Below are 44,801 nucleotides of genomic sequence, written 5' to 3' on the forward strand. Positions count from 1 at the left end.
TACATTAAGCAGTATAATAATTTTTACTCTTATTGTCCAAGTTCATTTAGGGGCTAAATAGTACTGAATACTTGAATGAGGGTCTGAAGCAATCACCGAAGATTTTGGTGTACTTGTACTATAGGGTTGGTTTAGTTAAAGTCCATTTATTGACAATGTATTTTAAACAGAGCTTGATTCCGCAAACTCTGTCTTTTTAATTAAATTTTTTTAATGATATGCTTAGGCAGCTGCTTAAAGGTACCGTCTTCATTATTTAAGTAACTCATGACTTGGTCAGGTGGAAAATAAATATTCTCAAAGCCAAGATTGGGATAGGTACTCCAGATACGGGCTAAACCACATGCATATAGTTCTTGTGACCATTCTTCAAAAACATCTCCAGAAGGCTGGTTGACCCAAACAACTCGTTCATTATCCGTTTCAATAGTCATATAACGAGGAGGGTAGATAGCTAATAGTTGCTTATAATTAATTTTGGCAAAAATCTCCTTTAACTGAATGGGATGAAGGGTATTATCTTTGTATTTATCAAAATACTCTTTGCCGAATTCTGATTGAACACCTGAATCCTCGATACATAGTATAAAGCCAATATCGTTCATTTTCATTCCAAAAACGGTAGATAAATAATTGTCGAAGTAATTAAAGTTTGATTCATCCCAATCCTCATCTCCATATTCATACATTTTAAAGATGAAGATTGAATAAGGTTTTATAGGGATGTATTTAGTAGGGTACCTAACACCTTGTAGTAACATATGTAATGTATAAAATTTTTCCATCATTTCTTCACTCATAATCGTTCCTGCCATCGGATCTCTTCGATCTAAATTGAGAGACAATTCTTTAAAGAACAGACCGTACAGAATTTTGGCAGCCCAGTAAAAGATTTTGTCTTGATCCAACTGTATAAATGAATCGTAACCGCCATCTACGGCTTTCGATAATTCAATTTCTAGTTGAGATAAATGCTCATTATTACAAGTATTGCAACAAGGTATTTTTAGCATTCGGTAAGGAATTCTCGTCCCATTTAATAATGTGATGGTTTGATTCCAAAGATTAAATTTGTGCTGTAGCCATACTGGAAAGATGTGTTCATCTGTGTTATTTGTGAGCTCCTCACCACATAAAAAGCAGTGGTTTTGGGAAAGGGGCATATCGATTAGAAATCACAACCTTTATATTTATATAATACATCTTCTCAATTTTACCATGGTTGACAAAATATCGTGGTGAAAAGCCCATTAAAAAAATCTCCAACTCGAATTGGTCCAGCAAGGAATAATTGCCATTACTATTGGAGGAAGGTTTAAATAAAATATTTTTCTAAACTGGTCTTTGTTGAGAAAGATAAAAATGAAATAAGAATGTCTTAGATTATGTACGTGTATTCTTCGATAGGACTGTTTTACACAATTTTTACATAGCCAAAACAAAACCTTATAGTATCTGGGCTTAGAGTGTTTTTTGCACATTGACCACCGATGTCGAACCGTGATATTAAATTAACAAAAACAGCATTGACAGGAAAAATCCAATGCTGTTTTTTGCCTCTTAAATCACTACGGTGAACCGTACCATAAGTAAGTGAGGTTCAAAAAAGAACTTATAAGTGGAGCACAATATTGCTTCACTTTTTTCTTGTTCTAAAGACTGACCATAAGAGCAAGAATGAACGCCTGCCCATGCTGCTTTTGTGTTTCCAACCCGACAACAATTTTACCGATTCCATTGTCCAGGTAGTGCCTGACAATGTGGCGGGTCGTTTTGTTCAGGAAATCGCGCAAAATGATATCAAAGGAACACTTGTTTGCCTAACAAACACCCATTCATCCCATGATTGAAGTCACGGGTGTTCTGGGCGCGTTAATAAAAAAACATCTGTTTTAAAAGATCATAAAGGCGGGCTATTGAGTGGCAACAAGTTGTATACTAAACCAAGTAAAGCTCAATTTCTCTCGATGAGAAATTGAGCTTTCAATATTTGGATAAATTAGGAATAATAGATTTCGTCCCTGATAAAGATGGTCTTTCCGTTCAATTCCCTATTGAAAGAGAAGGACATGGACATGATGTCAACAAATATTCAGCTTTTAAGCACCTGCTCCAGTAAATACTGGTTTACTGTCCGGTATGTTCGACTTATTAGGATACACAAAGAACATCGTCACCATTCAATTCACGGCAACAGCAACTGCCGCCTAAAAGTGTTAGCAGGATTAGGCTAGAATGAGTCTTTAAGAAACTGTCATGACATCAATTGACGAACGTTGCCTTGACGCGCCGGGATCTGATAAAATACCCTATCCAAACGGCACTGAATAGTATAGTAATCCAGTCGATTGCCGCTCCTGCAAACATGAGAGGCAGACTCAATAAAACGTCGATGGTATAAATGGCTATCATAAGCTTTGGCAAAATCATTTTCCGTTTAACCCATGTATATAGAGTGAATAGATAAAAGAAAACCAGAATGAAGTCCGTTATATATATAAATAAGTCGTAACCCCCTAAATGAGCCGGATTGAACGTTAAGATAACATACATAACTGTAACAAGATTGAATAGAATTGTAAGTGCCGGGATAATAAGCCATCCTGCTACGATGGCATAACGAAAATCAGTTTCAAATTGAGGCTGATTTCTTGCCGTTTCTTCAATCACAGATGCTTCCTCCTCCTTCTTTACAAAATAGTTTCAATTTTAATGTTTCAAGGATATTTTTTCAATGATTTAATGGGGATATCTACCAAACTTTTAAAACCAGGAATGGAACTCTGAATTTTCGGCACCTGGCAATAGTCCACTAATGGCAATCCGAGGTGTTAACTGACGGATGCAGAAGGACTTAAAATATGGAAATTAACCAGGAAAAATAGAGTTGGCTATAATAGTCAGTATATTAAAGAGGCAAAAAAATTCATTAATGAATATGGGTTTTTAATGGATCTTTACTTTCAAACTTTAGCTTTAGTTGGTACAGGGCATACCATTTATATAAGCACGTTCTCTTTCGAGCACCCGGCAGCCATAAAAATAGGACAAAGGAGTTACTCTCCCTTGTCCTATAAGTTTTAGTTTGGCTTTCTAGTACGCTTATTTTGTGTAGTTGTCGAAGTAGCCTTGAATAAAGACAATCGGTGTCCCTTTATCACCGCTGCCTGAAGTTAGATCGGACAGCGAACCGATTAGGTCTGTTAGTCTCCGAGGAGTAGTTCCTTGGGCTTCCATCGCTCCGACTAAGTCATCCTGTTTCTCATCAATGTATTTAGAGATGGCTTTTTTCAGTTCTTCACCTTTTAAGTCAGCAAATTGATTGTCAGCCAAGTACTTTAATTTAATTTCATTCGGTGTTCCTTCTAATCCAGCTGTATAAGCAGGGGAAACAACCGGATCTGCCAGCTCCCAGATCTTTCCTACAGGGTCTTTGAATGCACCATCACCATAAATCATAACCTCAACCGTTTTACCTGTCTTTTCTTTCAGGATTTCTTGAATGTTATCAACGACAGGCTGACAATTGCGAGGGAATAACTTTACACTATCTTCTGTTGCTTTATTGGAGCCTAATAAGCCATAGGCCTCATTGAAACCACTTCCGTCAATTGATTCAGAAAGAATATTATCGAGACTATAAATTTTTTCGCCGCCATTAGCCTTTAAAATTCTCTTCGTTCTTAATCTTGAATGAATATCACAACAAAGTACACTCTTTGTGTACTCTAAAATCGTCTTTGGATGATTGGAAAAGATTACTTCACATTCTACTCCATATTCTTCAACCAGGGATTTGTAATAATCAATATAATCTACGCCTGTGAAGGTATGTTTGTTGTAGCCAAAGTGCTCACGAAATTGCTTTTCTGTTAGAACGTCGGTCCAAGGGTTTATCCCTTTTTCATCAAGTGTATCTAAATCCACTAAATGATTGCCTACTTCATCAGAAGGATAGCTTAGCATTAACACGATTTTCTTGGCTCCTTTTGTGATACCGCGAAGACAAACAGCAAAGCGGTTACGGCTAAGGATAGGGAAAATCACACCGATTGTATCATCGCCGAATTTGGCTTGAACATCTTTGGCAATATGGTCAATGGTGGCATAGTTTCCTTGTGCACGTGCCACAACCGACTCCGTAACAGTTACAATATCTTTATTCTGAATTGTAAAGCCTTCAACTTCTGCTGCTTTTAATACGCTATCAACAACGATTTCTTCGATGCGATCTCCCTTATTGATGATGGGACAACGAAGTCCCCTGGCAACAGTTCCTACAACTCTTTCCACAATAATTCGCTCCTTCTTCGCAATCTAACTATATTCGATAAAAAGGGTCAATTTTTTTAAAAGTATCATACTAATACATTAACAATCCAAACAGTCTCCTCTTGTAATATACGGTTTTTAATGATATAAGTAAAGTTAATATATCTTATATTGGGTATAAGGAATGATTATATGGTGAGCAAATTGGATTTATATTATCTTTTTTATACTGTTGGTAAAAATAAAAGCTTTTCCAAAGCGGCAAAAGTGCTATATATGTCACAGCCGGCAATAAGTCAATCGATTGCACAATTGGAGAAGGAATTAGATACGAGGCTTTTTAATCGGCTATCTAAAGGTGTAACGCTAACCGATGAAGGAAATTTATTGTTTGAATACGTCAGTTCAGCTCTTCAATTTATACAAGCTGGTGAAGAAAAACTTTTGGAATTTAAAAATTTAATGATTGGTGAGTTTAAAATAGGGGTTAGCGATACTATTTCGCGGTATTTTTTACTTCCCTATTTAGAAACATTTCATAATCGATATCCGAATCTTAAATTCAAAATAGTCAATGGGACAACGTGGGAAATCATAGCTGCCTTAAAAGCGGGAGAAGTGAACATCGCCATCTGTAATCTTCCCATTGATGACAAGTCATTAGAAGTAAAGCCTTTACTGGAAATTCAGGATACCTTTGTATATGGCGAAAAATACCGAAAAGCATTATCTAAGCCGATCAAACTGGAAGAATTGGTTAAGTTCCCGCTCATTTTATTGGACAATTCCAATTCCCGGAGATATGTTGAAGAATTTTTCCTTACAAAAGGGATTAAAATCCAGCCGGAATTTGAGTTAGGTTCGCATGAACTTCTATTAGAATTTGCAAAGATTAATCTTGGTGTTGCTTGCGTTACAAAAGAATTCTCTGAACAGTTTTTGAGAAAAGGCTTGCTTCAGGAAGTGACCTTAATGGAACCTATACCTAAAAGAAGTATTGGCATATGTTATTTAAAAAATGTTCCTTTAAATAGAGCTGCGGAAAGGTTTGTTGACATTATTGAAGAAAATGTAAGAAATTTCTTTTAGCAATAAGTGTACGATTTAGTTAAATTTAGAAGACAAAAAAATAATATGAATCATCTTGAAAATATCATACAAACCACGGACTATAAGCCGGCGAAAGAATCCTCATTTAGATACATCACGGAGAACCGTACCATAAGTAAATGAGGTTTACTTTGATGGTAAAATTAGTGTTTAAAAAAGGAATATTTTAGAACTATGTAGAATTGTTACGTAGTATTGTATAATGCTTTATTTAACCAAAAGGGAGGTAATGGGTCTATGGTCAAACAACTGATCGTCGGCGACGCCATGCATGAATTGACCAATACGCGCCGCATTCTGGAACGCTTGCCCGAGGAACATATGGCATGGAAGCCACATGAGAAGTCGATAACACTTGGCGGGCTGGTACGCACCTAATTAACCTACTAAACTGGCAAGTCGAAATTTTTCAGTATCCGGAGTTCGATCTTTCGACCGTGCCGCTGCGGCGGGACGCTTTGGAAAGACGCGCAGACCTTCTCGATGAATTCGATGCGAATGTCAGCACGCTGGAAAAGCTGATCGCCGAATCTGACGAGGAAACACTCGGGGAGGAATGGACGTTGCGAAACGGCAACCATATTATCCGTCGAGAGCCGCGGGCAATTGCGCTCCGAACCTTCGAATTAAGCCACATGGTCCATTTATTTTTCTTCTCATTTATTATTTTTACAAAAGTGCCCCTAAAGGCTTCATCATCCATATTTACATCGTTTTGTTTCTATCTTATTGGCGCGACGGCTTCTATTAACAGCCAGTTATTAAATGGTAATATTTATGGTTTTTCACGTTTCGGGGGTGCATTTGATTATACAACTAGCCTAAGATGATATTGCCAAAATATAAAGAAAATGGATTGACAAATTTAAGAGTTCTATTAAACTAAAAATAGTTCTATCCTCAAATTTTCCCTAAATATTCCTTTTATATCAGCTACTCCGCGAGTCTTTATTTGTCTTATATTTTCTCCAATAATTGAGGTCACATTTACCACCTTTTTTCACCTCCATTAACAATCATTAATTTTAAAAATCCGTCCAAAGCTCAAATGAATAAATAATGAAGATGATGCATTCATGGCAACGGATATGTATGCATATAAATACCCATGTGGGAAATAGATAAAGACCTTTGAAGAGATCGCCAAAATTTGATAGTAGAAAAAATTGAGGAAAGAACGGTTTCCAAATTAGTTAAGGTTTATCCACTTTAAATGACGTATGGCTATTGTATAACCATTGGATAAAAGGAGGTGGATTCTATGGGATTTGAAGAAGAATACAGGGCCTTTTTGAATGCTCACTTACAAGCAAGAAGCGGTGAACGGTTGCGGCGCTTACAAGAAGGTCACAAACAGGCTGAAATGTTGTTTTTGAAGCAAGTGTGGTGGCCTTTATTTTACCATTTCCGATATCTTCATCCAGAATATGAAGTCAATGATTTCAAGGATGGCAAAAGGTATTTAGATTTTGCTTATATTCGTCCCGCCATCCGGATTTGCCTTGAGATCGATGGATATGGCCCTCATCTAAAGAACATAAGCAGATGGCAATTTTCTGACAACCTTGAACGTCAAAACCAATTGGTGATTGACGGATGGACCGTGATCCGATTTTCTTATGACCAAGTTAAAGAAAAGCCTCGTCGATGTCAACAGATTGTTCAGCAAGTGATTGGCCAATGGCTAGGTGATGAACTGGACCAGACATCTCTGTCTTTTGTCGAAAAGGAAGTGCTTCGGCTAGCGATTCGAAAAGGAGAAGCCATATCCCCTAAAGAAGTCGAGAAGCATTTAAATCTAAGTGACAAGACGGTCAAAAAAATACTTACTCAACTGGTCGATAAAAAGATGTTGATTCCCGCATCTGGGATCAAGAGGGTCCGCTCTTATCGGTTGGGGGATCAGGTTAAGCGCCCAATCAGATAAACAGACGGAAATATTCCGCCTAATTAGTAAATAAAATAAAAAATAGCTTAAATAGACGGAGAGATTCCGCCTATTGATTCAAAAACCGTGAAAATGGGGGATTTTACTTTGCATAATCGGAAAACCTCCCCTTATTTACCCCGAAAACGAGCTCCATTCTGCATCTAACCGAAAAATCTCCGCTTATTTTACTTTCGATGGTTACTTAATTAAGGACAAGAATTATTATTTAAATGGATGTGAGATGGACGGAGTTTTGAATATTTGAAAGGTACTTTAATTTTAGCATTCCTTTTGAAATCCAAGAGAACCTCATTTTGATGTGTCACGCTGAACCGTACCATAAGTAAATGAGGTTTTATAAAAGAACTTAGAAGTGGAGCACAGATATTGCTTCACTTTTTTCTTGTTCTAAAGATTGACCATAAGAGCAAGAATGAGGACGAAATGGAGGCAGATTACTTGTTAAAATGGGTCCAACAAACATTTGGAGGGAAATAAAATGAATAAGATTCAGGAATTCAATGAGCTGCATTTTTCAGAGGAACTATTATTTCTAGGAAACGCCTGGGATCTGCATTCTGCCTTTACGCTTGAAAAAGCAGGATTTAAAGCTATTGGTACAACCAGTTGGGGAATTGCTAATTCTCTAGGGTATGCAGATGGAGAGTTAATCGATTTTGACAGACACTTGGAAATAATAAGAACCATAACGGAGAATAAGAACAGTTATTCAGAATATGATTACCTTGGCATCGAAAATGGTCTATCACGGCAGACAGTGGAAATTGAAACTCTATGAGCATAATCGCTGGATGCCGGTATTCGAAAGGCTTTATTACGCCTTTTATTAAAACTGCATATTAAAACACATAGCCTTTAAAAAAATAGAAAGCCAAGGTTTATTTCAGTATGCCTTCAAAAGCGTTTCAAAGGCGGAAGCCGCATAAATTAATAGCTTTTGTTTTTTTGAACCACCTCTGGCCAAAAGGGGTAAGGCCAGTCTATTTTTTTAAAGCTTTTAACAAACTACGTCACGGATTCAGGTATACGGCAATAAAAACCATTACCTACTGGTACAAATCGCCGACATGCTGAGTTATACCTTAATGGCGCCAAGATCCTAAAGGACCTGAAAAAATCGGCAAAAGAAAAAGCCTCGGATCTGTTGGAAGCAATTCGTACCTGCATTTTAACAGCCGAGGAATTACACCAATTAGGAAAACCGATGCAAAGCAGGTTCACCTAATAGTTCTATTTTATCAAAGGATAAAAAGGTTGTGATGTTAAGGAAGAGGTTTAATAGCTATCCACAACTTTAAAGCCAAAAAGCATAAATTGGGTTCGTGTTGACTTTTTTCACAGAAAAGCCAACTGGTAAATTTTTACACCCATGGATAAGTATTTTTTCCTGTTTTAAGGACTAAAACACATAAATTTACTCCTAAAAGCTGAGGAAAGATAGGTTTTCTTGACATTTCACACATGGTGATGTAATATTCAAACAATGGAGATGGGGGGTGAAAAGATTCGATGAGGATAATACAAGATCGGAAATGTAAGCGTTATCATATCGGGTTAAAATGAACATTTCATTTTCTATTATCCTCGCATTTATAAATAGAAACCGGAGGGATATATCATGGAAGCATTTGAAGCATTTCTTGATAAGGCCGGGGGTATTGTTTGGGGGCCACCGCTATTAATTCTTCTCGTTGGGACAGGTATTTTTCTCACTTTCAGACTTGGCGCATTGCAAGTAGGGTTATTGCCTTACGCGTTAAAATTAGTTTTCTCCAGAAATCAAGATAAGAAATCAGAAGGAGACATTTCCCATTTCCAGGCACTTATGACAGCAATGGCCGCAACCGTTGGGGTGGGCAACATCGTTGGAGTTGCTACCGCCGTAGTGCTGGGTGGACCTGGGGCAGTCTTCTGGATGTGGCTGGCCGGATTTTTTGGAATGGCTACAAAGTATGGAGAGGCAATTTTGGCGGTAAAATACCGTGTCAAAGATTCCAAAGGTGAAATGGCTGGAGGGCCAATGTACTATCTTGAGCACGGTCTCAAACAAAAGTGGCTCGGCGTCCTCTTTGCTATTTTCGGTGCATTTGCAGCATTTGGGATCGGAAACGGAACCCAATCAAAAGCTGTTGCCGATGCCATGTCCAATACGTTCTCCATCCCCCACTGGGTATCAGGAATTGTTCTCGTTCTTTTTGCTGGATTGGTTATTCTTGGTGGAATTAAATGGATTGGACGAGTTACATCGTTCTTCGTTCCAATCATGGCTTTATTTTATTTAATTGGCGGGTTAATCATTATGCTATCCAATTTAACCCTTATTCCGGAAGCATTTGCTACTATTTTTAAATTTGCATTTACTGGTGAAGCAGCTGCTGGTGGTGCAATCGGTGCAGCTATTCGCTTTGGGATCGCTCGCGGATTGTTCTCAAACGAAGCGGGTCTCGGATCAGCGCCTATTGCCGCCGCTGCAGCAAGAACAGATATTCCTGGAAGGCAAGCATTAGTTTCCATGACTCAAGTATTGTTTGACACAATTGTTATTTGTTCCATCACAGGTGTAACAATTGTGATGTCCGGCCAATGGAAAGACACTTCTATCGAAGCAGGAGCATTAACTTCTGCCGCATGGGGAACGTTTCTTGGGGATATAGGACCAGTGCTCGTTTCTATTGGCATTATCTTCTTCGCGTCTTCGACTATTTTAGGTTGGGGTTATTACGGCGAGAAATGTTTCCAATACCTTATTGATAATCCAACTGCCGTTAAAATATATCGGGTCATCTTTGTCCTGTTTATCTTTGTTGGTGCAACCGCGAAACTCGATGTTGTTTGGGCGTTAGCAGATGTATTAAATGGTTTAATGGCTATCCCCAACTTAATCGGACTTCTTGGATTATCCGGAATCATTGTCCTTGAGACAAAGCGCTTGCGCAGTAAGATTAAAGAGGAGAGAAAGGAAGTAGCTTAAAAGAGAAAGGCCTGATGAAAGCAATGCTTGTGTTTCATCGGGCTTTTTATTTGTTTAGCGTATTATGTCAAGTACTTTTTTTACCATTTTGGGTATGGGAAATACACCTACCACTATTGGTTACCAAAAAATGGATTAGTAAGTATATAAGTTGAATTAAAAATTGTGCATAGTTAGAAAACCACCGTTGATTTCCGTTCCAGGCGGACGCTTTCCGCGGGCGTGGCTTGAACCTCCTCGGCCGCTTCGCGCCCTGCGGGGTCTCAAGGCTCACGTTCATCCCGCAGGAGTCGCCGCCTTCCACTTCAATCAACTAAGAACTGCTTAAACATTAAAAGTAAACTCAATCTATATAGCAACCGCATATATTATTTACTTATTTCGAATCACTAACAGGTATTTTCCATTAACAATCAGCAATACGGCCGCCATAAGGATAATGGAGAAAGTCTGCGAATTTTCCTCTATAACGGAGTATACAGTAGATAATGTAATAGCAACGATAAGGCCAATATTTAATAGGCTTTGTGATTTATATAATCCATCTAGAATGACATGCTTTTCACCATCGTCTGCAGCGTCAAGTACTTTTTGGGCATAATCAGGGTCAGAAGTACTTGGGATATTACGCTCCGGATATACTTGTTGCATTAAATGCCCCATGTAATGGATTAAGAAATAGGTAATGATGAGTAAGCATAATGATGCAATGGCCATGATTAACCTTTGAGTTGTAAGAATGCTTAAACTAAGTGCAAGAATAGAAAAAACTAAGCTGGAATTTGCATATAAAGAATAATCGGCAAACATCTTATACTTTCTTTCTTCGACTTCATCTTCTTCATTACCGCTAAAGGTTTGTTTGTTTAATGATTTAATCTTTTGAAACCGTATAATACTCATAGTTATCAGGATGACAGAGATTGCAATTAAGCTAATTACTGTTATTTCTCCAGCAAATTTGATCTCAGAAAAGTTCATCAAAGCATACACGACAAAAAAACCAACAAATCCACTAATAAAAAGCTTAAATCCAGATTTCATTTATAACTCCTCCTCCTCAAATTGAAATACATTTTCAACAGGCTCATTAAAAATACGTGCAATTCGAACGGCGATAAGTAGTGAAGGCATATACTCTTCACGTTCAATCAAGCTTATCGTTTGTCTGGACACCTTTGCGAGCTTTGCAAGCTGAGTTTGGTTATATCCTTCACGCGCCCGAAGCTCCTTTAAGCGGCTTTTCAAATTACATCACCTTCAGTCATTTTCATCTTATTGTATACGATGATATTCATTTTGACAATGATATTTGTCAAAAGTAAAACGATCATTGTCAAAAGACTGAGAGATGTTGCGTTGAAGAGCTAAAAGGAATTTCAATGGGATAAGGAATTCTACATAATAATGGTTAAGAGCGAAGCACTTGAGTTGTTTTAATAATTCCTTATTAAAGAAACAGGGGTTTTTCTTCAATAAAAAATCAAATCACAGGGGAATATATTCAATGGAAATGTTTAAAACTTTAAAGCACTCCCGCCAAGTCAGCAGGAGTGCCCATTTTCCATTTTTTATAAGCATGAAAACTGAGAAAATAATCTCGTCCAGGTTCATTCGTGTCCTTTTTATTTCGGTCCATGCTGATTGTCCCTGCGTCCACATTAGTTTTTTCACCAATCCATGAAAAGGAGCCGGAAAAAATAGCCTGCCCAACACCTAAAAATTCGGATGTTAAGCAGACTAATAGATATTTCCATGTATTTTCTATTTCAGTTCACAAGCATTTTACCACTGACCATTGAAAAACGTCAGGTTGCACCTTGTGTCCTATTCAATCCATTTCTTATGCAGCTTGTCAAATTCGCCATTCAATTTCATTTCGTCGATCCACAGATTGACAAAGTTGTGGAAATCATCTTCCCCTTGCCGCATTAAATAACCCATTTGACTATGAGTCAGTGTATTTTTCTCAAAAGCAGAAAATAGCCGTTTGTCTTCTTTTGCATAGATGATCGCTTCAATATTGTCCGTGATCATCACGTCAAACTGTCCTTCCGCCACCTTTTTCGGGATATCCAGATTATTTTCAACTACCGTTACTTCCGCCTTCTTTAAATGAGTCTGGACAAATTTTTCGTTGGTCCCTCCCGGATTTACCCCCACTTTCACATCAGGCTGATTTAAGTCGTCAATGGAGGTATATTTCTTCTTATCCTCTGCCCTGATAATGGCTCCCTTTCCGAAATCAAGGTAGGGATTTGAAAGGTTGGCTGTTTTTTGGCGCTCCAGTGTTCGAGTGATTCCGCCCATCCCAATATCAAACTTATCGGCAATCAAATCGTCCATCAGCGCCGGCCAAGTCGTTTCAACAAATTCAACTTTAACCCCTAGGTCCTCAGCCAGCTTTTTTGCAGCATCAATATCATACCCCTCATATTCTTTCGTTTCGGGATTAAGATAGGTAAATGGTTTGTAATCTCCGGTTGTCCCGACTCTTAAAACCCCTTCGTCCAATATTTTATTCAGTTGGGTCGCCTGCTTTTCTGTTTCCGTATTATTTGCTTTTCCAGCTGTTTCTGTTTCGGTATTCGGACTGCATGCTCCGAGCAAAAGGACAAGCATTAACAGTCCAAGAAAAAAGCTGATCTTCTTCATTTAATTTCCTCCATTCAGCAAACTTTCTTTTTATGAAAGGATAATTTTTTAAAAATATAACATATTTGGTCTATTCGGTAAATGAAGGAAAGGAAGGGGAAATTGGGTAATCCATAAACAGCACTTTTTAGTCGAACTATGCCACAAGCTGGTGTCTACTACTTGTTTGTATTTATTTCTCATTGGTGTTAACTGCTCAAAGAATATTTTTCTTCATTTTACACACCATATCTTTAGCGGAGGTGAAAAAAGTGGGAAAAGATAATAAGAAGGGTAATAACTTCCAAAACAACGATACCCCTCAAGATGCAATAATGAATAAGGTCAATCAAACTTTTGATGAAATGGTACATGATGTAAAGAATTTAATTGATGAAAATGACAGGGAAAGTAACAAATAATCTTAACGCCAGAAATGGCGTTTTTCTCGATTTTTTAGATTACCTTTAGAACTTTACAGTAGAGAATAACGGGAAAGAATAACAAGCTTTAGCTGAACCGTACCATAAAGGCCTGTTTTTCATACTCACCGGGCAAATCTGCGCAAGGAAGAAAATAGGATGAGAGGTTACCTGTTTATTTGCAATAACATGCCAACAGAAATGCCAATCATAACCTCTCTGCGTACCCATACCAACAACTTCGCAAGTCACTCTAACTTTTTCTTTTATTCACGGTTTGATTATATTTCTTTAACAATTGCCCGAATGTTATACATTCTTCGTCAGACCATCCTTCAAGCACATTTGTAAGCCTGTCAATCTGTCTTTGTTTATTTTCATTTAATTCTTTTGTTCCAAGGTCCGTGATTCGGTAGAAATAAGCCCTGCCATCCCTGGGGTTGGGCATTTTGTCCACATAACCCTTTTCAACAAGTGCTGCAGCTTGTCTGCTGACCGTGGACATATCTAAATGTAATTGATCCGCCAATGTTTTTACGCCAGCTGGTCCATGGGTAGATAATTGACGTAATATCACAAAGGCGGAGCGATCTAGTCTTCCGTTTCTTCTCTCGGACGTGATGATTCTTCGGATGAAATCCATGACTTCATTTTCAATCACTTCTATTGCTTGTCTGCGCAACATAAACACCTCACACAAAATGATAACCGACCCGGAATATTTGTCAATTCACCAAGGAAAGCTTGACGATTATTAAAATTAATTGTATCATACAATTATATAGTTGTAATATACAATCATTTATTTGCGGAAATTTTTAACCATGAGGAGGGTAAGTATGAAAGCTCATGAAATAATGATCAGCAATGTTTATAAAGTGAAAGAAACAGATAATATACGTTCCGTTATTAAGAAGTTTATTGAGTACCATATAAGCGGTGTTCCAGTAGTTAACAACAAGAATGAAATCGTCGCCTATATAAGTGACGGGGATATTATGCGATACATCGGAAAGCATAAGGATATTTTTATCGATTCTATTTATACAGTTTTCATCATTAAAGGCGACACAGAGGATTTTGATGAACGGATTAAAAAAATACTGGATTTAAACGTTTTGGAAATTGCAAAAAGAAAAGTGGCAAAAGTTGATGCAGATACAGAAATAGAAGACGTTGCAGCGATTTTAGGGAAAAAACGAATAAAGAAATTGCCGGTGGAAAAAGACGGTGTACTTGTTGGAATTATTAGCCGCGGGGATGTTATCCGCCATACTTTTAAGTCAATTCTTTGATAAAGGAATTTATATAGCAGCAATATAATTTAATAAAAGTAAGGAGAAATTGTATGTCATCTTTGTCAAACACAGGAATGTCCATAGAGAAGGAACCAGGGCTTCTTTCTCAACCTAAGGCCGTTTGGGCGGTCTTTTTTGCGTCTATTATTGCGTTTATGGGCCTTGGTCTTGTCGATCCTATTTTACCCGCCATTTCAAGTCAATTGAATGCATCAAAAAGTGAAACGACGCTCCTTTTCACAAGCTATAATGCCGTTATGGCGGTTGCCATGCTTGTGACAGGTGCACTGACATCACGTATTGGAATGAAGAAAACATTACTTGCAGGGATTGTGATCATCGCAGTATTCTCTGCATTGGGCGGAGCGTCAAATGGCATCTGGGAACTGGTTGGCTTACGGGGCGGCTGGGGACTGGGCAATGCATAATTTGTTGCGACCGCGTTAACGGCAATCGTCACACTGTCCGAAGGTGGAAATGCAAAAGCAATCATTTTATATGAGGCAGCCATTGGACTTGGTATTTCAGTGGGGCCGCTAATCGGCGGCTGGTTGGGGGCCATGTCTTGGAGAGGCCCGTTTTATGGCGTTGCTGCATTGATGGTCATCGCGTTTATTGCACTAGTTTTTTTAATGCCAAAAAACCCTGACTCCGATCATATAACAATAGAGAAAAAGAAGACATCTTTACTAGATCCATTTCGGGGGCTGAAACACCGTTCACTATTGGTATTCGGTATTGCAGCAGCTTTATATAACTTTGGATTTTTCACTTTGCTGGCATTCGCGCCATTTATTTTAGGGTTGGATGAGCACGGACTCGGATTTGTATTTCTTGGCTGGGGATTGTTGCTGGCGGTCACTTCTGTGATCATGGCACCAAAACTTCAACACCGTTTTGGAACCATTAAATCCATGTTTGCCATGTTGCTTTTATTTGCCTTGTTGCTGCTTGCAATGGGTATTTGGACGTCCACACAATGGCTAGTCATTACGGCAGTTATTGTCGCAGGTGCACTGCTCGGGAACAACAACACGCTAATTACGACAGCGGTTATGAACGCGAGCCCTGTTGACCGTTCAACTGCATCGGCGGCATACAGTTTCCTCCGTTTTATTGGAGGAGCCATTGCACCGTTCCTGGCAGGGAAGCTTTCTGAAGTTTATAACTCAAGTGTTCCGTTCATTGTAGGGGGAGTATTTGTGCTTCTATCCGTATTGTTTATGTGGTTGAACACGAAGCATATAAGCCATGTGGATGAAGTGGAAGTTGCGCATTAAAAAAGTAAATAGCGAAAGCAGATCTGTCTGCTTAGTAATCCTGCCATGGGATGCCTATCTCAAATCCAACAGCCGTACAGCTGGTCCTGTACGGCTGTTGGATTTATTATGACGAAAGCGGTATCACTTTGTTCATACCCAAAATATGCTATTTTAGATGCATGAGGATTCATTAAGGCTGGTCCTTTTTATTCTGTTTTTTTCACTTGCGCATAAAGGCCGCTAAATGTATAGTAATTCTATAAGATTAATACGAAAAGGGCTATCAGGAGTGAGAATGTTGATTCAACTGGAAAACATTTCTAAGATATATAGACGCAATGGTAAGGAGACACAAGCTTTAAAGAATGTCAGTCTGCATGTGAACAAAGGAGATATATTCGGAGTGATCGGCTTTAGTGGTGCCGGCAAAAGTACTTTGGTACGTATGGTCAACTTTCTGGAACGTCCGACTTCGGGCAGTGTCCTGATAGATGGGAAAGATTTAAATTCCTTTTCGCCTAAAGAGCTTAGACAAGCACAGAAAGATATAGGAATGATATTCCAGCACTTTAACTTGCTGAATTCCAAAACGATTTACCATAATGTTGCACTTCCGCTCGTTCTCGCTAAAGAAAAAAAGCAAGTGATTAAGGACAGGGTAATGGAGTTGCTTCGCTTTGTAGGCCTCGAAGACAAAGCCCTCAACTATCCTAATGAGCTATCCGGCGGTCAAAAGCAGCGTATTGGAATCGCTCGTGCACTGGCCACAAACCCATCAATACTTTTATGTGATGAAGCGACGTCTGCTCTCGATCCCCAGACGACAGACTCTATATTGAAGTTGTTGCAAAGGATCAATCAGGAATACAACATCACTATCATGATTATTACCCATGAAATGAGCATTATCCAAAAAATATGTAATCGTGTTGCTGTAATGGAGAATGGGGAGATCATTGAAGAAGGGGACGTTCTTGATGTATTTGGAAACCCGCAGCAAAGAGCAACAAGGAACTTTGTCCGCACAGTTATTCCGGATGAAGTGCCTGAAAGTGCCTTATCGAACTTTAGCCGTACGCCTGGCAGCCGTCTGTTCAAGTTGAAATTTAATGAAACAGCTAACCTTGCCATAAATCATGTCATCCGCCATCTTGATGTAACCGTCAATTTCATTTATGCCACAATGAACGAAATCAAGGATAATTCAGTCGGATATATGATTATACAATTAGTGGGAAATAGCACAGATGTGGACAAAGCGGCCGACTATCTGCAAAAAGAAGAAATCAAAGCAAAGGAGCTGTTTGACTGATGCTTTCCACTGCTGTTACTTTCGATCAATTTCTGCAAGCGATGATCGATACATTTTATATGGTCGGGTTTTCCTTGCTGATTGGATCGATCATTGGCCTGCCGTTGGGAATATTACTTGTTGTTACACGTCCGGGCGGCATCATTGAGAATAAAGTTTTCTATAACATTGTCAACCCAGTGATCAATGCGTTCCGGTCGCTGCCCTTTATTATTTTACTTGTAGCCATCATCCCATTTACGCGGCTGATTGTCCACACATCCATCGGAACGGCTGCGGCAATCGTACCGCTCATCATTTATGTTTCGCCATTCATTGCCCGGTTGGTAGAAAATTCTATACTAGAAGTCGATGATGGTATCATTGAGGCCGCCAGATCAATGGGGGCTTCTCCGATGCAGACGATTTGGCATTTTTTGCTGCCGGAAGCATTAGGCTCACTTATTTTAAGCTTAACCACTGCAACGATCAGCTTGCTGAGTGCAACTGCCATGGCCGGGGCGGTTGGCGGAGGGGGAATCGGGGATTTGGCCATCAGTTATGGTTATGAAAGATTCGACTCAACCATCATGCTCATCACAGTCATCGTATTGATTATTCTAGTCCAGCTGATGCAGTCTATCGGCAACTGGCTGGCGGCGAAAGTGCGCAGAGAGGGCTGATCCCATGACCGCGGATACTTCTTCGGTAGCCAACTGGCAACTCACCTTTTATAATTCCGGTAAAGCTGGAACTAAAGAAATCCGCCATTAGAGGCGGATTTCTTTAGTTCTATCTAATTTCTTCCGGGATAAACCAATAATCGTCTTTGTTATGCTCTTTCATATACGCTTTAAATTCATCGGATTCATAGGCTGCTTTTACAGCTTTTGCCCAATTTGTATCTTTATTTTTCTCGTCAACCACCGCAACCAGTTCCAAATCCTTCAGAATATCTTCTTGCAGCAACGTTGTCGAAGCATCCAAGCCTGAAGAATATACAATGCTGCCGGGAATGACTCCGTAATCTAAGTCATTCATAGCTCTTGGAATTTGTGCAGAATCCATTTCTCGAATTTCCAAGTTATACTTATTTTCCTCAATATCATTCTTCGTAGCCTTTACTAATTCTACGCCGTCCTTCAGTTTAATAAGCTCAGCTTTTTGAAGAAGTGCATAGGCCCTTGCCGCGTTGGACGGATCTTTTGGTATACCGATCACATCACCTTCCGCGACATCGTCAAGTGACGTCTTTCTGCCGGGAAAAATACCTGCCGGCACGGTAGGGATCGGGGTAAGCTTAGTTAAGTGTGCCCCTTTTTCCTTATTGAAGTTCTCATAATAAGCTGTATGCTGATCTACGTTCAAATCAATGGAGCCTTCATCCAATGCGATATCCGCTTGTAATAGTTCTGTAAAATCAGTCAGATCCACTTTGTAGCCCTCATCCTCTAGGATAGGTTGGATGGCATCCTTGAATAATTCACTATAGGGGCCTGGTGAAGTCCCGACCTTTATGGTCTGCTTGTCCTTTCCTCCCTCATTTGCTTTATCCGAGCCGCATGCAGCCAGAAAAAGGGTGAAAAGGGTGAATATGGTCAATAACTTTAAACCTTTCATATTAGCCTCTCCTCTTTTGTACTTTAAAACATAGTTATCAGCTAAGTTTTATGTGAATTATGTATATAGTAACTTGCCCCTCAATAAAAGTCAATGCGAAAGAACCTCCAACTCCTTAGGAGCATTTTCCTATTTACTGGAATTTCGTTATAATGATGATAGAGACGTTTAAGGAGGTATACCATCGGGATGGGGAATAGCAATTTCCAATTTCTTTCCGGCAAGTGGGCCATCTTGGCCAACCTGGGTGAAACGGCGGAAAGAAACGTCTTTATAGATCCAAACACTACATTGATGAAACTTCGCGTTTTTGCAGAGACGTTAACCAAATATGTATTGGCATATGAGGAAATAAAAGAAACATATGATACAAAACAAACGGATCGCATCCATGCTTTGAGAGCAGATGATCTGATCACCAAGGAACTGGAAGAGATTCTCGATACGATCAGAAGAAAAGGCAATAAGGCGATGCACGAGGGGTATGGATACCAGAAAGAAGCGGAAATTTTGCTGCATATGGCTTTCAGACTTGCTGTCTGGTTCATGCAGGTGTACGGCGATTGGGATTTCAAAGAGCCGGAGTATCAGAACCCGGTTCCGGTTCAAACAGTTGATCAGAGAGAACTGGAAAAACTTTCGACGGCCTACGAAGAAAAGGTCCGAAATCTGGAAAACGAGCTGGAACGCCTTCGCCAGGAACAGCTCTACGTGTCTGATCAAGAAAAGCTTCAGCGGAAAAAAGATGCCAAAAAATACGGCAGCGATCTTAACCTGACAGAAGAGGAGACGCGAGCAAAAATCGATGAGCAGCTCCGCTCGGCGGGATGGGAAGCCGATACGGAAGAACTGCGTTATTCTAAGGGGACCCGCCCTGAAAAGGGCAGGAATCTTGCGATTGCGGAATGGCCTCTAAATCAGGGTTTCGCAGATTATGCGTTATTTGCCGGCTTGGAGTTCGTCGGCATCGTTGAGGCGAAAAGACAAAGCAAAAACATCCCATCTGATATAGAGCAGGCGAAAAACTATGCGCGTCTGGTTGAAAAGAAGGATGGAGAAATCATTCATCAGCCATATGGGGATTACTTCGTTCCATTTTTATTTGCAACCAACGGAAGGCCTTACCATAAACAGGTGGAAGAAAAGTCAGGCATTTGGTTTCTTGATGCCAGAAAGGCGACGAATCATCCGCGTCCGTTGGAGGGATGGTACACGCCGCAAGGTTTGAAAGAATTATTGAAGCAGGATATTGGCCAGTCCAATCAAAAACTTCAGGACGAACCCCTTGATTATTTGAATTTGCGCTCCTACCAGGAAGATGCTATTAAGGCAGTGGAGCGTGCCCTTGAAAATGGAAAGCGGGAGATCTTGCTCGCAATGGCAACAGGGACGGGGAAAACGAGGATGGCCATCGGATTGATTTACCGCTTGGTCAAGCACAGCCGGTTTAAACGGGTTCTGTTCTTGGTGGACCGGACGGCACTCGGTGAACAGGCGGAAGCTGCGTTCAAAGATTCAAAGCTGGAAAACTACCAATCTTTTACACAAATATTTAACTTGCAATCTTTAAAAGACACTAATCCTGAACCTGAAACGAAAGTGCAGATTGCCACTGTGCAGGGAATGCTGAAAAGGCTGTATTATGCCGAAGATGGCAACAAACCGACTGTCGACCAGTATGACTGTATCGTCGTGGACGAGGCGCACAGGGGGTACACGCTGGACAAAGAAATGTCCGAAGTGGAAATGCTGTTCAGGGATCACAAGGAATATGTCAGCAAATACCGCCAGGTGCTGGACTATTTCGATGCGGTAAAAGTTGGGCTGACAGCGACGCCTGCGTTACATACAACAGAAATTTTCGGAACGCCTGTTTTTACTTACTCTTACCGCGAGGCGGTTGTCGACGGCTGGCTGATCGACCATGAGCCTCCCTATCAATTTGAGACGGTGCTGAAGAAAAACGGAATTCGCTGGGCTGTCGGCGAGTCGGTGGATGTCTATAATACGCTGACGGGTGAGGTCGAAACGGAACTGCTGGAAGATGAAGTCAATATTGATGTGACGAATTTCAATAAAAAAGTGATCACCGAAAATTTCAACCGGGCAATTTTGGCGGAGCTGGCCAATTATATTGACCCTGCCAGCCTTGGCAAAACACTTATTTTTGCGGCAACGGACGATCATGCCGATATGGTGGTGCGGATATTAAAAGAAGAGCTGGAAAATGTCCACGGCCCGATTGAGGACAATGCCGTGATGAAAATTACCGGGTCGGTCAAAGATCCATCCCAGGCTATTAAATTATTTAAAAATGAGCGGCTTCCGAATATTGTCGTCACAGTTGATCTTCTGACAACAGGCATAGACGTGCCGGAGATTACGAATCTAGTCTTTATCAGGCGCGTGCGTTCGCGGATCCTTTATGAACAGATGCTGGGCCGTGCGACAAGGCGTGCTGATGATATCGGGAAGGATCACTTTTCCATTTATGATGCGGTTGGCATTTATGAATCATTGAAGCCGTACACCACAATGAAGCCGGTCGTGAAAAATCCAAAGGTGACGGTCCGGCAATTGGTTGAGGAGCTGGAACAGCTTGATGGCAAGACTAAGGCGCAGCATAAGGACGAGCTGATCGCAAAAGTGCAGCGCAGAAAGCAGCGCTGGCAGGAAAAGGATCATGAAGATTTCAAGGTGCTGTCAGGCGGCCAAACGATCGATGAATTTATCCATTGGATAAAACAGGCCGATGCCGGAGAGGTAGTGGAAAAATTTAATTCCAACCAAAACCTTCTTCAATATTTGGATGAAAATCGGGGAAGGCCGGTTCTTCAGTATATTTCCACCCATGAGGATAAGGTTGAAGCTGTCACCCGCGGGTATGGGAACGCAGACAAGCCGGAGGATTACCTGCATAGCTTCCAGAAGTTTATAAAAGATAATATAAACTTAATCCCCGCCCTGAATGTCGTTTGTACGCGCCCGAATGAGCTGACGCGCAATCAATTAAGGGAACTGAAAATCACTTTGGACCAAAAAGGTTTTACGGAGAAAGGCTTGCAGACCGCGTGGCGCGATGCAAAAAACGAAGAAATCGCAGCGGATATTATCGGGTTTATCCGGCAGCAGGCATTGGGTGACCCGCTTATCGATCATGAAGAACGGATCAAAAATGCCATGAAGAAAATTTATAGCATGAAAGCTTGGCCGAAGGTACAGAAAGCGTGGCTTGAGCGGATTGAAAAGCAGTTGCTGAAAGAATCCGTATTGGGGCCTGACCCGGAGCAGGCTTTTAATGTCGAACCGTTCAAAAGCCGCGGCGGATACAAGCAGCTGAACAAGATTTTTGACGGAGAATTGGACAGTATTGTAAATAGAATCAACTCATCCTTATACGTTAGTGATGAAAAGGAGCAGGCATAAAGTATGGGCAACCAACAGATCGTACAGAAGCTATGGAATTTATGTAATGTACTGCGTGATGACGGAATTACTTACCATCAATACGTGACAGAATTGACGTATCTCTTATTTTTGAAAATGATGAAGGAAACTGGCAGCGAAGGGGCAATCCCTCAAGAATACCGCTGGGATTCTCTGACAAGCCTCCATGGAATTGATCTAAAAACGCATTACCAGAAGCTTTTGATCGATTTAGGCAACGAAAGCAATGATATTTTAAAGCAGATTTATGCGAATGCGCAAACGAATATTGATGAGCCGAAGAACTTGGAGAAGATTGTCCGCTCAATTGATGAGCTCGATTGGTATAGTGCAAAGGAAGAGGGACTGGGTGATCTTTACGAAGGTTTGCTGGAAAAGAATGCGAGTGAAACTAAATCGGGCGCCGGGCAGTATTTCACACCGCGTGTGTTGATTGATGCGATTGTGAAGCTTGTGGAACCTCAGCCGGGCGAGCGCTGCAATGACCCGGCGGCAGGGACGTTTGGTTTCATGATTGCCGCTGACCGCCACATCCGCAAGCAGACGGATGATTATTTTGATCTCGGGGAAAAGGAAGCAGAATTCCAGAGGTACAAAGCTTTTTCCGGGGTGGAACTGGTCAGGGATACCCACCGTCTGGCCTTGATGAATGCGATGCTGCATGATATTCAGGGTGAGATTATTTTGGGGGACACGCTGTCCGATTTAGGGAAGGACTTGAAGAATTTCGATGTGATTATGACGAATCCTCCTTTCGGGACGAAGCAGGGAGGCGAGCGCCCGACGCGTGATGATTTGACGTTTACGTCCACGAACAAACAGCTGAACTTCCTTCAGCATATTTATCGTGCATTGAAGCCGGACGGCAAGGCGAGAGCGGCGGTTGTGCTTCCGGATAATGTCCTGTTTGAAAGCGGGGTGGGAGCGAAAATTCGGGAAGACTTGATGGACAAATGCAATCTGCATACCATCCTGCGCTTGCCGACCGGCATCTTCTATGCGCAGGGTGTGAAAACGAACGTCCTTTTCTTTACCAGAGGCAAGACTGATAAAGGCAACACAAAAGAAGTTTGGGTTTACGACCTTAGAACAAACATGCCGAGCTTTGGAAAGCGCACTCCGTTAACGAAGAAACATTTTGAAGGCTTTATGGACGCATACAAAGCCAAAGACCGGACAAAAGTGAAAGATGAGCGCTTCAACGTCTTCACCCGTGAGGAAATTCAAAAGAAGGACAACAGCCTGGACATCGGCCTTATCGCTGACGAATCCCTGTCCATATACGAAAACCTTCCAGACCCCATCGACTCCGCCGAAGAAGCCATCGCCAAACTCGAGCAGGCCGTCAGCCTCCTGACCGAAGTCGTCGAAGAACTGCGTGCAATCGAAGCGGGAAACATCGGCGAAAAAACCGGAAAAGTGGCGGAACTGGCAGGAGTGAGAGGCAATGAATAAGACAAAAAAGAAACAAAAAACAATAGAAGAACTGCTCGAAGAGGCGCTGGTTCCGAAGGAAGAACAACCCTATGAAGTGCCGGGGAACTGGGTGTGGGTGAGACTGGGAGAACTTTGTACTATAAAAACCGGAAGATTAAATGCTAATGCTGCTAATGAAAATGGTATATACCCTTTTTTCACTTGTGCAAAAGATATATTTAAAATAAACGATTATGCTTTTGATGGAGAAGCTATTTTAGTTACAGGGAATGGCGACTTTAATGTGAAATATTATAATGGGAAATTTAATGCTTACCAACGAACTTATGTTTTACAAAATTTTAATTGCGATGGCAAGTATCTGTTTCTTTATTTGAAAAGTACACTTGATATTTTAACGAGTAATAACAGAGGATCGACTATCAAGTATATTCGCTTGGGAGACTTACAAAACCACTTTGTTAATCTCCCACCATTAAATGAACAAAAACGAATTGCTGACAAAGTTGAACACCTTCTAAATAAAATTGACGAAGCGAAACGGTTGATTGAGGAAGCAAAGGAAACGTTTGAGCACCGGCGGGCGGCTATTTTGGATAAGGCTTTTCGTGGGGAATTGACTGCAAGGTGGCGTGAAAATACAGATTCTTTAGCTACAGCAGATCAACTATTAAACAAAATAGGTGGAAAGAAGGATATGAAAAATGACCCATTAGACGGGGAGGTACTTTCTAATCTTTTCAATCTGCCTAAAGGGTGGAAATGGGTTCGTTTAAACGATTTAATAGAATCTTCAACTTATGGGACTTCATCAAAAACAAATGACAATATAGAAGGTGTGCCTGTTATTAGAATGGGAAACATTTTCGATGGGAAAATTATTTTAGATAATCTCAAGTATTTACCGAATGACCATTCAGATATCATGAAGTTAGACCTTGAAGAAAATGACTTGCTATTTAATCGTACGAATTCATACGAGCTAGTTGGAAAAACAGCAATAGTAAATAGAGAGATAGCTGGGAAAATGACTTTCGCATCATACCTCATCCGCGTAAGACTATTGTATAAAGAAATCCTGGCAAATTATGTTTGTCATTATATAAATAGTCATATTGGTAGAACAATGCTAATGACGATGGTCACTCAGCAAGTAGGACAGGCTAATATTAACTCTAAGAAGCTTGCGGCATTGCCAATACCTCTTCCTCCAGAAAAGGAGATTAAAGAGATTTCAAATATATTAAATGATTTCCTTCAAAAAGAGAAACGGACATTGAATATAATGACCCTAGATGGAAATGTAGAGAATTTGAAACAATCCGTTTTATATCAAGCCTTCCGCGGCGAGCTCGGCACAAATGATCCCTCTGAAGAAAGTGTCATTGAGTTGTTGAAAGCAGTGCTTGAAGAAAAAGCCTAATCATTAAACCTTTTTGGTAAAGAACTACCAAGGAAGCCGGTGAAAATTGGTTTCCCAAATTAGTTTTTGGCCCCAATCGATTGTCGTTGGGGCTTTTTCTTTTTTTATTACATAAATAATCTAGTCTGCGAGCTAGCGGGCAATTACTGGATAAAAAAAGAATTTGGTTCAATTAGACGCGGAATATAGGTATTAATATTGGGCGGAATATGAATTTAATGAAGAGAATAGGGTTAGGATGGGGAGGCATGAATTTTGATAAGATTGATTTGTAAGCATTACCCAGTATTTGGTATCATGGTACTCATAATAGAAGAACTGAAGGAATCGCCGCAGAAAAAAGTGAGTTCAACAGTCCTTAAAAAGACCGAGAGCATTATTTGCTTTCGGCCTTTTAAAAGACTATTTAGTTAAATCTCTATTGTCAAAAATGTCGTTAGTCATCCTGCCTAAACTACTTCATCTTTCTTATTAGGTATTAAAGTAACGCCTAAGGTAGCAACAATTCCCGCAATTACAAAAGTATAGAAACTCCATATCAAATCAAATTTCATACTTAATAAAAAACCTATAATTACGGGACCAGAGATCGCACCTATCCTTCCAATTCCAAGCCCCCAACCTATAGCTGTAGCTCTGGATTCTGCCGGGTAATACTTTGTAACAAAAGCATTCATAATTTGTGTACTTCCAACTGCTCCAAAACCGGCGATACCGACAAGACAATAAACAACCGCCATGGAAGGAACTCCTACCGTCAGTAAAAAGGCACTCAATGCGGCTAAAGAATAAGACACAGCGATAACTCGCTTTGACCCCCAACGGTCTGCAACTGCACTTGCCAAAAGTGCCCCGATGCCAGCGGTTAAATTCATTACTAGTAGAAATGATAAACTAGAATTTAGTGAATATCCCAATTCACGCATAATCTGCGGTAACCATGTGTTCAAGCCATATACGAGATAAAAACCCATTATATATGTCAGAAAAATGGCCAAAGTTGCTCTGATGTACTCTTTGGAAAAGAGGCCTCTAACAGATTTTTTTTGGTCAACGTCCAATTCTTCATTTTTCTCTTCTGGTTTTCCAAAAAAAGAAATATCCATATCATAACGTTTACAGATTGTTTCAGCTTCTTTATAGCGACCTCTAGAAATTAAAAAACTAACAGACTCAGGTAAATACTTAATCATAATTGGAATTAATAATAATGGAATAGCGCCTATCCAAAACATAAACCTCCAACCAAGTGAATCTAAAAGGAGTATAGCCAATATAGCCGCTAAAACTGTTCCAAACGAATAGCCTGAAAACATAAGAGCATAGTTAAATGAACGTCTATGAGGAGGTGAATATTCTATCGCCAAGGCAGATGCTGTTGGAATTACTCCACCTAATCCAATTCCGCCAATAAACCGAAATAATCCAAACATTCCTGGGGATGTTGAAATTGCACATATGATCATTGTAATTGAAAATAAAGTTACACAAATAATCAAAGTGCGTTTTCTTCCTATTAAATCAGTGACGGATCCAACAAATATAGCTCCGAATAGCATTCCAAACAACGCATAGCTCCCGATTGTTCCGGCATGTGCCGGAGAAAGCCCCCAAGGTTGATAATCCAATAGGCTTGGAAGAACCGCTCCATAAATTCCTAGGTCATATCCATCTGCTAATATACAAAAAAAGCATATACTTAATATAAAATAAATTAAAGAACGCGGAACGCCTGCATTTTTTTTTGTGGATTGATGATTTTCAACCTCAACAGCTACCCTTTGTATGCTTTGACTCATTAGTTATTCACCCCTAATATTCTTTTGAACCACACACATAAATGAATACGCTTTCAACGATAGTCGAGAATCAGATTCAGGCTTGAATGTCTGTTTTTAATAGCAAATATAAAACTACTATTTTCTCCTCCACCTGTATGGACATGAATAAATCGGGGCCGAAGCCCCAATTACTATTATCCTATTCTTAAAGCAGAATTAACAGCCGGAACCGGACCCATACCATGATGCTTGGATCAACCGCCCCCACTATTTACTTTGATCATTGCCAGCGGAGTAAGACCGAGCTTTGTTACTTTTGCCTGCTCATCAAGACAACAGCGGCCACCCCGTCGTTAATTCGATGCATTTCCCGCGTTCACACTCTTTCGTCTTAAATGCAGGTCTCAACTAGCAACCTCTTCATTTTTTCGTTAACCAACCCTTGTTTTCGTCCTCCTTTTTTAAAAAGGTTTTGTTGCATGAGAATCAGTTCTTCTGCTAAATTATTTATCCTGGTTTGTAGATCATCATCAGTAATTTCATTTTTTTCGTTGAAATGGCTATTATGAGCATATACATAACTAGGTGTCGTATATGCTCTTAAATAACCAGCAATCGGCTTAAGCTGGTTTTCAATCATTAGATAATGCTGGTAAGTTCCGCCTACTGCAACAAAACCCATTATCTTATGGCGAAGTGTTGCAGGGGGAAGCAGGTCAAATAAATTTTTTAAAGGTGCAGGAATAGAGCCATTAAAGACCGGGGTTCCAATTAGATAAAAGTCAGCATCCATCACTTTTCTAATAATTTTTTGCGTGTCATCATTGTATTGTTGAACTTCCCTCCCGTCTGAAAATTCCATGTTGTAATTTTTTAGGTCTAGTAACTCGGTATCAATCTTAAGATCTTTTTCCCTCACCTTGTTCAGTACTTCATTAACTAGTATTGCCGGCTTGGCACCAACAATTGTTCCGGAAATCCCAAGTAGTTTCATAAAATCATCACCTCACTTATCTGTATTATTTAGGAAACGATGGCATGTTTGTTCTTATTGAATGCTGGCATTACCTCATTAGCGACTAATTTAAGCGATTTCATTACTTCTTTGTGTGGCAGACCTCCAAAATTCATAAGCATCATAATATGGTTGCAGCCGGCTGCTTCATACTTTTTAATTCGTTTAATGACATCGTCGGGCGTTCCTATTAAAAGTTGTTCCCTAGCTTCCAGGTCTTCGAATTTGGCACTTCTTCCATATTGCCGAGTATCCAGATATAAGTTTATATGCTCTTTTGAAATCCTTTCTGCCTCTTCTCTCGTTTCAGCAACAAATGTATGGAGAGCTAACGGAATATTCACGGAATTAGTTTCATGACCAGCTTCTTTACGTGCAATTTTATATCCGTCAATGATATCTTTTAACTCTTCAATTGAACTACTCGCTACATAGGGGACTCCCATTATGTTATATCCCATCTTACCAACATATTTAGACCCTCTATCACTCAAAGCTCCGATCCATAGAGGGATGTTTTTTTGTTTAGGCAATACCTCCAATTTTACATCGGAAAATTGATAATATGGACCATCATGGGAAAATTGTTCCCCGCTCCATGCTTTTTCAATTACAGCCAAAGCATCGTTAAAACGATGGGCCTTATCTTTACCATCTACACCAAACCCTGAAAACTCATGAGGTAAGTAGCCGCTCCCCATTCCTAAATTTACTCTTCCGTTGCTTAAAATATCCAATAATGCATAATCTTCCGCTACCTGGATTGGATTTTTAAATGGTAGAGTAACAATTGAAACTCCCAATCTAATGTTTTTTGTTCTTTCAGCAGCAGTTGCCAGTAATAACGGAGGAGTGGTTAATATCCCATACTCACTGAAATGATGCTCTGCAAACCATACCGAATCATAACCCAGTCCATCCGCAAAGCTCGTCTGTTCCAATACTTCGTTCAAAAGCTCCTCATGAGACCTGCCCAGCCTTTCTTTGTAGTTATCAAATACAGTAAACAAACCAAACTCCATTCTTAATCCCTCCATGTTTTTAGTAAATTAAACACAAAAAAACCAACAGCATAGAAAGGTCCTTAAATAGGCAATTCCACCCATAAAAGTTACTTTCAATACTGCTGGTTGTTAATCTACTTTGAGGGTTCAGAACTTCATCTTTCACCCAATAGATTAGCCAGCGAACACTTTAGGCTTTTCTGTATTATCAGTAATTATAACGAATCATCAAAAAAATGCAAGCGCTTTCCGATAAAATATTATTCTTTAGTTTCCATATAACGATTTCGAGCAGAAATTACAGCTTGGATTACAGCTTTTTTCGGGGGTATAATTAGCTTTTCTTCAATATTTTGCACGATTTTATCAATGTCATCTTTAATGGAGTACCCAATAATGAGTGAAGCAGAAAAGCCATTCGTAAGATCCTGTAGAAAAGTAAATGTAGCATTTTTAATTATATCAGTGTTACTATCAATTAAAACAATACAACCAATTACCTTTTGAGTTTCAAATATAGGTGTCCCTTTGGGCAATTGTGCAAATCCAGCTACCAAAAGATCGTTGTTTTTATCATATTCCAAATAATCCCTTCTCCCTTCCACTTCCGCGAGCGGCTGCAGGCTTATATGTAAGAGAACTTTCTTTGTAAGTACTTTGGCAGTTGAGCAATTCTCTACTACCTAACCGCTCGATCCATTTAACCCTTACTTTTTTATCATTGATTAATTTATAATTATTCCATAATTTAATGACAATTGCTACCTTTTCTTCAACTATACTTGTTACCTCTGCTACAGCTGGTATTACACTTGTTGCCACCTGGACTTCAACTAAATATCCACCATTCCTTGGAAGCATGCAAGAATGGGTTGGGGAAAAAGTAAAACATTTGAATAACGGTGTCTGGCTTTCATGTTTAAAAGTATCCGAAAGTACCCCTTCAGTCTCATATTCCGAACCTAAATATTTTTTAATTTCACGTACTTTTCCTTTGCTAATCAAATTTCTAATAAAAGTAGAACTGACTTTTTCTCCCTTTTGTGAAACCTTGGAAAAGGTTGTTACTTCGAAACGTCCTTTTCCTTCTTGTATCAATGTCTCCATTGTCCCCCTTCCCCTATATCCATAGGTAAAATCGAACCCTGCAATTACATGCTTAGCATTTAATTTAATTATAAAGTTTTCAACAAACTCCTCGGAAGATAACATAGAAAGTTGTTTTGTGAAATTTACGACATAAAACACATCCACTCCTAGTTGCCTCATCTTTTCCTCTTTGGCTTGGGGGGGCATTAAGTAATTGACCTTTTCTCCTTTGATAACTTCTTTAGGGTGTGGATAAAAAGTCATAACAGCAAATTTAAGTCCGTTACGCTTAGCAATCTCTTTGCTTTTCATAATAAGTTTCTGATGTCCAAGATGGATTCCATCAAAAAAACCTAGCGCCACAAGAGTAGGTTGCGGCCATTCAATAAAAAAATGAATGTCATTTAAATAAACAGTTTTCAATTACATCACCCTCCAATAAAAAACCAGCTATACTTAAACATTGAAAAGTTTAACCTTTCAATTTAAGCACAACTGGTTCTATGCCTAATTTCATAAGAAAAAGGTAGTCCTATTTCTATCTCAGGCAAGTCAGTATATTTAATCTTTTCAGTTACTTTTAAGAAACTATATACTAATATAACACCATTTACAAGTCTTTTTGAAGGGTTTATTTAGTTTAATGGATTAACAATCATATCTAGGAACTTTTGTAGCGCAAACGAATGATAAGAACCTTTTTTGGTAATTATTCCAAGTCTCCAAATAAGGGATGGTTCTTCTAAGGGAATTACACAGATATTCGAGTTGTTTTGTTTCTGAAAAATGCATTTTGGCATTAAAGCTACCCCCATGTTTGAACCGACAAGTTCCAAAATTAAATCCCATTGGGAACTTTCGTAAGAGACAGTTGGAGTAAATCCTGCGCTTTCACAAGCATTGATGATGTAACTATGTATTGTAAAGTGTTTTGGGAATAAAATAAAGCTTTCTTCCTCTAAACTTTTTATTGCAACAGCTTTTTTATGTGATAGTCGATGTTCGTGGTGAACATATAACAGGAAATCGTCAACAATATAAGGGTATATATTAAACTTGGCATCGTCTACGGGCAAGACAACTAAGCCTACATCCACTTCTTCAGATTCTACAAGCCGCTCAACAATCTTGGCCCCAACCTCTACCAGATCAAGTTTCACATTTGGATAAAGTTTATGGAAGGCTTTTGCAATTTCAGGAAAAAAAAGAGTACCAATTAGTGGAGGTATCCCAATCCTAATTTGTCCAGTTACTAAATCTTTAAGTTCATTCAGCGATGTTGGAATATTATTTATAATGTTTATTGCTTTTACTCCCTGTTCATAGACTATTTTTCCGGCATCTGTGAGGCAAAGATAACGAGAGGACCGGTCTATTAATTCGACTTCCAACTCTTCCTCAAGCCTTTTTACTGCTTTACTCAGAGATGGCTGTGATAAATGAGACTTTTCCGCAGCTTTAGTAAAGCTCTGGTGTTCAACTACTAAGATAAGGGACTGTATATCGCGAAATTCCATCTTTCTTCTCCTTTATTCTTTTCCGGAATAGCTGTAATTACTAATATTCATTTTACTTATAGAGCGATTGAATGTAAACTCTTATCCAAGTATTAGAAAAAGGAGGAATTTTCATTGAGTAAAATCATGACTTCCTTTTCGGAAGCGGTTTCAGATATTCGTGACGGAGCATCCATTGTCGTTGGCGGCTTTGGACTATGTGGCATTCCTGAGAAGCTAATCCAGGCTTTACGCGACAAAGGGACAGCAAACTTAACTATATACAGCAATAATTGCGGGGTGGATGACTGGGGACTGGGTCTTTTACTGGCAAATCAACAGATTAAAAAAATTGTTTCCTCCTATGTCGGTGAAAACAAAATTTTCGAGAAGCAATTTCTTAATGGTCAATTAGAAGTAGAACTGACACCCCAAGGGACATTGGCGGAACGGTTAAGAGCCGGTGGAGCAGGTATCCCTGGTTTCTATACGGCTACAGGAGTTGGCACACCTATTGCTGAAGGCAAAGAAACTAAACTGTTTAATGGAAAAACCTACTTGCTTGAAGAAGGGATTGTTGGAGACTTTTCCCTTATCAAGGCATGGAAAGCTGATACATACGGAAATCTCATTTATCGTAAAACTTCTCGTAATTTTAATCCTTTAGCAGCAATGGCTGGGAAAATTACGATTGCAGAAGTGGAAGAAATTGTCGAACCTGGGGAATTGAATCCTGACGACATTCATACACCAGGTATTTACGTTCAACGATTACTTCTTGGTAAAAACTACGAAAAAAGAATAGAGCGGCGTACGGTGGTAACAGAGAAATAAAGGAGGTCAATTCAAATGAGAGATAGAAGATTAGCTATCATCAAACGAGCAGTTAAAGAAATAAAAGACGGAATGAATGTTAATCTCGGAATAGGAATGCCGACCCTTGTAGCAAATGAAATCCCTTCAGATATTAGAGTGTTATTACAATCGGAAAACGGATTGCTCGGTATAGGTCCTTATCCTATTGAAGGTGAAGAGGATGCAGATCTAATTAATGCAGGAAAGGAAACAATTACAACAGTCCCCGGTGCTTCTTTCTTCGATAGTGCCGAGTCATTTGCCATGATTCGAGGCGGCCACATTGATTTGGCAATTTTGGGCGGAATGGAGGTATCAAAAGATGGGGACTTGGCCAATTGGATGATACCGGGAAAAATGGTTAAAGGGATGGGCGGTGCAATGGATCTTGTAAATGGTGCAAAACGTGTGGTAGTTATAATGGATCATGTAAATAAATACGGTGAATCTAAAATTAAGTCTCAATGTACTTTACCTCTTACCGGAAAGAACGTAGTAAACCGTTTAATTACAGACCTCGCGGTTTTTGACTTCAAGAATGAAGGAATGGTTTTAATTGAAACTCTTAATAATGCAACCATCGATGAAATAAAAAAGAAGACAGAGGCTCCTTTTAGTATTGCCACTGAACTAGTTGTACATTAATCGTCTTATTTGAAGAGATCTTTTGAGAAAAGGGCTATTTAATATTATTTGTAAATTGATTCGTCGGGTTTTGAACTTGCAAACAATTTAAATAGAGCGTAAAGAGGACCATCATTGAAAGTTTATCCATTAGGCTATGGGTGTAGACACTAGAGAGCAGGGAAGAAAGATCGCGGAATTTCATACTATTCTATTTTAGGAAAGTATTAGTTATGTTTCGATTCACCTCTTTGCCAACTTGATTATGAGTATTTTTATGCATGTAAAATATAAACCATTTCTCTTTGAAGGAGGAGTATGAATTGCAGTTGGAAGAGAGTAAAGAACAAGGGATAGATGTTTTATTGAATAATGAAAGTCTAAGGGCATTTCTAGGGCATTTGATTGACTACGCCGGATTATTTCCTCCAGCTCGTTTATCGCTTAGGGAGGCGATTCAAAATTATGCATCGTATAAGTTAGAACAGGATGTGTGGATGCTAGGGCATTTCGTTATTAGAGCATCGGAATTATCGAAACTTTCAACATACGTTAATCTCTTCTCTGCACAAACGCCTCTTGTGATTTCAGCAACTGGAAGCAGAACGGAGAGTTTCGACGGGTGTTTGGCTCAGCTTGAAGATGATTTAAAGGTTATCAATGATTTTCGCAGCAAATACGGTGAACAGGTGGAAATCAATGCATTCGAATTGCCTTTACCTGCGAAAATCCCTCGTCAACATGATTTGCAAAATATTGCAGTGTTAACAGTCGGTCAAGGCTTAAAACCATTTTGTGAATTAACCATTCCCTTAAATAGCGAGAAATGGGAAGAGGATATACTTGCAACCCTCGATGCAATCGCTGATCATAATGCAAAAAGTGAGCAAAAATTAGGGATGAAGTTGCGTACCGGAGGGATTAAAGCTGATATGTTCCCTTCCCCAAAGCAAGTTGCTTCCTTTATACATGGATGTATAGAGCGTCGTTTGCAACTCAAGTTTACAGCAGGCTTGCATCATCCAATCAGGATGTATCGTAAGGAAGTACAAACGAAAATGTATGGGTTTTTAAATGTATTTTTAGCAGTGATCTTAGGAGAAATCCACCGTTTAGATAAAAACTCCATTAAAGAGATTTTATCCGATGAGGACCCTGGAAGCTTTATTTTTCAATCAGATTATATGGCATGGAGGGATTTAAAGGTAACCGCTTATGAAATTGGCCAAGTAAGAAAGACGATATTAAGCTCTTACGGTTCCTGCAGCTTCGATGAGCCTCGGGAGGAATTAAGAGAATTAATTAAAAAACAGGAGTGATTTTGTTGATTAAATCGTTTATTGAAGTAAATGAAGAATCTCATTTTCCAATTCAAAACTTACCATATGGAATTTTTCGAACGAAAAGTAATGAAAAATCACGTGTAGGAGTGGCGATTGGCGAATATGTGTTAGACCTTTCGGTTTTAGATGATCATGGTTTTTTTGATGAGACCCTCATTAAAAATGAGCGAGTTTTCCATGAAGGCTCATTAAATAAATTTATGTCATTGGGTAAGGAAACTTGGAGTAAAGTCCGCCAAATCATTCAACACTTGTTGAGAGAAGATGTTCCTACTCTAAGAGATCATAAAACGCTTAGAAACGAAGCACTCCACCATCAGAGCGAAATTGAATTATTATTGCCAGTGGAAATCGGCGATTATACCGATTTTTATGCCTCTAAAGAACATGCAACGAATGTAGGGATCATGTTCCGCGGAAAAGAAAATGCATTAATGCCAAACTGGACCCATATTCCGGTCGGATATCATGGTCGATCCAGCTCGATCGTTCTTAGCGGTACAGATATTTATCGCCCTCAAGGACAAACAAAATCTCCTACTGCTGACAAACCCGAATTTGGTCCGTGCCGCCAATTAGATTTTGAATTAGAAATGGGTTGTTTTATTGGACCTGGAAATGAACATGGAAATCCAATCCTAGTTGAAAATGCGGAAGATCATATCTTTGGATTAGTTTTAGTGAATGATTGGAGTGCAAGGGATATTCAATCATGGGAATACCAGCCGTTAGGGCCTTTCTTAGCCAAAAACTTTGCTACATCAATCTCACCGTGGGTCGTTCCGTTAGAAGCGCTGGAGCCATTCCGTATCGCGGGGCCGCAGCAGGATCCAGAGCCGCTGCCTTATCTTCAATCAGCAACACCGGCTTCTTATGATATTAATCTAGAAGTCTCGTTAAAAGGGAAGAATATGAGTCAACCGCAAACAATAGCCAAAAGTAATTACCGGCACCTTTACTGGAGCATGGCACAACAAATTGCCCACCACACAATTACCGGATGCAATTTGAATCCCGGCGATTTACTTGCATCAGGGACAATTAGCGGTCCGGAAAAGGAATCACGCGGCAGCTTGCTTGAATTAGCATGGAGAGGAAAGGAACCGATTGAATTTGTCAATGGTGAAACCCGGGTTTGGTTAGAAGACGAGGATGAACTAATCATTACGGGCTGGTGTCAGGGTGAAAACTATCGAATCGGTTTTGGTGAGGTTACAGGTCGCATTTTACCGGCTCGAAATTTAAATATAAAAGCAAAAGAAGCTTTATTTAACGGAAACAATTAATTAGATTTAAGTTGATTAAAGATTATAAGGAGGGTCTGAAATGCCTTTTTACAAACAAATGGGGAAAATTCCGCATAAAAGACACATTACTTTTCGGAAAGAGAACGGGTCTTTATATAGAGAACAGGTGATGGGGACGAAGGGATTCTCTAGTTTACAGTCTATTTTATACCACCATAATCCGCCAACAAAGATGGTGGAAGCTAAGATATTAGGGGATTGTGAAGTGAATTATGAGGAGCAAAAAGCCCTCGCTCCTCGTCACTTTTGGACGAGTAAACTAGAAAAGGGCCTAGATGCGGTTGCCGGACGAAAATATATCCTTGGGAACGACGATTTGATCATTGGAACCGTAAGTCCAACAGAGAACATGGATTATTTTTACAGAAATAGTGATGGAGACGAAGTATTATTCGTTCATTATGGAACAGGAAAAATTGAAACCATATTCGGAACGCTTAACTATAAACCTGGTGATTACGTTGTGATCCCTGTTGGAACGATTTACAGAGTGACGCCTGAGGAAAGAGAAACGAAATTTCTTGTGATCGAAACAACTAGCTGGATCACCACGCCAAAAAGATATAGAAACGAATTCGGCCAGCTTTTAGAGCATAGCCCATTTTGCGAAAGAGATATTAAGGGACCAGAAGTATTAGAAACACACATAGATGAAGGGAAATATGAAGTTCGAACAAAATCAAGAGGGTATCTTCATTCTCACATTTATGATCACCATCCACTTGATGTTGTGGGATGGGATGGCTATCTCTTCCCATGGACGTTCAATGTTAATGACTTTGAACCGATAACAGGACGAATTCATCAGCCACCTCCGGTACATCAAACGTTTGAAGGCCATAATTTTGTTATTTGTTCTTTTGTTCCGCGCCTATATGATTACCATCCGGAGGCAATTCCGGCACCATACTTCCATAGCAATGTAGATAGCGATGAGGTTCTTTATTATGTGGAAGGGAACTTTATGAGCCGAAAAGGGATCGAAAAAGAATCCATTACTCTTCATCCTTCAGGCATTCCTCACGGGCCGCACCCTGGAACAATCGAGGCGAGTATTGGAAAAAAAGAGACCCTTGAATTAGCAGTGATGATCGATACGTTCCGCCCGTTAAAGGTTGTAAAAGAAGCTCATAACATTGAAGATCCTAATTATAAGTACAGTTGGAATGCCAATTAGCTCGTTTGTAGTGGGAAGTGAGGGTAAGCGAATATACCTCCTAACCCACTACGTCTATTAAGAGGGACAGGATGATAAACGCGTGCGACATATTCTGTATACGATTATCCCACTACTTTATATTGTGAATTTATTTTTAAATCGATCAATGATTGATACCGTTTTAATGGTGCTCGCGATTTTAGCGATTTTTTATTCGTTACCCAGAGTTCAAAAGCTGTTTTTTTGGTCATCACTAGGTTTTCTATCAATAGGTACTGTCATTTTTTTTTTTTTTTACAAATGACATTCCATTTCAGGATTTCTTACCATCATTTAAACCGATGATGGGTTTACTGGGGATTTTTGTCGTTTTACCTTTTATACAAGGAATACTACGCTTAAACAAATACGATAAAAGCATGAAAAGCCTCATTCGTTACCGTGTAAAACACTTGAGCGGGATTTATCAGCGAACATCGTTTTTTACCTATTTATTAGCGGTATTGTTGACGATTGCCACACTTCCGATTAGTATACAGAGTTTAAATAATCTTGTTCCGTCGCTTAAAGGAGACGCAAAAAAACGCTTTTATACACATTCAATGTTACGAGCGTATAGTTTGGCTTTATTTTGGAGTCCGGTGGAACTATTAGTTATTGCAAGTATTGACCAGTTAAATGCAAGTTACCTTGTTTTAATGCCCATTTTGCTATTGACCAGTTTGACTTATTTGTTTTTTGATTGGCTGTTACACAGGAGGACATATTTCATTCCGCTAGAGGAAATGAATATAGAGAAAAAAGGGACATTTAACAAAAAAGACGCCCTAAGGATAGTCCAATTTTTCGTTGCTGTGATCCTACTATTCGTATTCGTTCTAGTAACAGACCATTTTTTGCAGGAAGGACTTTTGGTAGCCATTGTCATCGTCGTTATCCCATTTTCGTTCGCTTGGATCATCGTACTAAGGAAACTGCCAATCTACCTCACTTATATGAAAAAAAGTTTATATATTAGCATTGGTAATATGAATAATTTTGTCGCCTTATTTTTATCAGCTGGCTTTTTTATTTCGATGATGGAAAAATCAGTTTTATTTGATCATATTAATGAATTTGTGATCAATCAGTTTCAAAGTTTGCATTTAGCAGTCTTCTTCTTTTTTATTGCGGCAATTTTTTGGATCACATCTCTTTGCGGCTTTTTTTCAGTGGTTACGATTACGCTGCTCGCGCAAGTGCTTGCCCCGATTGCGAGTGGGCTCGAAAATAGTCTTGCTTTGTTATTCATTGGTTCAACAATTTCCTTATTGATGATTAGTCCATTCAATATCGCCACAGCGATTATGGCGACTCTCATTCGGTCATCGCCTTTAAAAATTTTCAAATGGAATTTTAAGTTTGCGTTTGGCTTTATGATTTTAGTGACGACGATTTCTGTTATATATGAACTTTTTTAAAAGGAAATTTCTAAGGTGTTTTATTCGTTCAGCAAGCCCTGCTTATAAAGAAACAAAAAAAATGAGTGAAGGAGCGACCATTTTGAAAATTTTAAGACTTGGGCATGCCTCTTATTTGTTAACAAGTAGGCAGGAGAAGCGTTATTTGATTGATCCGTTTTTAAGTGTAAACCCCGGCTGTCCTGAAGAGTACACAAAGCCGGAATTTTTAAAAACAATTAATGCGGTTTTTTTAACGCATGGTCACTTTGATCACACTAGCGGTCTTCAAGAGATTACGGATGTGAATCCTGAGGTGCTAATCGTCGCTCAGTATGATTTCGGTTTGTTACTCATGCAAAAAGGCTATAAAAACGTTCACTTGTTGAATTATGGAGGTTCGATTGAGCTTGATGATGTCAAGGCAACGATGGTTCAAGCGATACATACTTCTTCATATAGTGAAACAGAAGGTACTCCAATGTACGCAGGTCAACCGGCGGGTTATGTTTTTGCTTTCGCGGGAGATCGAACCGTTTATCATTCCGGTGATACGACAATGATGGCGGATATGAAATTAATCCAGGACTTTTACAAACCGGATATTGCGATCCTCTCTTCCTCCGGACAGTTTGTCATGGGTCCTGAAGAGGCAGCTTACGTTGTGAAAAACTTAATTGATGTCGACTATGTCATCCCAAATCATCAATTTCCGAACAGCGCAACAACACCTCGGCCTGAGGTACTACAGGGTATGCTTGAAAATTTCCCTGTGATTGAAACGATGATGAACAAGGACAATAAATTCAAAGAATTACTTAAAGACTACGATAAAACAACAGTCGTGTTGATCGATTTTGGTGAGGAAAAAGAGTTTTAATACAAGATATTTGATTGGGAACGCTGGTCTATCCCGAGTTTAGTTGGAACTGCATCCATCTAAAAATTACGCTTCCCCAGAAGTATTATCAGCAATGCAATAAATTTGGAAATTTGTAAATAGCCCGTAACTCTATGAATGTATAGATTTACGGGCTATTTCATTTATATAATAAGATCAAAGGTCAGCCAGTGAGAAAAATAAGGAGATCTCCATGTTTTCAATAAACAAATTTACTGTCAAAAACACCAATACAATCGCACTGATTCTTACCGCAGTATTAACGGCCCTTGCCAGTGAAATTAAAGTCACTCCCTTCGGCGGGGAGGCTTTTCGCTTTGGATTGGGGAGTATTGCTTTTTTTCTGCTTATTCTCATTTGGCCCCCGGCATCTCTCATACGCACTGGTTTCGTTACAGGGATCGTGGTCATATGTTTTCGTATTGCAGAGGATATATTTCTATTTGAAGTGTTTGATTGGACAAGCATAAAAAGTCACTTGCCCGCTTTTTTATATTATTTTATATTTGCACTGGGCTTACATGTCATTAAAGTTGAAAGGTACAAAACTACTCCGCTTATTTTAGGCGCTTGGGCTGTTTTATTTGAATTTGTCGGCAATGGTGTCGAACAGCTTACCAGGCATTGGATGCAGGGCCAAGTAAATTTAGACTTGCAGACTTGGGCCTTGCTGGGAGGGGTGGCCATCATCCGCAGCTATTTTGTAGTTGGATTATATAGCTCCATAACAGTTTCGGAACAAAGGAAACGTATGCAGGAAATGCTTGAAGTAGGCTCTGAGTTATATGCTGAATCCCTCTACTTGGAGAAATCAATGAATCATATCGAACGTATTACTGCCTCAAGCCATGATTTATATAGGCATTTAAAAAAGAAAGAGCTGCATCAATTAAGCGCTCAAGCCCTGCATATTGCTCAAGAAATTCATGAAGTGAAAAAAGATTCACAGCGGGTTTTATCAGGGATTACGAAAATAACCGAGCGAAAAAGAAATCATATTCTTCTTCTGTCGGATGTGCTGAACATCATAGTCTCGGCAAATAAGAAATACAGTGAGCTGTTAAAGAAAAATATTAACTTTCGCGTAAATAGTGCAGTTGACTTTGAAACAGATCAGCAAATGCCGCTTCTTGCCCTATTGAATAACCTGACAGCCAATTCCGTTGAAGCTATTACAAATAAAGGTGAAATTCATATTAAACTATTTGAAGAATCAGCGTACACTTGTTTCGTTATAAAAGATTCCGGCAAAGGTATTCCAAAAGAGTACGCATCTACGATCTTTGAAACAGGATATACTACAAAATACAGCGATCAAGGTGTTGCTGCGACTGGGATCGGCTTATCTCATGTAAAAGAGATTATCCAAGCGCTTGAGGGGAAAATTGAATTGGAATTCCCGGAGAAGGGTGCTGTTTTTCGAATCCTTATCCCGACCAAAAATATCCGAAAGCGAGTTGAATAAAACTGCGTTATTTTATTGTAGATGATGATAAAGCAAGCAGAGCAATGTTGAAGAACATTATAACGGAATGTGATCTTGGAGTTGTTATAGGTGAGGCCAAAAGCGGGGCCGAATGTCTTTCGTCCATCCTTGCCGTGCATCCTGACGTCGTCTTGATTGATTTATTAATGCCTGGGCTGGACGGAATTGAAGCAATTGAACAGCTGAGAATGAAGGGATTCCAAGGTCAATTTATTATGATCTCCCAAATCGTAAACAAGGAAATGGTTGGCGAAGCTTATGAAAAAGGGGTCGAATTTTTTATTCATAAGCCCATTAACCGAATAGAAGTACGGAGTATTTTAAAAAGAGTAGCGGAACAATTTCAATTAAGAAATTCATTACTCGTAATCAAGGAATCTTTGGGTCAAAGTGAATCAGCAACAACGAGACAGCAAAGCGTAAAAGAGATCGTTTTGTCGATATTGAATGATATGGGCATCATCGGAGAGTCAGGCAGCGATGATATTATATCGATGATGGAAATCCTCATATATGAAAATGAAGGAGTTATCCAATTGCCGCCGTTAAAAAATTTATATGAATCCATTGCGGTCAAACCGGGGAATCATAACTTGAGCAGCAAAGCCATTGAACAGCGGATTCGCAGAATCATTTTAACGGCTGTCAATAATTTAGCTTCTCTGGGGTCGATTGATTACACAAATCCAGTGTTTGAATACTATGCACCCCGTTATTTCGACTTTCAAGTAGTAAGAGATCAAATGATCTCTATTCAGGAAGACCATAATGAGCCGAAAAAGGCCAAAGTAAACATAAAGAAATTTCTTCAAGCGCTGTATCATGACACAATAGAAAAATATAACGATAAATAGTGTAGGATTCCCTAGGATTCGACAGGTCACCCGTAAAATAGTCATAACGCTATCTCATTGGAAGCGATTACTATGGGAAAGGGTGACTTTATATAGATGAAGAAAATTAAACTTACTCTGGCATCTCAAATACTTATTGGATTAATACTGGGAATTATCGTCGGGGCCATTTTTTATGGAAACCCGGCCGTGGAAACATACCTGCAGCCAATTGGTACTATTTTTATAAACATGATTAAAATGATCGTAGTACCAATCATTATTTCTACTTTAATCCTGGGTGTTGCCGGAACAGGCGACCTCAAAAAATTGGGGAAGCTTGGCGGGAAAACACTCATTTACTTTGAGGTTGTTACAACGATTGCGATTATTGTTGGTATATTATCTGCAAATATTTTCAAACCGGGTGTAGGTTTGGACATGTCGACACTTTCCAAAGGCGATATCGACCAGTATGTCCAGACGACTGAAGAAGTACAAAGTGAAAGCCATGGTATTTTGGACGTGGTTGTAAACATTGTGCCGAGCAATGTTATCCAATCGATGGCTGAAGGAGATATGCTTCCCATTATCTTCTTTTCTGTCTTATTCGGTTTAGGGATTGCGGCGATTGGCGAAAAAGGAAAACCTGTGCTCGCCTTCTTTGAAGGCGTAGCAGATGCCATGTTTTGGGTGACAAACTGTATTATGAAGTTTGCCCCATTCGGTGTATTTGCCTTAATTGGTGTATCGGTGTCAAAATTCGGTTTGGAATCGTTAATTCCACTTGGAAAATTAATGATTCTTGTCTATTTAACGATGCTCTTTTTTATTGTTGTCGTGCTTGGAGGAATTGCCAAGCTGGTTGGCACAAATATTTTCCACATCATCAAAGTATTGAAAGATGAGCTGCTTTTGGCCTATTCAACTTCCAGCTCTGAAACCGTATTGCCAAAGGTGATGCAAAAAATGGAAAAGTTCGGATGTCCAAAGGATATTGTATCTTTTGTAGTTCCGACCGGCTATTCCTTTAACTTGGATGGATCCACATTATACCAAGCTCTTGCAGCGCTTTTTATTGCCCAAATGTATGGGATCGATTTAAGCATGACGGAACAAATTACCCTTGTATTGGTATTGATGCTGACATCCAAAGGAATTGCCGGTGTACCGGGAGTTTCGTTTGTTGTATTGCTGGCAACTTTGGGAACAGTAGGAATTCCGCTTGAAGGACTCGCATTTATCGCCGGAATTGATAGACTTCTTGATATGGCACGCACGGTTGTGAACGTTGTAGGTAATGCATTGGCTACAGTTGTGATGTCTAAGTGGGAAGGCCGGTTTGATACTGAAAAGAAAGAGAGCTACCGCTCATCTGTTAATGAACTTGCGGAAAACCAGTTTGGTTAAAAGAGGCCTGGCAAAGATGTGAATGATTGATAGTGAAGCAGCAGTTAACCAAAGCCTCCCCCTATACAAGAACGGGGGTTCAGGCTTTGGTTTTTCCACATTCTGCAAAGCCTTTCCCATCCTCTTCCGTCCCAACTACTTTCAGATAATAACAAATAATTATTCTAATCTATAAAAGGCTCAAAAACACGATAATTAGGGTATAATAGAATAGGAGAAGATATTAGATTATTTCGCACCCCTGCATGCTGGGGTGCTATGCAGATGTGCCTACATCCTATATAAATTATGGTAAAAAGGAAGGTAGAAATGAGCAGACAAACGAAAACAGATGTTGTCTTAATTGGTGCCGGAACCATGAGTGCAACTTTGGGATCTCTGCTGAAAGAGTTAGCGCCGGATTGGGAAATCAAAGTTTTTGAGAAGCTCGAAAATGCGGGTGAAGAGAGCTCTAACGAATGGAACAATGCAGGTACGGGCCATTCGGCACTGTGCGAGCTTAACTACACACCCCAGAGGCCTGACGGATCCATAGACATCAGCAAGGCTGTAAAAGTGAATGAACAGTTTCAGCTTTCAAGGCAATTTTGGTCTTATCTTGTAAAAAGCAATCTGATCAGCAATCCGCATGATTTCATCATGCCGATCCCCCATATGAGTTTAGTAGAAGGGGAAGAGAACGTAGCTTTTTTGAAAAAACGATTTGAGGCATTGTCAAACAATCCCCTGTTCCAAGGGATGGAATTTTCCGATGATCCTGAACAGCTGAAGGAATGGATTCCGCTTATCATGGAAGGCCGTACGTTGAATGAACCGATTGCGGCGACAAAAATCGACACGGGTACGGATGTGAACTTTGGTGCCTTGACCCGCATGTTGTTTGATCATTTGAAAAGCAAAAACGTCGAGGTTCACTACAAGCATTGTGTGAAGGACATTAAACGCACAAGCGACGGCTTGTGGGAAGTGAAAGTGTATAATATGGACAGCGGCCAAACTGAATTTCACGCTGCAAAGTTCGTCTTTATCGGCGGCGGGGGCGGAAGTCTGCCTTTACTGCAAAAAACCGGTATCCCTGAGTCCAAGCATATTGGAGGTTTTCCGGTAAGCGGACTATTCTTGGTGTGCAACAATCCGGAGGTAGCGGAAAAGCATCACGCAAAAGTGTATGGGAAAGCGAAGGTTGGAGCTCCTCCAATGTCTGTTCCGCATCTGGATTCAAGATATATCGACAACAAGAAAACATTGCTGTTTGGACCGTTCGCGGGCTTCTCGCCAAAGTTCTTAAAAACGGGTTCAAATTTAGACCTGATCGGTTCCGTCAAACCGAATAATGTCATCACGATGCTGGCAGCAGGTGTCAAAGAGATGTCATTGACAAAATACCTGATCCAGCAAGTGATGCTGTCGAATGAACAGCGCATGGAAGAGTTGCGGGAGTTTATTCCAAGCGCCAAAAACGAAGATTGGGAGGTCGTGACAGCCGGCCAGCGTGTGCAAGTAATCAAAGATACAGAGGCTGGCAAGGGAACACTTCAATTTGGCACGGAAGTTGTAAGCAGCTCGGATGGCTCGATCGCTGCATTGCTTGGCGCCTCTCCGGGTGCTTCCACTGCTGTTCATGTCATGCTTGAGGTATTGGAAAAATGCTTCCCGGAACATATGAAAGAGTGGGAGTCAAAGATTAAAGAAATGATTCCTTCATACGGCGTGTCACTAGTGGAAAACCCGGATCTTTTCCAGGAAATCCTTACTTCCACATCGGAGACACTTGGCCTAAGCGAAAATTTGCCATTCCAGACAGTATCATAAATAAGAAAAGCGCAAGCGCCCGTTTAGCGACGTACAAACTGGAGCGCTCCGCAATGAGATAAAGGAAACACGGCGAGGTACGAGCCGATGTTGACTTATCGTAGTGCTC

The 44,801-nt window shown here is 39.8% G+C and carries 35 protein-coding genes and 3 pseudogenes; 24 read left to right on the forward strand and 14 right to left on the reverse strand.

The window, feature by feature from the left end; all coding sequences use genetic code 11:
- Positions 1 to 200 precede the first annotated feature (200 nt).
- The 3 genes from FS666_RS09880 to FS666_RS09890 form a co-directional block, all read right to left on the reverse strand.
- Positions 201 to 1,013, reverse strand: coding sequence for a hypothetical protein (locus FS666_RS09880; protein ID WP_144460710.1), 813 nt, complete (start codon positions 1,011 to 1,013; stop codon positions 201 to 203).
- 1,249 nt (positions 1,014 to 2,262) lie between these two features.
- Complete coding sequence (locus tag FS666_RS09885) at positions 2,263 to 2,670, reverse strand: DUF2569 family protein (protein ID WP_144460711.1); 408 nt, start codon at positions 2,668 to 2,670, stop codon at positions 2,263 to 2,265.
- 432 nt (positions 2,671 to 3,102) lie between these two features.
- The gene (locus FS666_RS09890; protein WP_144460712.1) at positions 3,103 to 4,293 is read right to left on the reverse strand and encodes a coenzyme F420-0:L-glutamate ligase; all 1,191 of its coding nucleotides are present in this window, start codon (positions 4,291 to 4,293) and stop codon (positions 3,103 to 3,105) included.
- A 171-nt stretch (positions 4,294 to 4,464) separates the two neighbouring features.
- Here FS666_RS09890 and FS666_RS09895 point away from each other — a divergent pair, with 171 nt between their 5' ends.
- The 5 genes and pseudogenes from FS666_RS09895 (at position 4,465) to FS666_RS09925 (ending at position 10,304) form a co-directional block, all read left to right on the forward strand.
- Entirely contained in the window at positions 4,465 to 5,361 is an 897-nt protein-coding gene (locus FS666_RS09895) for a LysR family transcriptional regulator (RefSeq protein WP_144460713.1), read from the forward strand.
- A 258-nt stretch (positions 5,362 to 5,619) separates the two neighbouring features.
- Positions 5,620 to 6,026, forward strand: a pseudogene (locus FS666_RS09900) (DinB family protein); the annotation flags it as partial.
- Between the two features lie 617 nt (positions 6,027 to 6,643).
- Entirely contained in the window at positions 6,644 to 7,309 is a 666-nt protein-coding gene (locus FS666_RS09905; protein ID WP_144460714.1) for a BlaI/MecI/CopY family transcriptional regulator, read from the forward strand.
- A 502-nt stretch (positions 7,310 to 7,811) separates the two neighbouring features.
- Positions 7,812 to 8,030: pseudogene (locus FS666_RS09910) on the forward strand (isocitrate lyase/phosphoenolpyruvate mutase family protein); the annotation flags it as partial.
- Positions 8,031 to 8,951: 921 nt separating this feature from the next.
- A complete protein-coding gene (locus FS666_RS09925; protein WP_144460715.1) occupies positions 8,952 to 10,304 on the forward strand; it encodes an alanine/glycine:cation symporter family protein in 1,353 nt (450 codons plus the stop codon).
- A gap of 372 nt (positions 10,305 to 10,676) precedes the next feature.
- Here FS666_RS09925 and FS666_RS09930 read toward each other — a convergent pair whose 3' ends face one another.
- The 3 genes from FS666_RS09930 to FS666_RS09940 form a co-directional block, all read right to left on the reverse strand.
- Positions 10,677 to 11,348, reverse strand: coding sequence for a DUF3169 family protein (locus tag FS666_RS09930; RefSeq protein WP_144460716.1), 672 nt, complete (start codon positions 11,346 to 11,348; stop codon positions 10,677 to 10,679).
- Positions 11,349 to 11,552: a helix-turn-helix transcriptional regulator gene (locus tag FS666_RS09935; protein ID WP_018708163.1), complete on the reverse strand. Its 204-nt coding sequence runs from the start codon at positions 11,550 to 11,552 to the stop codon at positions 11,349 to 11,351.
- Between the two features lie 579 nt (positions 11,553 to 12,131).
- A complete protein-coding gene (locus FS666_RS09940) occupies positions 12,132 to 12,959 on the reverse strand; it encodes a transporter substrate-binding domain-containing protein (protein WP_144460717.1) in 828 nt (275 codons plus the stop codon).
- Between the two features lie 251 nt (positions 12,960 to 13,210).
- On the opposite strand from FS666_RS09940, the gene FS666_RS19795 reads away from it, so the two are divergent.
- Positions 13,211 to 13,360 carry a hypothetical protein gene (locus tag FS666_RS19795; protein ID WP_164876349.1) on the forward strand — a complete coding sequence of 50 codons (150 nt, stop codon included), beginning with the start codon at positions 13,211 to 13,213 and terminating at the stop codon, positions 13,358 to 13,360.
- A 253-nt stretch (positions 13,361 to 13,613) separates the two neighbouring features.
- On the opposite strand, the gene FS666_RS09945 is transcribed toward FS666_RS19795, so the two are convergent.
- The gene (locus tag FS666_RS09945) at positions 13,614 to 14,045 is read right to left on the reverse strand and encodes a MarR family winged helix-turn-helix transcriptional regulator (RefSeq protein ID WP_313957116.1); all 432 of its coding nucleotides are present in this window, start codon (positions 14,043 to 14,045) and stop codon (positions 13,614 to 13,616) included.
- A gap of 154 nt (positions 14,046 to 14,199) precedes the next feature.
- On the opposite strand from FS666_RS09945, the gene FS666_RS09950 reads away from it, so the two are divergent.
- The 4 genes and pseudogenes from FS666_RS09950 to FS666_RS09965 all read left to right on the forward strand — a co-directional run bounded on the left by FS666_RS09950 (position 14,200) and on the right by FS666_RS09965 (position 17,894).
- Complete coding sequence (locus tag FS666_RS09950; RefSeq protein ID WP_120073593.1) at positions 14,200 to 14,655, forward strand: CBS domain-containing protein; 456 nt, start codon at positions 14,200 to 14,202, stop codon at positions 14,653 to 14,655.
- A 53-nt stretch (positions 14,656 to 14,708) separates the two neighbouring features.
- Positions 14,709 to 15,938, forward strand: a pseudogene (locus tag FS666_RS09955) (MFS transporter).
- Between the two features lie 280 nt (positions 15,939 to 16,218).
- Complete coding sequence (locus FS666_RS09960; RefSeq protein WP_144460765.1) at positions 16,219 to 17,232, forward strand: methionine ABC transporter ATP-binding protein; 1,014 nt, start codon at positions 16,219 to 16,221, stop codon at positions 17,230 to 17,232.
- Positions 17,232 to 17,894, forward strand: a complete 663-nt coding sequence (locus FS666_RS09965) for a methionine ABC transporter permease (RefSeq protein ID WP_120071566.1) — start codon at positions 17,232 to 17,234, stop codon at positions 17,892 to 17,894. The genes FS666_RS09960 and FS666_RS09965 overlap by 1 nt, the downstream gene beginning before the upstream one ends.
- A 109-nt stretch (positions 17,895 to 18,003) precedes the next feature.
- Here FS666_RS09965 and FS666_RS09970 read toward each other — a convergent pair whose 3' ends face one another.
- The gene (locus FS666_RS09970) at positions 18,004 to 18,831 is read right to left on the reverse strand and encodes a MetQ/NlpA family ABC transporter substrate-binding protein (protein ID WP_144460718.1); all 828 of its coding nucleotides are present in this window, start codon (positions 18,829 to 18,831) and stop codon (positions 18,004 to 18,006) included.
- Between the two features lie 189 nt (positions 18,832 to 19,020).
- Between FS666_RS09970 and hsdR the strand changes: the two genes are divergently transcribed.
- Genes hsdR through FS666_RS09985 form a run of 3 tightly spaced genes read left to right on the forward strand, consistent with a single transcriptional unit; the run spans position 19,021 to position 25,138 of the window.
- Positions 19,021 to 22,257 (forward strand): type I restriction-modification system endonuclease, encoded by a 3,237-nt coding sequence (gene hsdR, locus FS666_RS09975; protein ID WP_144460719.1) that lies wholly within the window; start codon positions 19,021 to 19,023, stop codon positions 22,255 to 22,257.
- Positions 22,258 to 22,260: 3 nt separating this feature from the next.
- Positions 22,261 to 23,733, forward strand: coding sequence for a class I SAM-dependent DNA methyltransferase (locus FS666_RS09980; protein WP_144460720.1), 1,473 nt, complete (start codon positions 22,261 to 22,263; stop codon positions 23,731 to 23,733).
- Positions 23,726 to 25,138 carry a restriction endonuclease subunit S gene (locus FS666_RS09985; protein ID WP_144460721.1) on the forward strand — a complete coding sequence of 471 codons (1,413 nt, stop codon included), beginning with the start codon at positions 23,726 to 23,728 and terminating at the stop codon, positions 25,136 to 25,138. Before FS666_RS09980 ends, FS666_RS09985 begins: the two co-directional genes overlap by 8 nt.
- 449 nt (positions 25,139 to 25,587) lie before the next feature.
- Here FS666_RS09985 and FS666_RS09990 read toward each other — a convergent pair whose 3' ends face one another.
- The 6 genes from FS666_RS09990 to FS666_RS10015 all read right to left on the reverse strand — a co-directional run bounded on the left by FS666_RS09990 (position 25,588) and on the right by FS666_RS10015 (position 31,544).
- Positions 25,588 to 26,937, reverse strand: coding sequence for an MFS transporter (locus FS666_RS09990; RefSeq protein WP_144460722.1), 1,350 nt, complete (start codon positions 26,935 to 26,937; stop codon positions 25,588 to 25,590).
- Positions 26,938 to 27,310: 373 nt separating this feature from the next.
- Positions 27,311 to 27,913 (reverse strand): NADPH-dependent FMN reductase, encoded by a 603-nt coding sequence (locus FS666_RS09995; RefSeq protein ID WP_144460723.1) that lies wholly within the window; start codon positions 27,911 to 27,913, stop codon positions 27,311 to 27,313.
- A 29-nt stretch (positions 27,914 to 27,942) separates the two neighbouring features.
- Positions 27,943 to 28,956 carry an LLM class flavin-dependent oxidoreductase gene (locus FS666_RS10000; protein ID WP_144460724.1) on the reverse strand — a complete coding sequence of 338 codons (1,014 nt, stop codon included), beginning with the start codon at positions 28,954 to 28,956 and terminating at the stop codon, positions 27,943 to 27,945.
- Between the two features lie 242 nt (positions 28,957 to 29,198).
- The gene (locus FS666_RS10005) at positions 29,199 to 29,522 is read right to left on the reverse strand and encodes a DUF3870 domain-containing protein (protein ID WP_186306530.1); all 324 of its coding nucleotides are present in this window, start codon (positions 29,520 to 29,522) and stop codon (positions 29,199 to 29,201) included.
- Positions 29,512 to 30,450: an FAD synthetase family protein gene (locus FS666_RS10010; RefSeq protein WP_144460726.1), complete on the reverse strand. Its 939-nt coding sequence runs from the start codon at positions 30,448 to 30,450 to the stop codon at positions 29,512 to 29,514. The genes FS666_RS10005 and FS666_RS10010 overlap by 11 nt, the downstream gene beginning before the upstream one ends.
- Positions 30,451 to 30,662: 212 nt before the next feature.
- A complete protein-coding gene (locus FS666_RS10015) occupies positions 30,663 to 31,544 on the reverse strand; it encodes a LysR family transcriptional regulator (RefSeq protein ID WP_144460727.1) in 882 nt (293 codons plus the stop codon).
- 126 nt (positions 31,545 to 31,670) lie between these two features.
- On the opposite strand from FS666_RS10015, the gene FS666_RS10020 reads away from it, so the two are divergent.
- The 11 genes from FS666_RS10020 (at position 31,671) to FS666_RS10070 (ending at position 44,692) form a co-directional block, all read left to right on the forward strand.
- Positions 31,671 to 32,357, forward strand: a complete 687-nt coding sequence (locus tag FS666_RS10020) for a CoA transferase subunit A (protein WP_144460766.1) — start codon at positions 31,671 to 31,673, stop codon at positions 32,355 to 32,357.
- 15 nt (positions 32,358 to 32,372) lie between these two features.
- The gene (locus tag FS666_RS10025) at positions 32,373 to 33,023 is read left to right on the forward strand and encodes a 3-oxoacid CoA-transferase subunit B (RefSeq protein ID WP_144460728.1); all 651 of its coding nucleotides are present in this window, start codon (positions 32,373 to 32,375) and stop codon (positions 33,021 to 33,023) included.
- A gap of 302 nt (positions 33,024 to 33,325) precedes the next feature.
- Positions 33,326 to 34,321, forward strand: coding sequence for a hypothetical protein (locus FS666_RS10030; RefSeq protein WP_244943890.1), 996 nt, complete (start codon positions 33,326 to 33,328; stop codon positions 34,319 to 34,321).
- Positions 34,322 to 34,326: 5 nt separating this feature from the next.
- Positions 34,327 to 35,631 carry a fumarylacetoacetase gene (gene fahA / locus FS666_RS10035; RefSeq protein ID WP_144460729.1) on the forward strand — a complete coding sequence of 435 codons (1,305 nt, stop codon included), beginning with the start codon at positions 34,327 to 34,329 and terminating at the stop codon, positions 35,629 to 35,631.
- Between the two features lie 40 nt (positions 35,632 to 35,671).
- On the forward strand, positions 35,672 to 36,829 hold the full coding sequence (locus FS666_RS10040) for a homogentisate 1,2-dioxygenase (protein WP_144460730.1): 1,158 nt from the start codon (positions 35,672 to 35,674) through the stop codon (positions 36,827 to 36,829).
- A 323-nt stretch (positions 36,830 to 37,152) separates the two neighbouring features.
- A complete protein-coding gene (locus FS666_RS10045; protein ID WP_144460731.1) occupies positions 37,153 to 38,271 on the forward strand; it encodes a hypothetical protein in 1,119 nt (372 codons plus the stop codon).
- A gap of 61 nt (positions 38,272 to 38,332) precedes the next feature.
- Positions 38,333 to 39,130, forward strand: a complete 798-nt coding sequence (locus FS666_RS10050) for a metal-dependent hydrolase (protein WP_260842002.1) — start codon at positions 38,333 to 38,335, stop codon at positions 39,128 to 39,130.
- Positions 39,131 to 39,344: 214 nt separating this feature from the next.
- Entirely contained in the window at positions 39,345 to 40,616 is a 1,272-nt protein-coding gene (locus FS666_RS10055) for an ATP-binding protein (RefSeq protein ID WP_144460733.1), read from the forward strand.
- A gap of 2 nt (positions 40,617 to 40,618) precedes the next feature.
- Complete coding sequence (locus FS666_RS10060; RefSeq protein WP_144460734.1) at positions 40,619 to 41,491, forward strand: response regulator; 873 nt, start codon at positions 40,619 to 40,621, stop codon at positions 41,489 to 41,491.
- A 96-nt stretch (positions 41,492 to 41,587) separates the two neighbouring features.
- Positions 41,588 to 42,880 (forward strand): glutamate/aspartate:proton symporter GltP, encoded by a 1,293-nt coding sequence (gltP, locus tag FS666_RS10065; protein ID WP_144460735.1) that lies wholly within the window; start codon positions 41,588 to 41,590, stop codon positions 42,878 to 42,880.
- A 288-nt stretch (positions 42,881 to 43,168) separates the two neighbouring features.
- A complete protein-coding gene (locus FS666_RS10070) occupies positions 43,169 to 44,692 on the forward strand; it encodes a malate:quinone oxidoreductase (protein ID WP_306463593.1) in 1,524 nt (507 codons plus the stop codon).
- The last annotated feature ends 109 nt before the right edge of the window (positions 44,693 to 44,801 follow it).

The sequence above is a fragment of the Siminovitchia fortis genome, from assembly GCF_007681465.1.
Taxonomy (GTDB): domain Bacteria; phylum Bacillota; class Bacilli; order Bacillales; family Bacillaceae_C; genus Siminovitchia; species Siminovitchia fortis.

Bases quoted from the DNA above. Each gene is read 5' to 3' on its own strand.
- FS666_RS09880 (WP_144460710.1), bottom strand. From the start codon at position 1,013: ATGCTAAAAATACCTTGTTGCAATACTTGTAATAATGAGCATTTATCT.
- FS666_RS09895 (WP_144460713.1), top strand. From the start codon at position 4,465: ATGGTGAGCAAATTGGATTTATATTATCTTTTTTATACTGTTGGTAAA.
- FS666_RS09905 (WP_144460714.1), top strand. From the start codon at position 6,644: ATGGGATTTGAAGAAGAATACAGGGCCTTTTTGAATGCTCACTTACAA.
- FS666_RS09925 (WP_144460715.1), top strand. From the start codon at position 8,952: ATGGAAGCATTTGAAGCATTTCTTGATAAGGCCGGGGGTATTGTTTGG.
- FS666_RS09930 (WP_144460716.1), bottom strand. From the start codon at position 11,348: ATGAAATCTGGATTTAAGCTTTTTATTAGTGGATTTGTTGGTTTTTTT.
- FS666_RS09940 (WP_144460717.1), bottom strand. From the start codon at position 12,959: ATGAAGAAGATCAGCTTTTTTCTTGGACTGTTAATGCTTGTCCTTTTG.
- FS666_RS09945 (WP_313957116.1), bottom strand. From the start codon at position 14,045: ATGTTGCGCAGACAAGCAATAGAAGTGATTGAAAATGAAGTCATGGAT.
- FS666_RS09950 (WP_120073593.1), top strand. From the start codon at position 14,200: ATGAAAGCTCATGAAATAATGATCAGCAATGTTTATAAAGTGAAAGAA.
- FS666_RS09965 (WP_120071566.1), top strand. From the start codon at position 17,232: ATGCTTTCCACTGCTGTTACTTTCGATCAATTTCTGCAAGCGATGATC.
- FS666_RS09970 (WP_144460718.1), bottom strand. From the start codon at position 18,831: ATGAAAGGTTTAAAGTTATTGACCATATTCACCCTTTTCACCCTTTTT.
- hsdR (WP_144460719.1), top strand. From the start codon at position 19,021: ATGGGGAATAGCAATTTCCAATTTCTTTCCGGCAAGTGGGCCATCTTG.
- FS666_RS09980 (WP_144460720.1), top strand. From the start codon at position 22,261: ATGGGCAACCAACAGATCGTACAGAAGCTATGGAATTTATGTAATGTA.
- FS666_RS09985 (WP_144460721.1), top strand. From the start codon at position 23,726: ATGAATAAGACAAAAAAGAAACAAAAAACAATAGAAGAACTGCTCGAA.
- FS666_RS09990 (WP_144460722.1), bottom strand. From the start codon at position 26,937: ATGAGTCAAAGCATACAAAGGGTAGCTGTTGAGGTTGAAAATCATCAA.
- FS666_RS09995 (WP_144460723.1), bottom strand. From the start codon at position 27,913: ATGAAACTACTTGGGATTTCCGGAACAATTGTTGGTGCCAAGCCGGCA.
- FS666_RS10000 (WP_144460724.1), bottom strand. From the start codon at position 28,956: ATGGAGTTTGGTTTGTTTACTGTATTTGATAACTACAAAGAAAGGCTG.
- FS666_RS10015 (WP_144460727.1), bottom strand. From the start codon at position 31,544: ATGGAATTTCGCGATATACAGTCCCTTATCTTAGTAGTTGAACACCAG.
- FS666_RS10020 (WP_144460766.1), top strand. From the start codon at position 31,671: ATGACTTCCTTTTCGGAAGCGGTTTCAGATATTCGTGACGGAGCATCC.
- FS666_RS10025 (WP_144460728.1), top strand. From the start codon at position 32,373: ATGAGAGATAGAAGATTAGCTATCATCAAACGAGCAGTTAAAGAAATA.
- FS666_RS10040 (WP_144460730.1), top strand. From the start codon at position 35,672: ATGCCTTTTTACAAACAAATGGGGAAAATTCCGCATAAAAGACACATT.
- FS666_RS10045 (WP_144460731.1), top strand. From the start codon at position 37,153: ATGATGGGTTTACTGGGGATTTTTGTCGTTTTACCTTTTATACAAGGA.
- FS666_RS10050 (WP_260842002.1), top strand. From the start codon at position 38,333: ATGAGTGAAGGAGCGACCATTTTGAAAATTTTAAGACTTGGGCATGCC.
- FS666_RS10055 (WP_144460733.1), top strand. From the start codon at position 39,345: ATGTTTTCAATAAACAAATTTACTGTCAAAAACACCAATACAATCGCA.
- gltP (WP_144460735.1), top strand. From the start codon at position 41,588: ATGAAGAAAATTAAACTTACTCTGGCATCTCAAATACTTATTGGATTA.
- FS666_RS10070 (WP_306463593.1), top strand. From the start codon at position 43,169: ATGGTAAAAAGGAAGGTAGAAATGAGCAGACAAACGAAAACAGATGTT.